Here is a 57,671-nt window from a genome sequence, read left to right on the forward strand (position 1 = left end):
AGTACCAGCAAAAGGGCGGAAGCAGCCAAAAGGGTGCCTTTCATGCTCAATTTCGTGTTCATTTGTTTAATCATTGATTTAGCCCCTATTTGATTACCGCAAATTTGCCCACTTTCTCACCAACACCCGGGGCATCCACATGGTAGATGTACACCCCGTAGGAAAGTTCGAGATTGTCTTTGGTGAGCATATCCCAGATATAGCGGCCGTTATCGATTGAATTATTGACTTGAAGCGTCTGCACGAGGCGGCCGGATACGCTGAAGATGCGGATCGTAGCCTGCTGCGGAAGGTTCGTGAAGTGCAGCTGACGCACGCGGGTCTGATCGGCACCTGCCGGACGCGGCTCGCCCAAATGCGTACCGATGTACGGGTTAGGCACCACTCTGATATTTTCCATCTGATTGCGCGCGAGCTGATTATCAATACCCGGTATGTGCGATTCATTAATAGTGAATTCGAACACATCGTCGCTGGTAAACTCGCTGCTTTGGTTTAGGATGATCACATCACCCGGCTGCGCAGCGTAAGGCGCGTTTGCATCAAATGGCTCAAGTACAAGTTCCCATGCAAGCTCCTTCTCACCGGTAAGCGGGTTGGTTTCCTTGATGTAGATCAGGTCGCTGTCGGTGCGGCGCAGCTCATCGCGGTAAACAGCTGCAAAACCCGTGTGCCCGCGCTGTGCATCCGAAATTGCAGGATGTGGCAGGTAGCCGAATTCCACCAGCTCGTTGGTTTTGGCATTAAGGATACGGAAGTTGACATCACGGGCAGGCGCCTGCATTGTGAGCGAGCCGCGCTGTACCTGAACCGGCACAGAGCTGCTCTGCGTTAGAGCAGCATTGCGCCGTGTATCGAAGAATTCGATGCGGTAGTTCGAGGTGCTTCCGTTATGGCGGATGGCCCTGATGGTTGCAGGTACATTGGTTCCGGCACGGTTGGTCCAGCTGTTCATGCGCAGGCGGGTATTCGGCCGCTCTCCTGCTACAGATGAAGGCGCGAAAGCATCATTCACCACAATCATCTTCACACCGTCGAATACGGGCAGGTCTTCTCCCCGGAATTCTTCGCGCTCTTCAAAGATGATGCGATCATTCGTGGTGTCTGTCACATTGAAGCCGGTTGTCTGCCGCCAGGTTTGGCCGTTGGCCGTAATCTCTTCATCCTGAAACTCAATGCGGTAGGTGGTATTAACCCGAAGCTGCTGCGGGTCAAAAATGCTGGTAATGATTGTGCCGGTTGCGTTGCCGGTACCGCCTATGCGGTTTACCGAAATTTCGGCGGGGCCGGTATATCCGGCAGCCGGTCCGCCGGGAATCACCAGCTGAACGTTCTGTCCGGCTGTAAGGGAACCGTCAGGATTAATGCTGATATTCACCGGCGACTCAGAGGGTGCGATGTCGGCAATGGCCGCACCGCTGTTGTAAGCAGTTACCACATAATAGTACTGACGCCCGTTGATAACGTCGGTATCAACGAAATGCCGTTGCAGCCCACTGTCATTACCGAGGTAGAACTCCAGGCCGTTTATATCGATCGGGTGGTTTCCGGTGATGCCGTTGGCGAGGTCGAACTGCGCAATCGGCTGCAGGAACTGCAGGTTTCCGCGGCCGTCGGTAATGCGGCGGCTGTCAGCCAGTGCCGGATCGGTGGAGCGGTACACGCGATAGCCTTCAAAGTTACGGGGATTCACGCCGAGGCGATCGAGAAAGCGGTCGAAAACGGCTTCGGCTTCATCATCCCAATAGAGCACCACATTTCCGTCGCCGGGTACAGCGCGAAGCAGCGGCGGGGGCGGCGCGATGGCGAACTGATAGTTGGCATCGAAAGCCCGGAATGCATTTTCGAGCTGCTGCGTAACCAGCTCCTGATCAGCGGTGTTGGTTGAGGTACCTGTTTGGGCTACCGAAATTGCAATTGCAAAACGCTGAATGGAACCGGCACGAAGCTGGAAGAAGCTCGAGGTAATCATCTGATCGGTATCCTGTGTGGCGGGCGGAGCCGGCGGGAATAAGCCGGGAACCATATAGCGGCGCCAGATCTGACCGTCGTTAAATTCAAGGGAGCCTGCAGGAATAGAGGTAGCCGAGGTGATCCCAATGGCATCGGTTTCGCGAACGTCGGTTTTATCAATGTTTGGCTCGCCAGGGAAAGGTGTGAAGGCACCTGAACTCGGGAATCCGTCGCCTTCTCCCCTTGATCCGGTGTCTTCAACGCCGTCGATACCGACGTCGTCGCGCATGCGCCAGTCCTGATTATTGTCGAAGAAGTCTTCCCTCGATTCATCAATCATCGGAGCCGCCGTAAACTGATTCAGGTAGTAGCGGTCAAAGAAGGATTCCGGAAAAATAGGATTGCTGATTCTGCTGTACAGGTTCCGCAGGGATTCCTGATAGTCGTTGATGAGCTGTGCGAAATCAGAATCGTTTTGTATGCGGCGCTCAACCCAGCGGTCGGGGATAATCATACCGCGCTGAATCACGAGGCTGTCGGTCGGTACCCATTCGCCGTTTACTTCAGCCCATCCTACGGGATCAATACCGGGGTTGCCGGCATGCCCTTCGTAATATCCGCTCCAGAGGTAGTTAATGAAGCGAACCGGACGTGTAACCGGCTGCGACTGACCGGGCAGGAAGCGGGTGAGGGTGAGATGGTTGGGCTGGTTTTCATCAATAAGGCCGTTGAGGTCGTCGTCGATGAGGTTGCGGTGCCGCGCCTGAACGGTGTCTTCCCGTACCGTCATTCCGCCGGCTGGCAGCAGTACTTCGCGGGCTACATCGCGGGCATCGTAGGTAATCACGGTTACGTCGCCGGCTGCAGCGGGCGGGTACCGGAACAGGCGTCGGTTGCCTTCCTGATTGATGAGCACAATGGGATCGCCGGGCACAAGCTGACGGTCCGCAAACTGCTCGGCTGTAAATTGAGGAACTACTTCATTTGCCAGCACATCCCTGGAAGAAATGAATCCGCCGCCGTCAACAGTGAGGAGGCTGTAGAGATCCACATTTCCGGGATCGAACAGCGGACCGCCACCGAGATAGAAGTCACTGTCGCCGTCGTTATCGATACCGTCGATGTCGTTTCCGGGTGTTTCAAGGAAGCGTATAGCCGCAACCCCGATAGAAGTGCCGTCAAATTCAGGGGGCGACTGTGTCGGCAGGATGTCGGTGTAAAACGCAATGGAGCGCTCCTGATCAAAGAAAGGGAGGTCATTTTCCGGGGTACCGACCCAGTCGGCAGTCCAGAGCATGAACGAAACTTTATCATAGTCGAAGCGGCTGTCGTTGCGGATTTCAAACACATTGAAATGCACGCTGCTGATCAGGTTCTGCGTCCAGGCAAGAATCCGGGTATCCATAACGAGGCCAAGGCCGCCGCGGCTCGGATCTTCCGGATCGGGAAGCCAGCTGCCACCGGCAGAAAGCCGTGTGTACTGATCGTCGCCGGAGCGGTAATAGAACTCCTGATCGGCATTGAAGATATCTTTGCCGAAGAAGCCATTCCACTGGTTGGGCCATCCGGGATCGGACGGATCATCGAGCTTGTCGGGCCAGAAAGCCGGCCAGGTATTGCCCCGGGTTGAGCCCGGGCCCCGGTCACTTCGGGCAATTTCATCGGAATCCGGGTTGAAATAGCCCACAACCGGGTTTTTGGCCCAGCTGTCGCCGGTTTGCGGATTGGTACGGTAGTTAGGCGCCACAACTGCCTGAATCGTTTCACCGGTTACCTGATCAATAACTTCGGCACCTGTAAAAATAGAGACAAAATAGAGGTAGCGGCGGTTGGTATTTTTCGGAAACTCGAAGTAGAGCTCATCCACATTAGCATCGGTGGTTCGCCCTGAAAACCCGAAATTGTGGTAGGTCGCACGCAGGTTGTTGGCATCCAGAATAGATTTGCGCCGTTCTTCGAAAGAAGAGCGTTCATCGCTGGGGATGTTGCCGGTCTGAGCCTGTGCCCGCACGCCTTCAGCCGTGATGAGGCCTGCAAAAAGCAGGGCCGACATCAGAAGTAAGGATTGCTTAAGTGACATAATCCGTAGTGTTTTGGAAATCTTTTTCATTAGAATTGCATCGAAAAGCCGAACTGCACCCTGCGCGGTTCTGAGAATCGGGTCGGGTTTGCGTACCAGCCGGGATCGGCATCAGCAAGCGGGTTAAGCGGAAGGTCCGGGCTTCCGGTGTCATTAAATACCGAGTTAGGATTCCGTGCGTCAAAGATGTTATACACATTGAAGAACAGGCCCATGGTGTAGCCGCTCACCTGTACATTTTTGTACATGTTGAGATCAACGGTAAAGCTGACAGGCATCCGCAGGCTGTTGGTGATGATGTCTCCGGTGGAGGTGATACCTACGCTGCGCGGAACTGCTGAAGACGGCGTGTAGGGCAGTCCGCTGCTGAACCGCTGCACTATGTTGAAGCCCCAGGTATCGCGGGCATAGAAGAAGGATGAGTTCAGTACGTGTGTACGGTCCCAATTGGCATTGGTGAGGAAGCGTGCCAGGTTGCTGCCAGTCGTATCGCCGGAGGCAACGGCTGCGAAGAATTCGGCGGCAGGATCAGAGTTGGAATCTTCGGCTATCGAGAAGGTGTAATCGAGGCCAAAGCTCACCCGGCGGGTTACACGCTGATTGATGGCAGCAGTTATTCCGCGGATGTTCGCGTAATCGCGGTTAATCCAGGTACCGTAACGCACGCTCGGAATAGCCGTTGGTTTGATGGGGCCTGAGGAAACATAGTCGCGCTTATCCTCATAAAAAATGCTCAGGTCAAGCGCAGTACCGGTGAATATCTCCTGTTGAAGACCAAGCTCGTATTTCACACTCTGCTCAGGCCGAAGGTCCGGGTTACCGAACGGCCCCTGTGCACCGGAGATGTTCGCCAGGATGAGCTTATCGCCATTGTACAGGCGGGTGTAGTCGGGCACCTGGAAGAAGTAGCCGTACGAGAAGTGAATTACACCGCGGGTTGAAATGGGATATGCAATACCCAAACGCGGGCTAAACTGATATTTGGGGCTTGCTTCGGTCCAGAAATCGGGGCCGCGCTCGTCGTAGCGCTGTGTCAGGCGCGGCCGGTCAGAGGCGGGGATACGGCCGTTGGGCATAAAATAGTCGAAGCGAACACCGGCATTGATAATCAGGTTTTCATATTCGATACGATCCTGAATGTAAGCGCTGATGGTAAGCGGCTTGCGGGTCCATACTTCATGGCCGATCGTATTTTCGAGTGGAATACCCAGTTCAGGCAGGAATTCGCGGTCGAGCACATCCTGCGGGAAAGGTTCGAGGTCAGCACCTCCCGAAACGGGTACAAGGCCGAAGTTTCGGAAATTGAGCACATCAGCCTGAATATCGATACCAGCCTTCACAAAGTGCTGGTCGTTCACCTGATGGTTGTACTCAAACTTACCGATAATGGTGGTGGTGTTCCGGTTAAAAAAACCGTTATTGGTTCCGAAGCGTGAAAAACGGCCATCCTGCGGTTGTGCTGACTGCGGAAAATCGCCCGTACGCTCAAAGTTGAGGTAACGCGGGTCGTAGGGGTTGCCGAACAGATTGGTCTCAAACGCATTATAACGTACGGCGAGGTTGGTAGTCATGAACATGTTAGCCGTAGGCGTATAAGTGGTACGGAAATTCGCAAAATAGCTGTTCCGCTCAGTTTGCCGGTTGTTCGAAGCATTCAGGCGGCCGCTGTGGCTGTACCCCTGGCTGAACTCCTGGCTCCAGTTACCAATCAGGTTAAATCGGAGTTTATTTGTAGCATTCCACTGCAAATTGCCTTGAAAGCTGAGGGTCTCGAACGGATGCATGGAAACCATCGTACTGTCGCGGAAACCTTCATCGCGGTAGCGGATAAACTCGCCGTCGTTTTCGATAATATTGATCCAGGGATCATCAGGGTTGATGAAATGACCGTAGCGGTTAACCGGGTTGCTAACCGGCACTTCGTTGTAGCCGCGCTCCCAGGTAAAATTACCGGCTTCATCCTGAAGCGGCACAATAGGCCCCTGCGGGGAAAAAGCGTTGTAGCCGTACAGCCAGCCTTCGTTACGGAAACGGCGGCCGGTCACAAAGAAGGTGAGTTTATCGCGGATGATGGGTCCGGAAAGACTTCCCTCAATATTATACTGATGCAGCGGGTCGATTTCCGAAAATGTGCCCGGTGCGCCGGGGTACAGGCCCGTACGGCTTGTAGCATATTCACCGCCCCAAATCCGTACACCTCCCTGCCAGTTATTGGTACCGGTACGGGTTGCAATATTGATGATACCGGAGGTAGCCTGCCCGTACTCAGCGTTGAACGCTCCGGATATAACCTGAAGCTCCTCAATCGCCTGATTATCAACACGCAGGCCCTGCCCGCGGTCGAAATCATCAGAAACGCGCACACCATCTACAATGTAGGCAACCTCTGAAGAACGGCCGCCGCGAATGTGAATGCTGCCACCCGGCCCGACCGTAACACCGGCCTGAAGCGATACGATATCACCTACTTCCTGAACGGGAAGGCGCTCGATATCCTGCCGGCTCACGCGCGACTCCGTACTTGTGAGATCACGGATAACCACATCACGGGTTGCTCTTACAACAACTTCTTCACCCTCAAGTACTGATTCAGAAAGCTGCATGTCGATCACGGTGTTCAGATCGGTTCTGACCAAAACATCCTCAACAATCTGCGTGGTATAGCCGATGTAGCGAAACTCAAGGGTGTAGGTACCCGGTCGCACATTTAAAATCCGGTAATTTCCGTCGAAGTCGGTGGTCGTACCCTGGGTTGTACCCTGAATAATGACCTGAGCCCCGATAATCGGTTCGCCATCCCTCGCATCCGTAACCGTACCGGTAATCCGGCCGGCCTGTGCGTGCAGACTCTCGGCTGCAAACAGGAATACGAAAACGGCGAACAGTAATTTCGTAACGTTATTCATATTGTTGTCTTATAATTGTATGGGTATCGAAAGCAATCTGTCGGTGTAAACAGTGGCGTTGAACTGCTCACGTGCTTCACCGATTATCTGTATTTTTAACTGATCTTTGGCTTCAGCACGCAGCGCCCGCTCAACAAGCGGAATGGCCTCTTCAAAAGACAGCTGCCTGGGTTCGATTCTTCCCAGGCATTTAAAGATGTGAAAGCGGGCACCGGTTATCTGAAAAGGGCCTGCATATTCGCCCGGCTGAATGCTCACCAGCGAAGGTGCCATCATACCGAACTGATTAATGGGAATGAAGCCGAGCCGGCCCATGTTTTCACGGGCAGCAGGGTCGGCCGTGTATTGCCGCAAAACATCCTCAAAATTGCGGCCACTCTGAAGCGCTTCCCAGACCTGATCGGCAGCAGCTTCGCTTGTTACCACAATTTCGGCCATATCAAGCTGAAGCGGCTCAACATAGAGGCCGGTATTCCGGCGGTATTCTTCACGAATATCGGCCTCAGTCACCTGTACCAGGGTTTCGAGGTACTCGTCAAACATCTGGTTCAGGTAATTGTAGAAGGTTTCGTCGGCCGTGCGCTGTACATAGCGGGCGTTGTAATCAGGGTGCGTTCGGGCCTGCTCCATAGCCATGGCGCGGTAGGCCATCGCCTTCACCTGAGCGGTAAAATCATGCACATTGCGGGCCTCGCGGCGCTGGCTGAAGGTGGTAAAAAAACCTTCCCGCAGGAAATCATCGGCCGTAAACACAAAATCCCCGTGCGTAACCAGGGTTTGGCCTGCCACATCGGGGGAGAGCCGTACTTCAAGCCGGCTAAGCTCCGGGTTAAATTCGAGATACGCATCAGGATCATTGCGAACATCTTCCCAGAGGCGCTGCATTAAGTCAGGATCATATTCGAATGTATCAATTGTATTTCTGAGATGATTTCGGACGGCAAGTTCCGATTTTTGATCCCGTGCTATTGCCGCAATCTCATTGCGGCGGTTAGCGAACTGCGTTTCGGTGATCACGGGCGTAGTTACGATATCCGTTACCTTAATGATTGAAAAGCCGCGGCTGGTTTGTACCGGCCCAGATACTTCACCGATTTCCATGCGAAACGCCTGATCTTCGAAGGAAATATCCATGTCATCAAGGGTGAAGAAACCGAGATCACCTCCAGTTCGCGCAAGCTCCGGGTTTTGAAATACGGATGCTGCAAGTTCACTAAAATCATGACCTTGTTGCAGTAGTGCAAAGAGAGAATCAGCTTCCCTACGGTTTCTTGCAAATAAATGAGAAGCCCGAACACTGGTGTTTGCCCGGTAGAAAAGCTCGCGCAGGTCATTATCATCAATTGTAAGCCTGTCAAGAATGAAGCGGCGCTCAAATTCTTCCATAACAGCTTTGCGCTCAATCATTTCACGCATGTGGTTTACATCGGGCTCGTTGTGCCACTCCTGCGCCATCGCATATTCCACAATTACATAGCGGTTCAGGCGCTGATTAAGCACGGCTTCCATCACATCGGGGCTGAGGTTCATGCCGTAGCCGGCACGGGCATTAAACCGCTGTAGCTCATTTAGGAAATGGGTTTGAGTAATTTCGTAACTGCCAACCGAGGCCAGAATCTGTTCTGCATCAGGCTGTGTGTCTTTGGGGGAACACCCGGAAACACCGATGAAAAGCAGAAGCAGGCAGGAAATGAAAAGCAGTTTAATTACAAAAAATTTATATCTGAGTTGGCTGATGGCCATAAATACGACAAGCGATTAAGAAATCAAATATGATTAAAACTGAACCTAAAAACCCGTTGCTGATACCTGTACCACTTTTGGGAGTTAGTAAATAATCGGGCAGCCGAAGCATCTGTAATGCTGTAGGGGGATTAAGTTCATCTGGTATTGCATCAGGCAGTTCAGTCGGGCGGGATGGCCAGGCTGAAAGGGTACATGCACGATTCAAAAATAGTGAAAGCGCTTACATTTTCAAACTAAAAACTTCTCTTTTTTGGCTTCGCACAAGCCTAAGAAAAATAATCTAATATCGAACCTTTATTTTAACACAGCTGCCGTAAACTTCTGATTTTACAATGTTGAGACAGCAGCATGCCGTTTTGAGGCCTCTTTCCCTGAAAGCAGAAAAGCCCGGTATCAGTGCGATACCGGGCTTTCAGTTTTATAAAAAAAGGCGCGTTTCAGACGTGCTGCGTTTCTTTACGGCCAAACCGCTTAATGATGTAATCGTCGAGCATGCCGCGGAACTCACGACCGATATGATCGCCGGTGAGGGTAACCCGGTGCTCGCCGTCCACATAAACCGGGGCCTTGGGTTCTTCGAAGGTACCGGGCAGAGAAATGCCGATATCGGCATATTTAGACTCACCCGGGCCGTTTACAACGCAACCCATTACAGCTACGTGCATATCCTCAACACCGGGGTACACATCCCGCCAAATAGGCATCATTTCGCGGATGTACCCCTGAATTTCGTCGGCGAGCTGCTGAAAGTAGGTGCTTTTGGTGCGGCCGCAGCCAGGGCAGGCCGTAACCTGCGGGATGAAATTCCGGATGCCAAGCGATTGCAGAATCTGCTGACCGACCCGCACCTCTTCGGCGCGATCGCCACCGGGCATGGGTGTAAGTGAAATGCGGATGGTGTCGCCAATGCCTTCATTCAGCAAAATACCAAGGGCCGCTGAGCTTGCCACTATGCCTTTCATCCCCATTCCCGCTTCTGTAAGCCCAAGATGCAGCGGGTGATCTGATACGGCCGCCATGCGCCGGTAAATGGTGATCAGATCCTGCACGCCGGACATTTTGCAGCTGATGATGATTTTGTCCTTCGCCAGGCCCACATCCTGCGCCAGCTGTGATGAACGCACCGCACTTTCGATGATGGTATCCATCATTACTTCCTTTGATTCTTTGGGTACTGGCAGCAGGCTGTTCTCGTCCATTTTCTGAGCAAGCAGCTGCTGATCCAGAGAGCCCCAGTTCACCCCAATACGCACCGGCTTGTTGTAACGGACGGCCTGTTCCACAATGGTGCAGAAATTTTTGTCGCGCCCGCGGGTGCCGGTATTGCCGGGGTTAATCCTGAACTTGGATAAAGCCTGCGCGCAATCAGGAAACTCTGTAAGCAGCACATGCCCGTTGTAATGGAAATCGCCAACGAGGGGCGTGTCTACATTTTTTTTGATCAGCTTCTCCTTTATATAGGGTACCGCTTTGGCTGCTTCCTTGTTGTTTACGGTGATGCGCACGATTTCTGAACCGGCATCCGAAAGTTCGGCTACCTGTTTAACGGTGTCGTCGATATCAGCGGTGTCGGTATTGGTCATGCTTTGTACTACAACGGGGGCACTTCCGCCAATGGCGACCTCCCCGACCATTACCTGTAAAGATTTTCTTCTGTTGATGGAAATCATGCGCGGATTAATTTGAATATTCGGAAATAAAAAGCGGGTAAACAACGGATGCCGGTTTCGCCGGGTAAACAGATGGCGAAACCATGAGCGTGTAACTCTCAGGGCACCATAACAAAAAGGCGTGCTGATTGGTTCTGAAAACAGCTGAATTAGTTTCGGCGGCTGAGTTCAAACAAGGTGCGTTTTTCTTCAGCAGAAAGACCGTCGTAGCCGTTTTTGGAAATTTTTTCGAGTATGCGGTCGAGCTCATCCTGTTCTACTTCATCGAGAATTTCGGCGTCATCCACGGCATACAGCTTTGATTTTTTGCCGGCACCGGCCGGACCCCGCATTTCAGGGGCTTTCTTTTTGGGCCTGAGTTTTTCACCGATAGCTGTAAGCCAGGCGTCGTAGTTGTAGCCGCGGTACCACATTTTGAGCAGTACAAACCCCCAGAACGCGCCGCCAAGGTGAACGATACGGGCGATGTTATCTGAGGCCGAAAGGAAGAGGATGTCAATGCCAATTAAACCGGCTACAATAAAACGGGCTTCGATAGGCGGAAAGAAGATAAGCATCAGCTTATACCTCGGGAACAGCATCGCAAAGGCAACCATTATGCCGAAAACCGCGCCCGATGCACCGATGGTGGGAATGAGTGCCCCGCCGAAAACGGACGTAACCACGGTATTCACCAGCGCGCCCCCGATTCCGGAGCCGAAATAAATCGTGAGAAAGTTCTTGGTGCCGATGTGGTCTTCCACAATTCTCCCCAAAAACCACAGCCAGAGCATGTTAAACAGCAGATGGAAAATGCCCCCGTGCAGAAACATGTAGGTTACCAGGCGCCAGGGCTGCGTAAAGGTGAGATACGGTTCAGAAAAAAATCCAAAATTCTGATTCAGGAAAATACTGAAGCCGCGCCCGCCCAGCATTCCGATCACAAATACCGCAACGTTGATGGTAATGATCCATCTGATGCCCGGCGGCATCATCAGCCAGCCCCGTTTAAATGCCTGCCCGAAAGAATCCTGCTGATACATAGGGGTTACTCCAGATCGGTTGGTAATTTCCAGATGCGGATTAGTACAAAGCCGACAATCATTCCGCCGAGGTGGGCAAAGTGCGCGATTCCGGTCTGCAGGTTGGATATGCCCATCATCAGCTCAAACACGCCATAAATAATCACAAAATATTTGGCCGGTATGCCTACGGGTATCAGCAGCATATAGATACGCCGGTTGGGAAACATCAGCCCGAAAGCGAGCAGAATGGCGAATACACCGCCGGAAGCTCCGATTACGGGGCTGCCGGTTGTTATCATGTGGATGATGGCCGCCCCAACTCCCGCTGCAAAATAATACAGGGCGAAGGTTTTGGTACCCCAAACCGATTCGATGGCGGTTCCGAAAATCCACAGGGCGAACATGTTGAAAAAAATATGAAACATGCCGCCGTGCAGAAACATGTATGTAATCAGCTGCCAGGGCCGGAACATGCCGCTTTCAATCGGGAAAAGGGCAAAATTGAAGAAAAGCAAATTTTGCAGGGCCGGCGTGTTCAGCGCCAGAAAAGTTAGCCCGTTTATAATAAGCAGGTGTTTTACAGCCGGCGTAAAAGCGGAAGTCTGATAATAATTCAATCTCTCGGGGATTGTGGTTTAACTGTCGTTTTTCTTAATCCGGTAATATACGTTTATTCCGCCTAAAGTGACGCCCGGAATTCCCTGACCGGGGTAGGAGGTGTCGCCGCACTGATAAATTCCGGGGAAGGGCGCCTCGGTTTGGGGCCAGTCAACCAGGGAGCGGCTCATGCTCTGCGGGATGCCTCCCACGCGCCCGTCTTTGCGGTAAACCCAGTTTTGCCAGGTAACCGGCGTAGCAGGGAAAGCCATCTTAACGCCTGACTCTTTAAAGCCGGGGAAGTTTCTGCTGAGGAAATCGAGTATGAAGTCCTGCACGCGGGTTTTGGTGGCTTCGTAGCTCTCTCCCATTTCGAACCATTTACGGGTTGGCGTGTGGCAGGAAATGTTCAGGGCCCGCTCGCCCTCCGGCGCACGGGAGGTATCTCCCCTTGCCGACATCGAGACAAATACAGAACCGGCTTCGGTTTCGGGCATTTGCTCGCCGGCTGGCAGATGCAGTTGGTGGTGAAGAGTGAGATGCTGATCGTAGGCATCGCCTGTAACAACCCCCATAGTGAATGCCCCCCATGCTTCATCGTAGCGTTCCGACTCTTTTTCGTAGTATAGACCCAGTTCGCCAGTTGAAATCTCTTTCATATTCCAGATAGGAATATTGGAAACAATTTTTCCGGCGAAATAGCGCTCTCCATTGTCGGTTTCTGCTACGTAGCCCCCGCGCTCATGCTCAGAAAGGCGGATTACTTTCCTGCGGGTTTTGAGCTCACCGCCCGATTGTACCAGGTGCTTTTCCAGCTGCCGCACCATATTCAGCAGGCCGCCGGGCACATAGTAATTGGCATATGAGGTGTAGGTTATGCCTGCTGCCCCAAAAATGAAGGGCGTTTCGTGCGCTTTGGCCTGTGCAGTAATCATGAGCTGCTCATCAATAAACCGGCGGAAAACCGGGGTATCTACCTCAAACTTTTGCATCACAGATGCCATGCTCTGAAAGGCATAGCGAAGCACAGGAGCATCAGTCGGGTTGTTGTTGATGGCGAGCTGAAGCCAGTCAGCAGCCCTCTTGGGCGGGAAAAACACGTTGCGCTTCGATACTTTCCAGACGGTATCGGCTACATGAAAGGCTTCATCCCAAAAAGCTTTTTGATTGCTTCGCGGTATTTCGGGGAATGCACGTACAGATTCCTCAAGCCAGGCCTGCCGGTTTTTATAACGGATAATATGCTGCCCGCCAAGGTGTACCGTCATGGAGGGGTTTATTTCCTGCTTTTTTAGCCTGATGCCAAGCTCTTCTTCAAGGGTGCGCAGCGGCTGGTTTTCGTCGAACCCGATAAGTGTGGTGGCCCCGCTTTCAAAAACGTAGCCTTTTCTTTTGTAGGATGAGCTGCACCCGCCCGGCACATGCGCAGCTTCAAGCACGGTTACTTTGTAGCCATCTTTGGCAAGCATACAGGCAGCACTCATGCCGCCCATGCCGGAACCGATTACAATAATGTCTGTTCTAAAAGTCTTGGATGATTTCATGCCGGAGATAACAGCAAACACTGTTAAGGCGTTTCTGAAAATTAACTGCCCGATGATTTACCCAAAGTACTTCGCACCAAACTCAAAATGAATCATTTTGGTGGTATGCAGCAGTTTAATGTTTTATGTAAGCTTATATTTATCAGCGCTCTGCGTACCATATGGCTGGCTTTTTATCAAGGAAGGACTTAATACCGTACTGACAGTCATCACTGCCGCGGGCTTTTGCATTGAGTACAACTGCCTCCTCCAGAGCTTCATTAAAAGAAATCTCGTTTACCCTGCCGATCAGTTTTTTGGTGAGCGCCATGGCCTCACCGCTGCATTTATGAATCAACCCGTAAATCAGGTGATGCACGGTCTGCTGATAGTTTTCAAGCGTAACGGCTTCGCTGATAAGGCCGATGCGGGCTGCCTGCCGGGCATCGATAAGGCTTCCGGTGAGTAATAAATTCCTGGCGTGTGTTTCCCCGACCTTGCGCACCAAAAACTGCGCTACGATGGCCGGCACAAAACCAATGCGGGTTTCAGTGTAACCGAATTTAGCGTTTTCAGCAGCAATGGTGATGTCGCAAACAGAAGCAAGGCCGCATCCGCCGGCAATGGCATGCCCGTGCACAGCGGCTACAACAGGCTTTGGCCCTTCATGAATGATGCGAAAGAGTTCGGCAAGGTGCCGGGAATCCTTGAGATTTTCTTCGTAGGTGGCATCCTGCAGATTTTTCAGCATCTCAAGATCGGCACCGGCACAAAATACATCACCCTCTCCCCTCAGTTTTATGACTTTAACACTGTCGTTTGCAAAAAAATCGGTAAAGGCCGCTTTAAGGGCCCCAACCATTTCAAAATTTAGTGCATTGCGTTTTTCAGGCCGGTTGAGGCTGATGGTTCCAAGCCCCTGATTAATATCCGTGAGAATCATATATAATCGAAATAAGTCGAATCTGTTAGTAATGGCTTTCGGGTTGAGACAGCTGCTAAAATAAGTTGTTTTCCGGAAGTGAAATGTTCAAAAATGTGAAGGATAATACCCGGCGCTAACCACTGGCAGTTTAAAAAAAAGCGGATCGCTTTTCAGGGCGACCCGCTTGTGTTCAAACTTTTCATCTACTAACTAACTACTATAATAGCAATTCTGCTGTGCCTCAGTGAGGGCGTTCCGGTGCAAGGCTGAAGTGCTCAGGAGAGCGCCACAGACCGGAAACGAGCAGCTCGCGCATGAAGAAAATTTCTTTCGGCAGCTTATCATAAAGCTTGCTGAAGAGTTCTTCATGGCCAAGAAGTTCTTCTTTCCATACTTCGGTATCGATATCCATCACCTCGTTGAACTGCTCTTCGCTAAAATCAAGGCCTCTCCAGTCGAGGTCTTCGTAGCGGGGCATCCAGCCGAGCGGGCTTTCAACGGCTGAGGTTTCACCTTTAACGCGTTCCACAATCCAGCGGAGTACGCGCATGTTTTCCCCAAAACCAGGCCATGCAAATTTGCCGTCGGCATTTTTGCGGAACCAGTTAACCCCGAAGATACGCGGAGGGTTGTTGATTTCGCGGCCAAGCTGCAGCCAGTGGTTGATGTAATCGCCCATATGGTAGCCGGCGAAGGGCAGCTGCGCGAAAGGATCGCGGCGAACTTTACCCATGGTACCGAAGGCAGCGGCTGTCATTTCAGAGCCCATGGTAGCTGCGAGGTAAACCCCGAAGTTCCAGTTGAAGGCCTGATAAACGAGAGGCACTGTAGAAGCACGGCGGCCGCCGAAAATGAAGGCGCTGATAGGCACACCGGCAGGATCTTCCCAGGCGGGGTCGATAGAAGGGCACTGCGCAGCAGGTGCCGTAAAGCGTGCGTTAGGATGCGCAGCAGGCTTGCCGCTTGCAGGATCGTAACGGTTGCCCTGCCAGTCGGTCATGTTGGCCGGCGCTTCTTTGGTTTTCTCTTCCCACCATACTTCGCCATCGTCGGTAAGGCCGCAGTTGGTGTAAATAGTGTTGGACTTGATGCTTTCCATCGCGTTCGGGTTGGTTGCGTAGTTGGTACCAGGGGCAACACCGAAGAAACCGGCTTCAGGATTGATGGCATAGAGCTTGCCATCTTTACCGGGCTTAATCCAGGCAATATCATCGCCGATGGTAGTCACTTTCCAGCCGTCCATTTCTTTAGGCGGGATAAGCATCGCGAAATTTGTTTTACCGCATGCGCTTGGGAAAGCGGCGGCTACATAAGTTTTTTCACCTTCAGGTGATTCTACACCGAGAATGAGCATGTGCTCAGCCAGCCAGCCGTTGTCGCGGGCCATGGTAGAGGCAATACGAAGAGCAAAGCACTTCTTGCCAAGCAGGGCGTTTCCGCCGTAACCGGAACCGTATGACTGAATCAGTTTCTCTTCGGGGTAATGTACAATGTACTTGGTAGTGGGGTTACATGGCCATGGCACATCTTCCTGCCCTTCCTCGAGAGGTGCGCCAACAGAGTGTACACACTTCACATACTCGCCGTCTTCGCCGAGAACATTAATTACATCACGGCCCATGCGGGTCATGATGCGCATGTTTACAACTACATATTCTGAGTCGGTAATTTCGATACCGATTTCAGCAATATCAGAACCAATCGGGCCCATGCTGAAAGGAATCACATACATGGTGCGGCCTTTCATACAGCCGTCGTAAAGCCCCTGAAGGGTCTCTTTCATTTTGGCAGGATCTTCCCAGTTGTTGGTAGGTCCGGCATCTTCCTTGCGGCGGCTGCAAATGTATGTTCTGTCTTCTACCCGTGCAACATCACTCGGATCAGAGAATGCAGCATAAGAATTAGGGTGTTTTTCTTCATTCAGTTTCTTAAAAGTGCCGCCCTTAACCAAGCGGTCGATCATCACATCATTTTCTTCTTCAGAACCATCACACCAGTGAACACTGTCTGGCTTAAGTAGTGCGGCCATTTCTTCGACCCATGCTACCAGTTCTTTATGTTTTACTTCATTCCTATAGCTCATAAATTTTACTCCGCTTTTTTGCGTCTGAAATAACAGAATTATGATTTTGGTTGATTGCCAGCTTCATGGTAAACAGCCCTGAGTGACAACGCCTCTAATATATGAAGGGGAAGTATCTAATTCAAACCTTGATATTAGAATATTGTTACCAATATTAGCTTGTTACCTTTTTGCGTGCGTTACATTTCAAAAAAGCGCTTTTATTTCTGATATACAAATTTGAATTGTTTATTTAGTGTTAAGAAGAGGTATGAACAATCGCTATACACTTTGCTGATAAACACAATTTTGTTATATACTTATCAGGCTGTTTTTGAAGGTTTTGATTGTGCCTCAGGCTAATCCTTTTTTGTGCTTTATCGGTACTTCCGCCGGGTGCCGGGGCTGCACAGTGCGGGGTTTCGGTTGCCCGAACTCACCTTCCGGCCCGCAAAAAAAAACCGGCTCCTTAAGAAGAAACCGGTCTCATTTTTCCAGGCTGCTTTAGTTCACGCGAAAAAGCGGTGAAGCTTAATCGTCTTCCTCTTTTTCAGCGTTTTCTTTCATTACACGATCCTGAATGTCTCGTGGTACCTGTGCATAATCCACAAAGCGACGGGTATGGGTAGCACGGCCCTGTGTCATGCTTTTGAGCTGTGTGGTGTAGCGGCCAAGCTCGGCAAGCGGTACACGTGCGGTAACCTTCTGCAGGCTTCCTTCAGAATCCATGCCCACTATCTGGCCGCGGCGGCCGGAAAGGTCGGTCATGATTTCACCCATAAACTCTGCCGGCACGAGCACATCTACCTCATAAACCGGCTCAAGCAGTTTAGGACCTGCTTCCAGAAAGCCTTTTTTAAAGGCCATCATCCCTGCCGTTTTGAAAGCAGCTTCGTTTGAATCAACCGAGTGCATGGCCCCGTCGAAAACCGACACGCGGATATCTCTTGCCCGGCATCCTGAAAGCGGCCCGTTTTCCATTTTATCCATCACGCCTTTAAGAATAGCGGGCATGAAGCGGTTATCGATTACACCACCCACAATGCAATTATAAAACACCAGTTTGCCACCCCATTCGAGCTGATGCTCATCGCGCCCGCGAACGTTCAGTTCCGGAGGGTCGGCCATGCCTTCGGTCCAGGGCTCAATGTACAGGTGTACATCAGCAAACTGCCCGGCACCGCCCGACTGCTTTTTGTGGCGGTAATGCGTTTTTACTCCTTTCGAAATGGTTTCCCGGTAAGGGATTCTGGTATCCCCGAATTCAATATGGAGCTTGTACTGATTTTCAAGCACATGCTTCACTTTGTTAAGGTGCTCTTCTCCCTGACCGCTCAGAATGAGCTGACGCAGTTCGGCGTTGTGATCTACCCTGAGTGCCGGGTCTTCGCGCTGCAGTTGGTTCAGTGCCATACCTACCTTCTCTTCACTGCCGCTATCAGCAAGTACAGCAAGGCTGATGGTCGGCTCGGGGTAGGTAACCTTCCTGAAACTTACCGGATGTGCCTTATCGCAAATCGTATCGTTGGTGGTACAGTCTTTTAATTTTACGGCAACGCCGATATCTCCCGCGTACAGTTCGGGTACTTCAATCCGCTTTCCGCACTGCGGCACAAAAAGCGAACCTATTCTCAGGGTGTTGTTGGTACGTTCATTATACAAATCGATACCCGGCTTCAGAATACCGCTCGTAACTTTAAAATAAACAAGATCCCCGACATGCTCTTCATTGGTATGTTTGAAGATAAAGGCAGATGCCGGTTTATCCGGCGAAATTACGAACTCGCTGCCATCTTCGAGGGTTGAGGGCACGCCGTCCTGAGGCGATTCAATGGCGGCATCAATAAAGCCCATCACGCGGCCCGTGCCCATGTTACGCTCTGCTGAGACACAGAATACCGGATGGATGGTGCCGGCCCGCATACTTTTGCGGAAACCGTCGATGAGTTCTTCTTCATCAAGAGTACCCTTCTCGAAATAAAGGTCCATGAGCATTTCATCGTTTTCTGCGATAGCTTCAACAAGCTCATTATGCAGCAGGTCGGCGCGCGCTTTCATGGATTCGGGGATGGGGAGCTTCTCCGGTTTTCCGCCATCTTCCGGGAATTCATACATGGTCATTTTCATCACATCGATGATGGCGTTAAAACCCTGCCCCTCTTCATAGGGAAACTGAATGGTAACAACGGAACGGCCAAAACGCTCTTTGCAGCTATCAACAGCTTTTTCAAAAGCGGCATTAGGATGATCAAGCTTGTTAATTACGATCATGGAAGTTGTTCCGAAATCGCGGGCATACTTCCAGAGCAGGTCGGTACCTACTTCAACACCATGTTCGGCATTAATTACAAAAATATTATTTCGTGCAATACGCAGCGGTGCAACAACTTCTCCGATAAAATCCGCAGTGCCCGGTGTATCAATGAGGTTTATTTTGTGGCCGCGCCAGTCCAGGTTAAGCACAGTCGTGAATACCGATTTTTCTTTTTCCTTCTCCATCGGGTGGTAATCAGACATCGTAGAGCCCGCACTTACCGAGCCTCTTCGTGTTATAGATCCTGCTTCAAAGGCCATAGTTTCAGCCAGGGTGGTTTTCCCTGAACCTGAATGACCCAGCAGGACGACATTCCGTAATTTGTCGGTTTTGTACACATTCATACGTTTATTCTCCTCTTTTCGGCAGCTTTTGCCGTTGTGATATGGTTGGTTGCCGCTACAAAGATGCTCAGGCCTGAAGCCTGTATTCTGGCGTGATTAGTCCGGTTACGTAACTCAGCGGCATGATGTCAAATCCCTTTATTAAGTGTTGCCAGTACCTGTATGCTGCCGAATCTTATGAAGCCGATAAACGGATGGTCTGCGCCGGCCCTGTGTTGAACTTTTGGTTCTCCTCCTTTATAGCGAATGAATTTGCTGATTTATTTGCACCTTCAATTAATCAGAATTTAGCCAATGATACAAGTAAAAATATCCAATTTCCAATATTCCTATCCTATTATGAGATTTGCATCCCTTCAGCTTTTTGGCTTTTTTTAACTTACCTTCTGCACAGCTATTCCGATTAACCTTACCGACTGTTTACTACTGCCCATGAAGCGCATTCTGTTACTGCAAACCGGCGGCACCATTGCCATGCAAATTCGCCGTAATGAAGACGGAGCGATGGATAACCTTCCGTCCGACAGCCTTAAAAAACACATTCCGGAGCTTTCGGAAATTGCACAGATTCAGTGCCTTGATCTGTTTTTCAAAGACAGCTCTGATCTCAGCCCGTCTGACTGGGTTGTACTTGCGCGGGCTATTGAATCGAATTATCAGCAATTCGACGGCTTCGTTGTACTTCACGGTACCGACACCATGGCGTACACCGCTTCGGCGCTTTCATTTTGTTTTAAACACCTGGCCAAACCGGTCATTTTCACCGGAAGCCAGGTACCGCTCAGTGTTATCCGCTCTGATGCCGGCCGCAACCTCATCAACGCCGTGCAGATGGCAACCCTGCCGTTTTGTGAAGTCGCGATTTGCTTCAACGACAAAATTCTGCGGGGCAACCGCTCCACCAAAATGAGCATAGGCGATTTCACGGCCTTCACCTCCCCTAACCACCCGCCTCTTGCTGAAATCGGCATTGATATACATGTGAAGCACGCCCTTCGCCCCGGTGGCAGCGCCATGGAATGCTATCCTGTTTTCAGTGAAGAGCTGATGGTGCTTCGGCTCTTCCCCGGTATCAAACCTTCGCGCTATATAAGCCTGCTGAACGATAATACCCGGGCGGTGATCATCTCCGGGTATGGCAGCGGAAACTTTCCCGTAAGCGGCGAGCACAGCCTGCTTCCTTTTCTGGAGGCCTGCCTCGAACGCAACATTTTTATGGTGATGGCTTCACAGGCCGTTTTTGACGCCGTTGATCTTGAAAAATACAGCAGCGGACGCATGGCACGCGAACGGGGTGTTATCAGCGCCGGCGATATGACCATGGAAGCCGCCATCACTAAAATGATGTTTCTGCTTGGCAGGTACAGCAGCCCGTATCAGATTCGCGATGCTTACATGCGTTCGTTACGCGGCGAGCTCACCATCCGATAAGCGAATCACCGCTTTTCGCTTCAGTAAAATTGAATATGACGGAATCAGTACCGCAGTGCGTATCTTTGGCCTAAACTTTACCCTGCAATCCGGACCCAACGCACGCTCAACCCATGTCGGAAACTTCTTCTAAAAACATCATCACCATTATTTATTCCCTGCTGCTTGTACTGGCATTGTTCATGCACATGAGCATTTCAGGCGTTGAAGTAGGCGGGCTTATCATCGGTATCTTTACTGAACCCACAGGCATCATAACTTTTATATCAACCATTTTCAGCTGGCTCATTAAATTCATTTTCAGGGCGCATACCATCTACATGGCCGGCACTACGCTCATCCTCTGGTTTGTGGTTTTGCCCATGCTGGTGCGCTACCGCGTTATACAGGTGAGGGTTACTTTTCTGCTTTCTTTAAGCGTAACCCTGTTTTTATTTCTGTTTCTGAAAATGTACGGTTTTGTAGCCCTCTAAGGCCTGTAAACAATAACTACCCGCAACTCAGCCTGCAGTATTTCTGAAATGCAGCAGCGCCTTCAAAACGATACCCTGCAAGTGCGGGTTTATACCCCAAATTCAGAACAAAGTAAAAAAACCCTTTCTGATGCCATTTAGCTGGAAACTAAAATCTGTTCCGCCACACGATTTTTTTATTTCACTGGATATTGATTCCTACTTCGACCACGAACACGATCCTGCTGAGATTCCCGATAACGGTATGCTGCGCCCGCTTCCCCTTGCAGACCGCGATATACTGGTGCGCATTTTTTTTAACGGGGATGCAGAAAACCCGGCTTTTCATATCGAATGCGAAGATCATCTTACCTCCGGTGAAGTAGCACAGGCCAATAGGCTACTCTCACGCATTCTGGGTACTGAGCTGGATTTAAAACCCTTCTACGAACAAGCCAGTGATGATCCGCTTCTGGCATCACTCATTCAGGAAGCCTACGGCTTTAAACGCATGAGCCGCGCTACTTTTTTTGAAGACGCCCTGAACCGCATCATCATAGCACAAATAAGCCATAAACCCACGGCTAAAAAAATGGTGTACGGCGTACGCGAACAGCACGGCACGCGCCTCGAAAGCAACCTGGGCCGCGTAAGTGCGTGGCCCCGCCCGCATCAGCTGGTTGGTACCGACCCCGCATCCCTGAAAAAGCACGGCCTGTCTTTGCGTAAAGGCGAGTATGTTACCGGCCTGGCAGATTTGCTGGTTTCCGGAGAGCTGCCATCCATGGAAAAGCTCGAGCAGCTGCCGCCTGATGTTTTTTATGAAACCATGCTCGGCATACGCGGCATAGGCCCAACTACCGCGCAGGACCTGATGCTCTTTCGGAACCGCACGGATGCTTCTTTTCCGTCAAACTTCCAAAAAGGGGAAGAAAAAGGCCTTCGCCGGTGGATTTCCTTATCTTACGGCCTTAATCCGGATACAGCAACCGAAGCGCAGTTTTCTGAAGCTACTAAAAACTGGAAAGGTTGCGAAAGTATCGCGCTCGAATACCTTTACCTGCAGTATGTGCTGGGTGAAAAAGCCCGCCGCATGAAAAAACAAACCGTTTAACACAACCTGGATATTCTTCAGAATCAGCTCCCGATTATTATGGAAAAAACCTTCGAAATAGACGTCACTATTGAAGCCTTTAAAAATCTTACGGTTGCCCGTGCCGTAGTAGGCATTATGATTGCCAGCGGGCTGGTACTCATTTTCCTGTTCTGGCTGATTTATTTCCGGGGCGGTTCTGAGTTCATCCCGAACTGGGTTTATATGCTGCCGGCCGTAAATGCTACGGTAAACAGTATCGCCACAATCTTTCTGGTGCTGGCCTTTATCGAAATCAAAAAGCGCAACTTTGTGCAGCACATGCGCTATAACCTTGCCGCCTTTGTAGCCTCAGCCGTTTTTCTGATCAGCTACGTGCTTTATCATAATTTTGTGGGCCACACCCCATTCCCGGGCGAAGGCGCTATACGGCCGGTTTACTTCACTATTCTTATTTCCCACATTATTTTGTCGGTTGTGGTTGTGCCGCTCATTCTTTCAAGCTTTTTCTTTGCCTTTGCAGGAAAATTCAAGCTTCACCGCACTATCTCAAAGTTTACCTTCCCCATCTGGATTTATGTTTCTGTTACGGGCGTGGTTATTTTCTTTATGCTTAATGCATACACCTGAGTTTCACTCACGGGTGCCTGAAAAAGAGCCTCATTCTTTACGGGTGAGGCTCTTTTTTTAGGGGGATGTGTTTCCTGGCCTAAACCGGCCAGCCGTCTTCAGCGGCAAGCTCATCGGTAAGCATGGCGCGGTATTCGTCGGTTGTTGCCAGGCAACTGTCAAGCTTTGCGCGCATTTCGGATTCATCCATGCCAATACCGATAAAAACCAGCTCGGTAATGCGGTCGCCAAAAACACTATCCCAGCGCGATTCAATCCTTTCCCGGTTTTCGAGATACAGTGCGCTGCTCAGCCGCTGCCCGCTGCTGTACGAAGCCCACCAGCTGCCGGCGCGGTCAGCCCGCACCGAACCTCCGGCCTGACTGAAATTCAGTGCCTGATCCGGACGGCTTGCAAGCCAGAACAGGCCTTTTGAGCGCAACACCTCCCGGGGGTAATCGACCTGCACAAAATCCAGAAACCGTTTGGGATGGAACGGCTTACGTGCCCGGTACACAAAAGAAGAAATTCCGTATTCGTCAGTTTCAGGTGTATGCTCTTTTTCAAGCTCATCAATCCAGGCCTGTGAACCCGCCGCTGCCTCAAAGTCGAAAAGCCCTGTATTCAGAATTTCATGAAGGTCAACCATCCCGAAACTTGACGTTAAAATGCGGGCCGAAGGGTTCAGTTTGCCCATAATAGCCCTGAGTTCATCAAGCTGCTTCCGGCTCACAAGATCTGCCTTGTTTAAAATGATGACGCTGGCAAACTCGATCTGATCGGTAAGCAGATTTACGAGCGGCCGGGTATCTGTATGATCGTTTCCCAGCCCCCGGCCGGCAAGGGTGTCGGCCGAGCCGAAATCAGAAGCAAATTCAGCGGCGTTTACCACTGTTACCAGCGTATCAAGCCTGGTAACAGATTCGAGCGGAAGTTTAAGATCTTCGCTTTCGAAGAAAAAAGTCTGGGCCACAGGCAGCGGCTCAGAAATACCGGTGCTTTCTATCAGCAGGTAATCGAAGCTTCCTTTTTGGGCAAGCCTTGCCACTTCTTCGATCAGATCTTCCCGCAGTGTACAGCAAATACAGCCGTTGCTCATTTCAACGAGTTTTTCTTCCGTGCGGGATAAGTGAGCACCTTCTTCTACAAGCCTTGCATCCACATTCACCTCACTCATATCATTCACAATTACAGCAACCTTCAGGCCCTGCCGGTTGGAAAGAATATGGTTAAGCAGGGTAGTTTTACCCGCGCCGAGAAAACCGCTGAGCACGGTTACCGGTAATTTATTTTCCATAAGAAATTCAATTAGGTGAAAAAAAACCTAATATATGAAACTTAGTTGCATTAACAACACCCTATAAGAAGCCCTGCTTATCCAATTAATATAGCCGTCATAATTAAGTATTTAACCGTATATTTACCCAATTTTGAGCTTCCCTGTGCAATACCTAAAGCACCGGCTATTTTACCATCTATTGAAAGAACAGTACCCCGATTTATGCCCCTCAGAACACGTTTCCTGCTGCTGCTGCTGTTCATTTTCCTGAGCATTTCAGCGATTGTTTGGTTTGTTGTGCGTCCTTCCTACGAACAGGCCCTGCTGAATGAGCGCACAACCATCATAACCGAAAATCAGCGAGAACGGCTCGACCGCCTGACATCAGAAACAAACAGCTGGATAGAGATGATGTTTCAGTACGAGCAGGTTCTCACCCGAACCGGCAGTATTAACCAAACAGAGCTGCTTTTCAGGGGTTACAGCGCACTTTTCCCGGCGCTTGAGCTTTTACGGCTCACAGAAGCCGATACAGGCGAATACATTGAATTTCGCTCACAGGCCTCTTCAACCGGGCTGAGCTTCAATCAGGTTGCCCCCTTCATTGAACCTATGGGGGCAGGTGGTGAAGAGCCGCAGTACGCAGTTCAGTGGCTCTCCGAACTTGGCATCATTGTACTAAGCCGGTATCTTGATCTTGGGGGAGAGCTTTTTTTAATGACAGGTTTTTTTGATGCGTCATTGTTCGATAACACCTTGTTTAAATTTAACCTGGGGTTTCCTGCCACAGCTGTAATCTGGCTGAAGGACAACTCCCTTGTGGCCCTTAACGGCCTGGAGGCCCTTCAGCCGCAGCGATCGCGCCTAACCATTGTTGAGCAGCAAAACTATCAGGGCGATATCCGCATGATGATCGCAACCCCGGTTCCGCTTTATGAGGCTCAACACGCCCTGTACTTCGCCTACGACGACCTCAAAAGCGACGTTGAAAAACTCTTTCTGCAAAATTTAGGGCTGCTTCTCGCTGCATTTTTCGGCATTTGGATTGCCTCCTTTGTTCTGCTTGAACAGCTTACCAAACCGCTGCGTACTTTTATTACCGACCTTCAGCCCTTCAGCAGCTTCAACTTCCAAAAACCGCTTACCCCCATTTCCCTGCCGGAATTACGGGAAGTTTCCGAAACCATGGAAAGTATCCGGCAAAGGCTGCATCGCTATCAGGAAATTAATGTTGAGAAAATTATCTCGAGTCAGCAGCGCATTATGACCATGACCGAGCACTCATCGGATCTGATTGCTTTTTTTGACGGTAACAACAAATTTGTGAGCTTCAACGCACGCTTCAAGCAGCTTTTTGAAGAACTTGAAACAGAACTCCCGGATGAAATCCCCTCACTTTTTAAGCTCGCAAACGTGCGGGTTCTCAAAGAAGGGCTTGCAAGGCAGGAAGCTGACCCGCCGATTGAAATTCAGAAGCGGCAGCTGGAAATTGCTTTCATCATGGGGGAAGAAAAGGAATACTATTTCACGGCACAGGTACTCAGGCTATATAATGAAAAAGGGGATGCGCTTGGCGGGCAGTTTATGCTGTATGATCTCACGAGCGAGCGCGAACTCGACCGCAAGCGTAATGAGATGATTAACATTATTGTTCATGAGCTCAAAAACCCGATTACTGGCATTCAGGGGCTGATAACCATACTCCGTAATGAAGAGCTTGGTGAAGACGACCGGAAAGAATTCTACAAAATTATTGACGACAGCGCGACCGATCTGTTCGGCATTGTGCAGCGCTTCCTGCAGGTTGCCAAGCTGGAGAGCGGCGGCATTCAGGGTGAAGCTGAGCCCGTTGATATGGTCGCCCTTGTGGTAAAAATTACCCGTGATCTCGAACCTACCCTTCGCGACAAACAGGTAAAATTCAAAACGATCATTCCCGAACACATAGATCCTATCCACGCTGTACCTGATCTGATGACCGATGTTGTTCGTAACCTGCTATCCAATGCAGTGAAGTACGGCCCCGAAAACCGTACCATCGATGTAGGGCTTTCTGCCGAAACCAGCCTTGAGGAAACACGGCATCTTGTATTTTCGGTAACCGATTACGGTTTCGGAATTAAAGATGAATATAAAGATCAGATCTTCAAGAAATTTTTCCGGATTAAAGAATATAAATCCGTTCAGGGCACGGGTCTTGGTTTACCCTATGTAAAAGAAATTATTGAAAAACACAACGGCTCCATCGAAGTAGATTCCAATGAAGCCATCGGCAGCCGGTTCACGGTACGCCTGCCCTACAAGATTCAAAATCTTTCAGAATAATGTTAACATCTGCCTCTCCCGCCCGCATGTTGCTGGCGGTTTTTGTGCTGCTGCTGCCCGGTGCCCTCTGTGCCGAAGCAAGACAGGCAGCAGGAAGCATAGATTTTCCGGCTTCCGAAATTACTGCCATTTCTACACGCTATGCAGGCTCCCCTCAAAACTGGCCCGTAGTGAACAGCCTGGCTGATTACAACCCTCAAACAAACCGCTTTTACCTCACCTCAGAAGATATTCGTCTGCTCGCTGAGTTCCGTAACGGTTTCGAAAATGTAACGGAATCCCGAACCCTTTATACCAGCCTGATCGACCGCGGAGCCCGCGTTTTGGCCCGGGAAGAACTCGAACAGCTGGAAAGCAAATTCGACCGGTACAGGGCCTTGGTTAACGCAGCCGAAATAGCCCAATCAAATACTATGGCAGCACGGATAAAAACTTTTTCCGCAGAAGTTGATGCCATTGTGGATGAGCGGCGGCTGATGTCGGTTGAGGCACGGCTTGAAGAGCGCGAAAACATCGTTCAGAGCAGGAGCGGCCTGCTTGGCCGCTGGGCAGACGCCGATACCGGCGACCTGTTCCGTCAGGACGACGGCATACGCACGGGTGAAGAATCTCAGGCGAGGCTCGAATTCGTGGACGGCAGCGATATCACCCTTTCTGCAAGCACAACTGCCGTAATCCGCAAGTCGTCTGTTGATCGCATCACCAACCGCTCTGAGGTCGATATCGAGCTCTCAAGCGGAGGGGTACTTACCCGGCTTTCGGCAGCGGCCCGAAATCAGGCAACCTTCAACCTGGAAACACCTACGAGCAGCAGTCAGGTCAACTCTTCCAGCTTTTGGGCAGAGAGCCGCTCCGGAGAAATTTCCACCTTTTCCAATTACGACGGCATTGTGCTCGTGAGTGCCTCCAACGAAGAGGTAATGCTCTCCGAAAACGAAGGCACCATTGTTCGGCGCGGTCAGGGGCCTTCCGCACCAATCCGGCTGCTGCCGGCTCCAAACACCAACTGGTCGCGCCCCGATACCGTCATTTACTTAAATCAGATTGAGCTGCAATGGGCAGCCGTTTCCGGGGCCCGCAGGTATGAAATCGACCTTGCCCGGCGCGATACTTTTCTGGGCAATGTACGCACCCAGGCCACAACGGTGCCAGCAGTTACCATTTCAGACATTCCGAGAGGCCTGAATTACGTGCGCATCCGGGCATTCGATGACAACGATTTGCGCGGCATCGACAGCCGCACCCTGCAGGTGCTCTATGTGGAAAGTACAAGCCCTCCACCGCTCATTCTCGACAGCCCTTTCCGCCCGGATGTGATTTACACCTTTGAGCGCTCCCTGGAAATTAGCGGTACAACTGAAGCCGGTACAACGCTGCGCCTCAACGGCGAACAGCAGCGGGTGAACCGGGACGGCCGCTTCAGTGCCGGTGTACACCTACCCGGTGATGAGTTAAGCGTAACCATAAACGTTACTAACCCGGCCGGCCTAAGCCGGGAACTCAGCCGCACCATCCGCTATGTGGATGTTCCCCGCCTGTTCGACCTGAACTGGTCAGCACCTTTTCAGAACGGTGAACTGCGCCGCATGCCCCGCATGCTGGTACGCGGCAGCGCCTACCACTTCATGAACGTAGAAGTACAGCTTAACGGGCAGCTCTTGCGCCAACGTACCGGCAACAACGGCGACTGGGCAATTCAGTTTGAGCCTGACGAAGCAGAATCCGTCACGATTCGCTTTGTTGACCGCGATAGCGGAAATACGATCTCAGAACGAACTTATCCGTTTACCCCAATCCGATAAATTACCCACATGCTTTGCGGCTTTAACCTTCAAAAACCAGTCTTACTTACGCTCTTGCTGCTTACAGGGCTCACGCTCAGCGTTCAGGCACAGGAAGTTTACTTTTCGATTTCCGGAAAAAGCACAACCGTAACCTCCGGCGACCGGCTCGGTCAGTACGATTACTGGTTTCGGCCGGCACCCGGCGTTGACCTCCCAAGGCCGGCCACCGTTGAAATTTTTGATGCCGGTCTCGGCGGCTTTGCCGATGTAATTGCGGGTCAGCCGAATACCCGCACAACTTTCAGCCTGCATCCCTTCCGCAATCTGTACGAAAAAGGTGAACGGGAAATCCGCCAAAGCGCCGCAAGCGGCCGTTTCCTGCCCCTCAATGAGGAAACGACCTTTACCGAAAGCCGTTACCTGAACCGCTGGGTGCCTTTTTTTACCCTTGATGAGCAGCGGGCATCAGCTGAGGGCTTCATCATGCGTGTTGAAACCGACAACGGTAACGACGTAAACGACTTCCGCATCCGCATAACCGGTGAAGGGGCCTCCGACTGGGAGCTCATCACCCTAAACCTTTCGGTTGGCCTTATCAGCTCAGCGCCGGAAAACAGGTTTCAGTTCAGGCCGCTTTGGAATGACGGGCCGCCTCCGTTGTTCACCCTCAGCGGGCAAGAAGACAGCCGTGTTTTTCTGATGGATGCTTTTGGAAGCACAAACCCCATCGACCGCGAATGGAACAGCTGGCAGCAAACGCGCTATGAACTGCCTAACAGCTGGGCCGTGGTAATGACCGGTTCGGCAATTCGAATCAATAACCGTGTTTTGGCGGGTCGGGATGCCATCATCCCCTTTCATACCGATTTTGTAACCCTCAGTGAAGATGCCATTGAGCAACCTCAGGTCGAAATCCTGACCTTCCCCGGGGAATGCCGGCAGTACGGCCTGGAAGCCGGCTATCGTGGTTTTGTGCTCAACATGAACCGCGCCGAATGGAGAACCGACCGGCAGCGCTTTTCAGGGCCGCGCTTTACCCACACCTTTTCTGAATTTGGCCAAACACCCTGGACCCTCATCGTGCCCGTTGAAGGCCGGCACGTACCCCGTCAGCTTGTGCGGGAAGGCAGCCTGCTCGTAAACGCTCCGCCCGTAATTCAGGTAGAAGGCTACCGGCAGATGCTTTCACCGGGCGAGGCGCTGTTGCTCGATGCTTCATCTTCCTTCGACCCCGACGGCGGCAGCTTCAGTTTCCGCTGGTTCGTAAACGACGAGCCCCGTGGTACGGGCAGCAGCTTCCGATTCCAGAGCAGCGTTTCAGGCCCGTACAACATCCGCCTGCGCCTCACCGACAGCGCCCGTAATGCAAGTTGCACTGAAACCATACAAGACTTCCCGGTTATCGTAAACACACAGCCTTACGCTGAAATAGACTTCAACCGGGTTATCGCAAAAAATGTACCCAACCGAATTGCTGCCTGGCAGGATTTCGATCCCGACGGGAATGAACTGGCCTTCAGATGGGCCGGGCCCGGAATTGCCGGTTCTGCCGAAGGACGCGAAATTCAGGTTCAGCACCGTGAGGCCGGCACCTACACCATTCAGCTTACCGCCGACGATCAGACCGGCACCCAAAACGCGACCTATACCACCTCCGTGCAGTATAAAGTGAATGCTGCACCCGTGCCCTTGTTTGCTATCCCAACCATCGAAGCACCCGGTGAAACCGTAACCCTCGATGCCTCCGCTTCAACAGACCCTGACGGAGACCCGCTGCGCTACACCTGGAACATCTCGGACGGGCGCGAACTCAGCGGGGTCCGGCAGGATATCACCTTCAGCAGGCCCGGCCTCTATACCATAACCCTCACCGCCGACGACGGGGAAGGCGTGGAAAACTCAGTACAGCAAATCACCCGTGAAATTCGCATCAACCGTGCACCCATACCCGCCATTACCGCAACAGACTACACCAATCAGGCTATCGTAGATTTCGATGCCTCCGAAAGCGTTGATGCTGATCAGGGAATCGTAAGCTGGACCTGGGATTTCGGAGACGGGCAGACCGGCAGCGGTGAGCGCATCACCCATGCGTATCAGGCTTTCGGTACCTACACCGTACGCCTCACCGTTGATGACGGTCAGAATGTTTCCAACAGCGTACAGCACACAGAACACTCCGTAACCATCAACAGCAACCCCGTAGCGGTAATGGAGTTCCCGCAAGTTGTGGCTCCCGGTGATGAAATACTCCTGGACGGATCTCAGAGTTTTGATGCCGACGGCACGGTAAGCGAATGGTTTTGGTCCGTAAACGGCGAACCCATAGGCGAAGGATCACGCATTAGCAGCAGCATTGATGAGCCCGGGATTTTCGAAATCAACCTGCTCGTTCGCGACGACTCCCCATTTGAGGATGCAACAAGCACAACTTCCGGCCTCATCCGCGTAAATCACGCCCCTGTGCCGGCATGGCGCAACACCCCCGAAATTACTGAACCCGGCCGGGTTACCCTCTTCGATGCCACTGACAGCTATGACCCCGACAATGAAAGCCTGCGTTTCCGCTGGGAATTTTCTGACGGTGAAGTGATGGAGGGTGAGCAGGTTACGCGCAGCTTCCCGCAATCAGGCACCTATTTCTTTACGCTTTTTGCGGATGATGGTGAAGGCCTGGCCAACTCGGTATCATCCGTAGAAGGCAGTATTCGGGTCAATATGGAACCCATCATCGTAACGCAGAATGAAATTACTACCAACAGCCTGCAAACTGTACTTGACGCATCAGACAGCTACGACCCTGACGGCGACACACTCGATTTCCTATGGATTCTCCCCGACGGCACCGAGGAACGTCAGGCCCGATTCACCTGGACTGCTCCTGAGCCGGGCATTCACACAATCAGCCTGCAGGTTGATGATAACGAAGGCCTGGATAACTCTGTCAGCACGGAGCGTATTACCATCATTGTAAACCGGCCGCCGGTTGCCGTAATTGATGAACGGATTGAAAGCTGTACGGATCAGCAGATAGTTTTTTCAGCAGCAAGAAGTTTCGACCCTGATGGCGACAGTTTCACTACCCGCTGGGAATTTGGTGACGGCAACAGCAGCAACGAACTGAACCCTGTGCACCGATACCGCCGGCCCGGGGTTTACACAGCAAGGGTCTTTTTGGATGATGGCATCGCAGAAGAATCTGTTATCGCTGAACTTCCTGTTGTTATTGAAGGCTCGCCTCAGGCGCAGATTAATTTTCAGGAAATTACGGTATGTGCAAACAGTCCGATTACGTTTGACGGCACCGAGAGTACCGATCCTAACGGAATGGTAGGCTCCTACAGCTGGGACTTCGGCGATCTGAGCACCGCTGTGGGTTCACGCACTACGCACCTGTACACCCGCCCCGGCACCTACCGCGTAACCCTCACCATTACAGGCTCCGGAACCGGAAACTGCCCGAATATGAGTCAGCAGACCGCCATTGTAAATGTAGTAGCTGCTCCGGAAGCTGTGTTTGAGATCCCTGCGGTGGTAAGTCCCGGCACGGAAGTGGTGCTCGATGCCGGCGGCTCCATAACCGAAGACCGCATAATAAACGCGCGCTGGCGCATCACCTCTGAGAGTGATGATGCCTTCGAACCCATCGAGCTCAGCGGTATGGAACAGAAACTGAGCCTCGACCTTCCCGGCAGCTACATCGCTGAGCTTACGATTGATACCGACAACGATGCCGGTTGTGCAAGCAACAGCATAACGCGCAGGATGGTGGTTAATCAGGCACCGCAGATCGTCTGGAACACCCCGGATGTATGGATGCAAAACCGCCCGTTCCTGCTTTCAGCACAGGGCAGCACCGATTCAGATGGTTTCATCACAAGCTACAGCTGGACCATCGATGGCGAAGTTTTTGCCGAAGGCCTCACAGCACAGCTCCCGGTCAATGAATTCGGCACTTTTGAAATCGGGCTTCAGCTTACTGATAATGCGGGTGTTGGAAACAGCAGCGTAAACAAACGGAAGCAGCTCACCATCAACCCCGCACCCTCCCCCCGATTCAGCCTGCCTGAATACCTCTGGCTGGGCGAAACGCTCGAACTCCGCCCGGGCGTAACGACTGACCCGGCAGGAAACCGTGTTTTCAGCAGCTGGAGGGTGAACGGGCAGGAGTTTGATCAGGAGGAGTACTACCTGAAAACTGACCGCCCTGACTATCAGATTACCCTTATCCAAAACGACAGCCTTGGTCTTGATAACTCCGCAGCCTCCGTTACCAAAACATTCCGCGTACGCATGCCCGAACCACTCAGAGTGTCCGTTCCGGCCGGCATCATTTCGGGAAGCAGGCTCACGCGCGAAATCACTGGTCTTCAGCAGCCATACGTTTTTGTGGATGGGGGTCAACCCGCGGAAACCTGGCTGGCACCGGCGCTCTCAGACCGCACAGCCTCAAGCACGGCGATGGAAATCACACTCGGCTGGATGCCCCGAAGCAGTACGGTACTTCATACCGAAAACCGTGAAATTCAGGTATTTGCACCACTTGAAGCCCGGCAGCCTGAAGTACGCGAAGCGGTGGCTTATAACCCGGTAAACAACACAACGCTTGTGACCGCACCTGCCGTAAACCGGCCCGCCTCACACCGCCTCATTTACGAATGGCGCTACCGCGGCACTACAGAAGTGCTAACCCGCGGCAGAAGCGTACACCTGCCGCTTCAGCAGGGTGCCAACCTGTTTGAGGTCGTCATTTACGAATCGACAGGGATCATTGGCAGTCAGCCCCTGGTTGTTCCGGTAGAAGTTGAAGCCCTGTAAACAGAGAAAAGCTTGTTGAGTAGCCGTCTTATAAAAAAAGGGTTTCTGAATAATTTCAGGAACCCTTTTTTTGATTACAAAATATTATTTCCGGAGAACTTTATTCATAAGGAACAACAGTTTCGGTTGAAACCTCATCCAAATTTTCATCATCAGAGACTTCACCAAGATAGGATGGATGGATGGATGGACGGATGGATGGATGTGTTCACTTTCAACGCCCTTTCGCTATGCCTTTCCGGTGAGGCGATTAAACACAGGATTAACGAGGCGCAGCAAGCAGGGTGCTCTGATATCGCTTTAGGCCAGAAAAACTGCTGTAAGAAGTATAAACCGCGGCAGCCCTGTCTCATACTGTGAGGCCGTCGTTCTCAAGTCCGTAGAGCACATAAAGTGCTTTCTCGAAACCCTGACTTCCGGGCTCGATGCGAACCTGAAAAAACAGCCGTTTCGTATCTGTCGTTAAAAAGTAGTGCACATCACCAGGTTCAGCGCGTATGCTTTCACCCGGCCCAAGCCGGTAACCGCTACCGTTTACATGAACGAAGGTGAGCCCTTCTACTCTGGTAAACTTTTCCGGAAAACTCTGCTGAAAGTGTGCTCCGTTACTGCCGTCAGGTACGCGGGTAATTTCCGGCAGCGTGTAATCGCCCTCTGTTTCATGGGCTTTGCGGAGGAATGTTGTGTAATGTCTGGCCTGACCATTATTTATGGTGCGATTCAGATTTTCGGGGGGAACCAGCCGGTAATATGCTGATTCTACAGGGTTAAACGGAACACCAAGAAACGCAACAAAAATGAAAGGTACTACAAAAACGATCAGTACAAGTCCGATCAATCTATTTTTTCATTGGTTATGATAGCTAAGTTATCGTTAAAACCAACTCAGATTAATCAATACGAAACTTAATTTCAAACCTCTGCAAAGGGTAGCCTATAACCAGCCCCATTCAAAACAAAAAAAGGCTGCAAACCCAAAAGTCGCAGCCTTTAATTATTACCATTCACCGGAGTTTAGCGGCGAATATTCATGCGCTCCATTACACGATTGGTGATATCGTAGTTTTCGCGCATTTCAGCGGAAGCATACAGTACAACCATATCACCATTGTTCACCATCTGATTGATGACGTAAGCGAGACCAAGCTCATTGGCTACATCATTAATAGTGTTCATGATACGGCTGCGCAGCGGTGCAATCAGGTTTTCCTGACGCTCCATGAGTTCCTGCTGGTATTCCATCTGAAACTGCTGGAGACGCATAGCGAGACCGGAGAGACGCTCCTGCTCTGCCTGACGCGCGGTTTCGGAAATGACAGCTACTTTCTGCTCAAACTCCTCACGGGCCTGGAGGAATTCGGCCTCAAGCTGGGCAAATTCACGGCGCTTGCGGTTAGTGAAGCCGTCGAGCTGATCGGAAACGTTTTCAAGCTCGGGCATCATCATCAGGATACGGCCGGCATCAACAACGCCGATTTTGAGATCCTGAGCCTGAGCAGATAAGTTAAAGGCCGAAAAACCAAAAACAAGAACAAGTGCAAAAAAGAAAGTTGAAGCTTTTTTCATGATATAAGAGAAGATTTAGGAGTTAGCGGTTCATACTGGCAATTACTTCATCAGTAATATTAACCGAGTGCGGGTTACCCCTGATAATGAAGAAAATGGGTTCGGAATTGCTGGTTTCAGACTGAAAAACGTAGTCGAGGCCTCTTTGCTGTGCAACTGTTTCGATAGCCCGGTTGATGCGCTCCACGATAGGAACAAGTAACTCAGCCCGGCGTTGTTCAAACATTACGCCAAACTCCTGCTGCATTAAGGTGAGTTCTTCAACCATTTCAGACAAACGTGCTTCTTCCTGATTAACCTGAGCTTGTGAAAGCTGATTACGGCTCTCCTCAAAAAGAAAAAGGTCTTCGCTGTAACGCTCATAGAGCCGGTTGTAATCCTGCTCCCACTCATTGTAGAACTCTTCCAACTGTGCTTCAATCTGATCGCGCTCCGGGATGTTATCCAGAATACGCTGCGGTTCAGCATAGCCGATGCGCTGCTGCGCAACGAGCTGACTGACCCCCAGAACGAGCATCAATACGGACACAAGTATGATTCTTTTCATGCGGTTTTTCGTTTAGGATTAGTATGCTGCTTCTTATTGAAGGTCTTGAGGTGCTGCTTGTTTACGGCCTAACGTCTTCGTCAACCTGAATGCCAAGCTCGAGCAGTACATCAATGCTGACATCCCACTGCGGTCTGGTATAGAAAAAAACGTAATCGCCGCTGCGGTCAAAAACAAAGTCGAATCCGTCGCGCTCGGCTACACGGCTTGCTGCTTCTGCAATCTGTCGCTGAATCGGGCGGAGAAGTTCGCGCTGCTGGCGCAGGTAATCGCCTTCAGGGCCAAAGCGCTGATTCACAAAACGCTCCCGCTCCCGCTTTTTACTGTCTATTTCCTGCTGTCTTTCACGCCTTACTTCGGGGGTGAAAAGAATTTCACGGGCTTCAAAATCCTGTTGCAGCTGCTCGATTTCGCGGTCGAGCTCGGTAATTTCATTACGCCATGTTTCTGTGAGCTGCCTTAGCCGCTGTTCAATACCTTCATACTCAGGGATTTTGCTGAGGATGAAGTCTGAATCCAAAAAGCCTATTTTTTGATTCTGCGCCTGAACAGGGTGAAATGCAGGCACAGCGATTATGAGTATCATCAAAAACAGCGCTATCGGCAAATATGATTTCACAATTCGCATTTCAGACTTTTGTTAAGTTTACGATTTTAAGCTGGCTACAGCTGGTTTCATCAAAATGGCGAACCAATGTTAAACAGGAATTCCCATTGCCCGGAATTCACAGTTGTGCCCGGAATTCCGTCGAGGCGGTAGCCGTAGCTTAGATCGATGAGGCCAAGAATTGGAAGAAACACGCGTGTACCTACACCAACCGCGCGCTTAACGCGGAAGGGATCAAAATCATTGAAATCGATATAAGAGTTACCTGCTTCAAAGAACAGATAAGGAACCAGGGTGATCTGATCAGAAGATACAGCCGGGTAACGCAGCTCAGCAATGTATTTAGAGTAGATGCTGCCCCCAATTGGCTCACCGTTCTGATAAGGTGAAATAGAACCGTTTCGGCCACCGGGGAAGCCGCGCAGCTCTATATTGTTCTGGTAGAACGTCTGCTGCTGCTGAAGTAGTGTACCACCCAGATAAAAGCGCTGATACTGACTTCTGTCCGAGTTGTTAAACCATCCCAAATAGCCATACTCAAAACCTGTTGATGCTACCAGCCTGCCTACGATGGGCACATGCTGTGTAAAGCTAAGATCCGCCAGATAATACTGATCCATCCCGGCGAGCGGCGCTGCCATTTCGATACCAATATCGAAAGTTGAGCCGCTGTTTGGCGAAATCGGGTTATCGAGGGAGTTTCGGTTCAGACCGACCCGAAGCGAGAGACTCTTGGAACGCCCCGGCTCAATGAGGCCCCGCGGGAAGGCGGAATCGAACATCTGAAAACGAAGTGTTGTAACCTGCGTGAAAAAGTCATCCGGGAATGTGAGTCTGCGTCCCAGCGTAACAAAACTGCTGAATTGCTCATAACGCTCATTTTGACCACTCACGTTAGAGAAGCGGAAGTAGCTGTAATTTGTCCCGAAACCGAGTGAATTCGGCTGACCAAAAAGCCAGGGTTCCTGAAAACTGAAGTTATAGCTGCGGTAGCCCCGGCCGGTTAGCTGTACCCCGAGTGAGAGGCGCTGTCCGTCGCCGCTTGGCAACGGCCGCCATGATTCGCCATTGAGGATATTACGGGCAGAAAAGTTGTTGAAATTAACCCTTGCTGATAAGATTACCCCAAACTGACGGCCGCCAAAACCACCTGAAAGCTCGAAATTGTCTGAGCCAGCTGATTCATCGAGGCTGTAAATCACATTTACCTTACGGTTATCGAAATCCACATCGAGATCAGGCATAATATTTTCCGGCACAAAATAGCCAAGCTGAGCAAGTTCACGCACCGTGCGCTGAATGGCAGACCGGCTGTAGTTACCGCCGGGCACATTTCGCAGGTTACGCCGCACCACATGATCGTTGGTCTTGGTGTTGCCAAAAAATTCAACCCGGTTTATGGTTGCGATATCATTTTCTACAAGGCCGATGAAAATATCCAGCGAATCACCGGGCACATCCCTCAAATCAATATCAATATCCAGGAAGAGGTGTCCGATATCGTGGTATAAGGCAGTAATATCGTTATTGCGGCGGTTGCCGTACATGTTCTGCTCGAAGCGTTCCTGATCAAATACATCCCCTTTTTCAAAAGCAAGGGAGGCAATCAGTTCTTCTTCGGTATAAATGGTATTGCCTTCGAAGATCACATTTCTGACCCTGTATTGCGGGCCTTCTTCAATTCGCATAAATACGCCGATTGCTTCCCTGCCGGGCCTGCGTTCAAAAACAAATACGGAATCTTCGGATATGCGAACGTCACGAAAGCCATTCTTCTGATAAAAATTTATCAGGTTACTCTGCGCTTCAGAAAAACTGCTTCGGTCGAAGGTCTGCCGGGTGAGCGTACGCCAGATATTGGTACGTTTTATTTCTTTAAGTTCTCCGCGGAGTTTACGGTCTGAGAAAGATTCATTCCCTTCAAAAGTGATTTCGTGAATCTGAATGCGGCGCCCGGGATCGACCTGAAACTCAAGGGTTACCCTGTTGCGGACTTCGTCGCGATCACGCTCCACAATTACTACTTCAGTATTTCGGTATCCGCGCTCGCGGTAATAGCGCATGATAGCGTTTACGGCCTGCGCTTTAGATGATTCGGTGACTGCAAAACCCGGAACCATAGGGATCAGGTCGCGTAAATCGCGCCGGTGTGAGCGTCTTGGCCCCGTTACTTCAAAACGGTCGAGCCTGGGCTGTTCCCGCACTTCGATTTCCAGGTGTACCTGACTGCCGGTTCGGGAAATCTGGTATATCTGAACATCGGAGAACAAACCTGTTCGGAAGAGCCGTTGTATTGCCTCACCAAGGGCCGGGCCCGGAATGGCTACCTGCTCGCCTGCACGAAGGCCCGCTGTTGCCAGAATCATAGATTCGGTACGGGTTTCAGCGCCGGTTACGTCTATCTGTGAAATAGTGAAAACCCGCGGTGATACATCCAGTGGATTTGTGATTACCGGCGGCGTATCCTGTGAGAGCACGCTGCCTGCAAAGGCTGATAGAAACAGTCCGGTAAAAAGTACAGTTGCAAACGTTATTCGAAAAAAATTCTGCACGTTGGTTGGCTTGATCGAAGGAAATTTTTGTGGGTAAGAAAATGGTAAATCAGGCTTTAAAAGCCGTCAGAACACATGAACTGGCTTACTGATGAAAGTTTAAACGGATGATGCGGCCTTTTCTTTTTGGCCTTGCGGTAATTGTTCAGAAATCATTCCAAAACGACGTTCGCGGTTTTGGTAGGTTTCAATAGCAGTGTACACATCATTACGGCGGAAATCAGGCCAGTATTTTTGCGAAATATACAGTTCCGTGTATGCGCTTTGCCAGAGCAGAAAGTTACTGATCCGAAACTCACCACCAGTGCGGATAAGCAAGTCAGGGTCAGGCATATCCCGTGTTGACAGGTGCCTGGAAATTAACTCATCATTAATGTTATCCACATTAAGCACCCCTTGCTTCACCTGCTCACTAATAGATTTAACGGCATTGCCGATATCCCAGCGCCCGGAGTAGCTGAGAGCCAGGGTGATAACCATACGGGTGTTGTCTTTGGTCATCTCCATGCCTTCCTTAAGCTCTTTGAGGCAAATTGCGGGCAGCCGGTTCAGCTCGCCGATGGCATTCAGACGAATGTCATTTTTATTGAGGCTGAGTGTCTCATTCCGGATTGTTTGGATGAGCAGCTTCATAAGTGCACTAACCTCTGCCTTGGGCCGGCGCCAGTTTTCTGTAGAAAAGGCATATAGGGTAAGGTGCCCTACACCGAGTTGGGCGCAGCATTCTACGACGTCCCGTACCGATTCTACCCCGGCTTTATGACCCTGAATACGCAAACGGTTACGCTCTTTGGCCCAGCGCCCGTTGCCATCCATGATTACAGCAATATGTTCGGGGATTTCCCCCCTTTCTTTAAGCAGCCGTTGCTGAAGAACATCTTCTTTTGACTGCTTTTTGTTGGTTAGTGCAATTTTTTCCAAAATGGTCAGATCTGATTTAAGCCTAAGTGGGTTAAAATACGAATAAACAAATTGCTGTACCAATCTGCCTTTGCATATACCGTTTCGGGTTCTTTACAGCTATGAACGGCAGCAAACCGGTAATTTAACCGGTTTGCCTAATATACTGGCCGGCATATTCTTAAAGCTCATTAATCTGTCTGAGTAATGACATCATTTCAATTGCGGCCATTGCAGCTTCTTCCCCTTTGTTGCCGGCTTTTGTTCCGGCTCGTTCTATGGCCTGTTCGATCGTGTCAGTTGTAAGCACGCCAAATATCACCGGGATGCCACTGCTGTGATTTACACTTAATACGCCACTGTTAGCCGCACCGGCTACGAAATCAAAGTGTGCAGTTGCACCGCGAATTACTACACCAATGGCCACAATGGCATCAAACTTTCCGGTCTCTGCCATTTTTTGCGCAGCAAGCGGAATTTCATATGAGCCGGGGCAGTAAACAATGGTGATTTGCTCGTCACTGTACCCATGTTTTTTCAGGCTGTGAACGGCACCGTCACGGAGCCGGTCAGTGATAAAATGATTCCAGCGGGAAACCAATATTCCCACATTTCCTTCATTAAAATTGAGTTTGCCTTCAATTTCTTTGATTGCCATAGTTTTCTGATTGCTGTTGTTTGAAATAATGAAGCAGATTTGGTTTATGCCGCGTCTGCTCCTCTAAGTTAGTGAAATCAGGCATTAGCCGCAGCGCCGGGCTTTTCAATTCAGGGTGCCGTTTTTGCAATGCTTCAGGAGCTCATCTACCCAGCTTTTGTCGATATTAACCGTTCCGAACCAGGTGTGCCGCGAGCCTTCATACCCGTGAAAATCACTCCCCCCTGTTTTCAGCAGTTTCGCGGAATCGCACAATTGAAGGTATTTTTTTTGAAGATCCCAGCTGTGACTCGGATGCACACATTCAAAACCGTTTACTCCGGCATCGATGAGTTCTTTGAGTTCATTATCGCTGTAAGTAGTTCCGGGGTGGGCAACAATTGTTACCCCGCCCGCATCAGCGATCAGCCGGATAACACGATCAACCGTATCATATTCTGTTTTATGGTAGGCAGGCGCGTGGTTTCCCAGATATTTGGCAAAAACAAGCCTTTTTTGAGCGAGATAGCCTTTGCTCACCATTAGCTGTGCAAGGTGATTCCGGCTGATATTTAGCGTACCAGATTCAGCCAGTACCTCTTCCATGGTAAGGTCAAAACCAAGGCTGTTCAGGTTTTCGACCATTTTCCTGGCACGCTTGTGGCGGCGCAGTTTCTGCCGGCTTACAAACTTTATGAGATCCTCGTTGCGGGTATCAAATCCGTAAGCTAAAACATGAATTTCCCGATCTCTGAAATCACAGGTAATTTCCATGCCCGGAAGTACCCCAATCCCTATTTCAGCGCCCCGTTGCCGGGCTGCTTCAAAGCCGTCAAATGTATCGTGATCTGTTATGGCAACGGCATAAAGGCCTTCCGTTTCCGCTTTATTGATCACAGAAACCGGCGTGCATTTCCCGTCAGATGCCGTAGTATGTAAATGAAGGTCGGCTTTGGGCTGTTTTGGCATCAGGGGGCGGACAGAATTTGAGCATATTGTTCAGGTTCTCCGAGCAGTGCAATTGCTTCCGAAACCAACGCATCAAGGCTCACACTTGTTTGCTTTCGCATATTTGAACCTTCAATGCGGGCACTCAGCTCCAGATAAATTTCCCGAAGGATGGTATCGCGTACTTCATCAATTTCCTTTAACCGTAATTGCTCAAGATCTGATTCAAGATCTTCAAGTGTTCCTGCAAATGGCCCGGCCGCATCCCCGTAATCCTGGATGAGCTGATCGCGGAGATCAGTTAGCCTTCGCTGTGCCCGTGTTGTATAACTGAACGCTGCATTACTTAAGTAATCTCTGAAAGCCTGAATAAGCGCTTCATCATTAACACCCGGCACAGGCATTTGCGGATCATCGGCCATAAACTGATTTGCAAAATAAAAATAATGACTTCCGCGGTGCAGCTCTACTTCGAGCATGGTTTCGGCAGGCTTTTCGAGCACGATATCCGGTTCAATACCGGTACGCTGCACAACTCTGCGGCCGCCGGCTGTTTCAAAATGCTGCGGTAACCCGGCATCGGCTTCACCGTTATAATCTACCGACTGAATGTAGCGGCCGCTTGGGATGAAGTATTTTGAGGTGGTAATTTTTAATGCAAGCCCGTACGAAATAGGTCTGATAATCTGCACCAGGCCTTTTCCGAAGCTGCGTTCACCCATAATTACTGCCCTGTCATGATCCTGAAGGGCACCGGAAACAATTTCTGATGAACTTGCACTGCCCCCGTTCTGAAGCACTACAACAGGCCTATCCCCAAAAAAAGACGGATTGCTTGTACTGTAGAGCTGCCTGGTCTGTGCAGCACGCCCGCGGGTGTGTACAACAGGCTCGCCTGCCGGCAGGAAAAGATCAGCTACACGAACGGCCTCAATTAACAGGCCTCCGGGGTTGTTTCGAAGGTCTAAGATAAGGCTGTTAATGGTATGCGACTGTTCCATTTCTTCTATGGCACGACGCATTTCACTGCCTGCATTCTGCCCGAAGCGGGAGAGCATAATGTAGGCTATACCCGCCTGTTCGTCAGCCATGCCGTACCAGTCTATGTTGCGCACTTCAATGCGCTCACGTTCGAGGGTAAAGCTGAGTTCGTCTGCAATGCCGAAACGGCGTACAACAAGATCAACCGTGCTTCCGATTTGCCCCCGCATCTGCAGGGTGAGATCGTCAGGGGTAAGCTCCGAAGCAGGAATGCCGTTCACCGAAACAATCACATCACCCGCACGAACCCCTTTGCGATGCGCTGAATACCCTTCAACAGGGGCAATTATCACGAGCTCACCTCCGCGGGCACCTACTTCAATGCCAATTCCGGCATAACTGCCTGTGCTGATTAAATCGATATCCTGCGTTTGGGATTCATCTATCAAAACCGTGTAGGGGTCGAGTGTTTCAAGCATGGCGTTAATGCCACGCCTGATGGTACGTTCCGGATCGACCTCCACTACATATAATTCATTTACCTCCTGAATTACCTCACTGAAGATGGCGAAATTTTTCCTGATCTGGAAGAAAGTATCGCTTGCGGTGGCAAATCCTGCAAAAAGAACGGCCGCGATTACAAGAATCGCGGCCTTTTTAGGTTTTGATAACATCATAAAAATTAACGTGCAACCGGAATCTGTAGGGTCTGTCCGGGACGTATGGTTGAATTTCGGAGATTATTTTGTTGCATAATGGCATTTACAGTTGTTCCGTGTGCCCTTGCAATATTGTGCAGGTTATCGTTGCGGCGCACCGTGTAACTTACGGTTTGCCCCGATGCTGCTGCAACCTGATTTTGCGGGATGCCGGCAGTTCGGCGTTCAGCCATCATCTGGCTTTTTTGCTGCCGGCTCATTTCGGTAACCCGCGAGAAATAGTCCTGCTGATTGGCAGGAACATAAATGTTCAGCCGCTGACCAACGCGGATGGTGTTGCCAATGTTGTTCCAGGAGCGGATGCGCCAGGCCTGTGTGTTGTACCACTCCGCGATATGGCCAACGGTATCGCCTGAGCGGACCGTGTAACTAACCCGTACAGTTCCGGCCGGGGCCGGGGCTGAAGCCGGCGAAGCAGCCGAGCCGGCACTTGCGGTAAGTGTTCTGGCTTCGCGGGCGTTCGACGGATTATTCGGGGATATGGCCACATTTGTGCCGCCGGGTACCGGAATCACGATTTCCTGACCGGGGTGTATAAGGGAAGTGAGGTTATCGTTGGCACCGTAAAGCGCCCTTACACTTATTCCGTAGCGGCTTGCGATAGCACCCAGTGTTTCACCGCTGCGAACCGAGTGAACAACAAGGGTCTGACGTTTGGTTTCCGGCATGTTCTGATATTCAGCCAGAAACATATCGCGGCTTCCTTTCGGAATTTTAAGAGGATAAGGCCGGGCACCAGGCGGTGTTGCAAACCGGAGCAGCTCAGGGTTCAGGTTACGCAGTTCCTGAGTGGTAATGCCTGCAAAATCAGCCAGAATACTAAGCTCAACAGAGCCTTCAATTTCTACAACATCATATTCGTACACCCGCGTAGTTACGGGAGTTTCGAAACCAAAATCCTGATGGTTCATGGCTACCAGCGCTGCGGCAATAAAACCGGGTACGTAACCGCGTGTTTCGCGGGGCAGGTGGGGGTAGATGGTCCAGTAGTCGCGCACGCCGCCGGAAAGATTTATAGCCCGGCGAAGCCCTCGCGGGCTAATATTGTAGCCGGCAATGGCCAGGTGCCAGTCGCCGTTCCAGGTGCGGTGCAGGTCGCGCAAATGGCGCGCAGCCGCACGGGTTGATTTTTCGGGGTCACGCCGCTCATCAATCCACCAGTTTACCTCAAGGCCGTAAGCTGCACCGGTAGCCTGCATGAACTGCCACAGCCCAACGGCACGTGCACGTGAGCGCGCAACCGGTACGAGGCCGCTTTCGATCATAGAGAGGTGAATAAGCTCCTCGGGTACGCCTTCTTCCTCGAAAATCCGCTTCATCATCGGGAAATAATAGGTTGACCGCTCCAGCCAGCGCTCCATAATCTCCGGGCGGCGCTCTGTGAGAAAATGGATCTGATTATTCACCTGCGTGTTAATAATAAGCGGCACTTCAAAATTGCGGTCATCGAAGCCGGGAGGCATGGCAAAATAGCTTCCGTCGAACCATTCATCCTGTGAGAACAAATCGTCGCGGACTTCAAAAATGTCGCCTTCCACGCTCAGCACGGGGCCGCTCATACCATAAAATTCGTGGTATTCAGCCATAACGGAACGGAATGTTTCGTTAAAACGGCGGTTACTCTGCACTTCAGGGTGCTCGTTCATCAGGCTTTGAAGCGCCTCTACGGCCTGCGTGATGTAATCTTCTGCGCTGAGCAGATCTTCATCTACCTGAGCCTCCATCGCCATAAAATTAAGGCGGTTAATGTCGGCTATTCTTTGCAGCATCTCTCTGTTTAGCGGATCAGACTGCAAAGAAACCGGGCTCCATACGCGGCTGCCCTGCAGTTCAATCGGATTCAGAAAAGGAAGCTCAATTTCCGGTAGCGGCATATTGAGCGTTGGTTGCTGCGCCTGTGCGGGAAGCACAAACATACCGGCAAGGGCACCGGTGAGCATTATTTTTTTGAGCATGTAAGCGTCTAAACCTAATTTTTGTGATGAAAGTGATTGGTGTTGCTCAAGATTAAGTCCGCAATATAATGAAAGGAAGCCTATTTGGCGAAGAAATTACGGCTCTGTTTGCATTAAAACTTAAAAAACATCCGTAAGTGGTTCAGCGCTGCGAGGTCCACTGCTGCACAATCGGCAGTCTGCGGCCGCTGCCAAAAGCCTTGGCGCTCACCCGCAGCCCGGGTGCTGCCTGCCGGCGCTTGTATTCGTTCAGGTCAACGAGGCGGAGTATGCGGCGTACGGTTTCGGCCTGAGCTTCGCCCAAAGCCTCGGTAATTTGTTCCCGGCTATGCTGTAGTTCGATGTACCGGAACAGAATATCGTCGAGCAAATCGTACTCCGGCAGTGAATCGGTGTCTTTCTGATCAGGACGCAGTTCTGCGCTTGGCGGCTTGGTGATAATCGCATTTGGGATTACTTCCCGGCCGTACCAGCTATCGTTAAGCCAGCGGCACATCTCAAAAACCTCGGTTTTGTACACATCAGAAAGCACTGAAAGCCCGCCGGCCATATCGCCGTAGAGTGTGCAATAGCCCACCGCCATCTCTGATTTATTGCCCGTATTGAGCAGCATGTGCCCGAATTTGTTGGAAACTGCCATAAGCAATACCCCCCGGCTTCTGCTTTGCAGATTTTCTTCCGCTACCCCAAAATCAGTTCCCTCAAACAGAGGTGCGAGAGCTTCAAGATAACCATCGTACAGCGGTTTGATGGCTATCTGCTCAAACCGGATTCCCAGATTTTTGGCCAGTATTCTTGAATCATCTACACTTCCTAAAGAAGAAAACGCTGATGGCATCGTAATGGCCATCACATTTTCGGGACCAAGCGCCTCTGCTGCAATCACGCTTACCAGGGCGGAATCGATGCCGCCGCTAAGGCCGAGTACCACCTGTTTCCCGAAAGCGGTTTTACCCAGATAATCGCGCAAACCAAGAACCAGTGCGCGGAACAGACGCTCGGGTTTGCCCGGCAGTGTGGTTTCTGCAGGGCTGCCTTTAAGCTGCCAGCCGGCTGAAGTTTGTTCGAGCTGCACATCAGCTGTTGTGTGCTCAAACAGCGGGGGCCGCGCCATTATGCTGCCGTCTGGGTTAAGCGCCATGCTGTCGCCGTCAAAAATGAGCTCGGTATTGGCTCCGACCTGATTCACATAAATGAGCGGCAAACCAAGGTCTCTTGCGTGGTTTTGGAGCATGCCGGCGCGCAACTCCGGTTTCTTCTGGGTGAAGGGGGAGGCCGAAATATTAATGAGCACCTCTGCCCCATCCAGCTTCAGCTCTTCGGCAGGGTTGATGTCATATACATGGTAGATTACTTCATTTTCATTGTTCCAGATGTCTTCGCAGATAGTGATTCCAAGCCTTATGCCATTAAAGAGCACCGTTTTACGGCTTGTTTCCGGCTCGAAGTAGCGGAATTCGTCAAACACATCGTAGGTTGGCAACAGGCTTTTTCGGGCTGTTTGCAGTACGCTGCCGCTTTGTGCCAGAATCGCTGCATTATACAGAGGCCGGCCGGCTTTGCCCGAATTACGCACCGGCGTGCCGAATATGGCCCCGGTATCTCCCGTTTCAGATACAAAAGCCCGTACCTGCTGCTCAATGGTGGTAATAAAATCACGGCGCTCCAGCAAATCCAGGGGCGGGTACCCGCAAACGCACAGCTCGGGATATACGATCAGGTCAATTCCGTCGGCCGCGGCCTGCTTATAGGCTACCCGCATTTGCGCCACATTGCCACGTATATCACCAATGGTTGGGTTGAGCTGAGCAAGTCTGATTTTCATATTCTCAGTAGCGATTTAGTTGAGTATCTTTGCGATTATGTGTTTGCACTTCTGTTTTCAAAACCGTTAACGAACCCGATCCGCACTCCTGAACAGGTATGTCTGCATCCAGATTCCCGTATAAAAACAACTTTCCGGAGCACGTTCGTATCGAGCGGCTGCCCCGGCATGAACTTGACCGCCTTTCTGCGCTTAACTTCGAAATATTCCGCGAGAAACGCATCATTAATCATAAAACGCATCCTTTTATGGTCGTTTTAGGTGCTTTTATTCAAGATATCCCGATTGGGTTCAAAATTGGCTACGGCCGGAAAGAGGGTGAATTCTACTCCGCAAAAGGCGGCGTGCTGCCCGAGTACCGCCGGCAGAAACTCGCCGACGCTATGATGTACGAAATGATTGAAATTGCCCGTGAAGCCCGTTTTCAGGTGTTTACCTACGATACTTTCCCGAACATGAACCCCGGCATGCTCATCTTAGGCTTAAACTATGGGTTTAAGGTCACCTACGCTGGCTACAATGCACGGTACAACGATTATCAGATAACCCTGAGCCTTGACTTGCAGCCCTAAGCTGCGGATTCAGAGTTTTTGCAAAAGGGTACCAAAATCGGCGTTCATATCCATGAAACGCTGCACCACTTTCCCGCAGAAGTCGTCATCTACAAGAGCTTTCACCGCTTCCGGGTCACTTGCCATGGTTGCGTCGATCTTGAAGGTCTGCTCGTACGGACCGGCCTCAAATTTGATCAGGTAGCGGTTGTTCCACATAAATATTGTAATGAGCATCTGCGGATGCGGGATGGTTCCAAGGGTTTTCATTGGTTCGATTTAATGGATTAAGGCGGCGCAGGGATTGTTTTATTTTCGGGGGGATGTGCCCACAGCCCTGAACATCAGCTGCTGCTTGTGTGCGGCTGCTGTTTGATGAAGCGCAGCGGCAGCACCCCGTTTGCGGTTAGGGATCGGGCCGCTTCTTTCACAAAAACCGGAAAGACGGGCATTTGTGAAATTTCATCCGGGCTAAACCAGCCGATATCTTGCAGCATTTGCTTTGAAGGCGACATTTCGGGGTCATGCCCCAGTTTAATCTTCCCGGAAAGCAGGGTGCACCGGAAATAAAACTCCAGGGCGTGCCAGCGCCCGCTGATGTATTCAGAGATAAAAACGGGTTCTGCGGCCCGCACAGTAAGTCCGGTTTCTTCAAGGAGTTCGCGTTCTACAGCTGCTTCTGCTTCCTCCCGAAAAGAAATTCCGCCTCCGGGAGGCATCCAAAACGGCTCAGCCCGCGTCGGGGAGTTTATTTTTACCAGCAGCAGTCGCCCCTGCTGTACCACAAGGCCACAGGCACGAGCCCTCAGGCGGCCCTCAAACGGATTGGCAGTCTCACTCATGCTTTACCGGCTGGGGTCATCAGTCCTTAGCTTCCTTGGGTTGCGGCTGTGCAGCGGCCTGACTTTCTTTGTACGTTAGGGCAGCCTTCACAAAATGTACGAACAGCGGCTGCGGCTCAACAACTTTGCTTTTCAGCTCCGGGTGGAACTGCACCCCAACAAACCACGGGTGATCGGCTACCTCAACAATTTCAACAAGGTTACGGTCGGGATTCACACCTGCCATGCGCATACCGGCCTGCTCGAGCTGCTCACGATAGTTGTTATTGAGTTCATAGCGGTGCCGGTGTCGCTCCTGAATCAGCTCCGTACCGTAAGCGGCAGCCGCAAAACTTCCTTCCTTGAGGGCGCAGCCGAACAGCCCCAGACGCATGGTACCGCCGGTTTCCCGCTGGTTGCGCTGGTCTTCCATGATGTCGATTACCGGCCAGGGCGTTTTTTCATCAAATTCGGTACTGTTGGCCATTTCCATACCACAAACGTTACGGGCAAACTCAGCTACGGCGCATTGCATGCCCAGGCAGATCCCAAAGAATGGCACTTTCTGCTCACGGGCAAACTGAACGGCCGTGAGTTTCCCGGCGACTCCGCGCGGACCAAAACCGGGAGCGACCAGTATAGCGTGCAGCCCGTCGAGTTTTTTATGGACGTTCTCGGGAGTCACCTCATCGCTCTGAATCCAGTGTAGCTTCACTTTCGCATCATTTACCGCACCGGCATGGATCAGAGATTCAACGATGGAAATGTAGGCATCATGGTGCTCCACATATTTGCCGACGAGGCCAACATTCACCGTTTTTCGCGGATACTTCACCGCATTCACAAAAGCTTTCCAGCGGTCGAGCTCCGGGGTTTCGGCACATTTAAGGTCAAGTTTATCAATTACCTGCCGGTCGAGGCCCTCTTCCAGCATCATCAGCGGCACTTCATAGATTGATTCGGCATCGATAGAGGCAATAACATCAGCCACATCTACATTACAAAACTGCGCAATTTTAGCACGAATACCGGCATCGAGCGGCACCTCAGCGCGACAGACCAAAATGTCTGGCTGAAGCCCGATTTCATAGATGGTCTTAACGGAGTGCTGTGTCGGCTTGGTTTTTAGCTCTCCGGCAGCCTTCAGGTAAGGCACAAGCGTGAGATGAATTGACAGGGTGTTCCGCTTGCCGATATCGAAACGGAGTTGCCGCATGGCTTCAATGTAAGGCAGGCCTTCGATATCGCCCACAGTGCCGCCTACTTCAACAATCACCACATCGTAATTGCCCTGTTCGCCGAGAGCAAGCACCCGCGACTTAATTTCATCGGTGATGTGTGGCACAACCTGTACGGTTTTGCCGAGATACGCCCCGCTGCGTTCTTTCATGATCACATCATAATAGATGCGGCCTGTAGTCACGTTGTTTTGCTGTGAGGTGCGGATGCCCAGAAAGCGCTCGTAATGGCCGAGATCCAGATCGGTTTCGGCTCCGTCGTCCGTCACAAAAACCTCACCATGCTCATACGGATTCATGGTTCCGGGGTCAACGTTAATATAGGGGTCCAGCTTTTGGACCGTAACCCGCAGCCCCCTTGCCTCGAGCAGCTTGCCCAGCGACGCACAGATAATTCCCTTACCCAGCGAAGAGGTTACCCCGCCTGTTACAATAATATATTTGGTTGCCATTGGAAATGAGGATCAGGATAGGATAGAATAGAATAGAATAGAAGGATGAAGTTCGGCAAAAAAGGCGGAAGATAAGGAATTTACCCCCTATTGCTCCGCAATTTTCTCCTTAAGCCAGGCATTTGCTTCCTTTATTTTGCGGTGCTGATAGGCAAAAAATATGACATTAATGATAAAGAAGACCAAAATCAGATTGAACCAGGTTGTGCTCAGCTGCGTGATTTCGTAGTAAAAACTCAGGCTGAAAAACAGAACAAACCCTAAATTCAGCAACATCATAATCATCGCTTTTTTAAACTTACCTTGAAGCAGTTGCTGCTGCCGGGCAAAACCAAGCCCCTCTGCAGATTTGCCCAGCTGAATTTCGATAAACATCCGGATTCGTTCATCCCGGTTTGCCTGGGGTGAAGCTTTTTTTGCGGCAGTTTCTGACATGTGTTTAATTAAGGTGATAGTAGCATTTTAAATAAAGACCGGTTTTGCGGCTGCGCAAAACTGTTCGTTAGTTCCGGTCCTGAATAGCGCGTTCGATGGCATCCCGGGCAAGGTCGCTCACACTCCTGCGGCTGTTGAGCACTTCGTAAACCTGATACACCCCCAGCATGGTAACCACACAACCAAGCAGACTCAGAAAGGCAGCCAGCCACATCGGGCTTACGAGGTTTAGAATGGAAACCATCGTAACGATGGCACCCAGCAAAACCTGCGCGACCCCGCTGAGCAAATAAAAGAAGTTTAAAGAACGCACATGCCTGGCAATCAGCTGCAGGCGTAAGGGGGCCTTGCGGCGCGCGCTGCTGTAAGAAGCCGACCTTTGTTTGTTCCCTAATGGCGGAAAATCAGGCATAAAACGAAACCTGCTTAATTATGGAGTTAGGATGATTCCTTTCTTATGTCAAAATAAAAGGGTTTTGGGCTCTTTTCAATTCAGTATTTTAGGGTTTAACAGTCCTCAATCATGCTGAAAGGATTCTATCTTAATTTATGGAAGAAAACAACGACTACATTTACGGCATTCATCCTGTACAGGAAGCGCTTAATAACCCTCAAACAGGTGTGGAAAAAATTTACCTGCGGCAAAATATGCGAGGCGCTCCGGTAAACCGCATCACCGAAGCGGCCTCAGCAAGGAAGGTTCCGGTGCTTAATGTGCCCGGCAGCAAGCTCAACGAACTGGTAGGGCGGGTGAACGATCAGGGTGTTGTAGCGCTGCTTTCGGGTATAACTTACACCGAGCTTGAACCCTGGCTTGAGCAGGCGGAGCTGTCTGCGCATCCATTTGTTGTGGTTTTATCAGAAATTGAAGACACGCACAATTTTGGCGCCATTCTGCGAAGCTCGGCAGCTGCGGGCGCAGCTGCGGTAATTGTGCCCAAGCACCGTCAGGCACCAGTAAATGCAACCGTTTTCAAAACTTCAGCCGGAACAGCCGGAAAGATTCCCATCATCCGGGTTACCAACCTAAATCAGGCCATAGGTACCCTTAAAGATGCCGGTTTCTGGTTCGCAGGGCTTAGCGCAGGTGCCGACCGGACGATCTGGGAGGAGAGCTACAACGCTCCTATGGGCATCGTAATCGGAAGTGAAGGCAGCGGCATCCGTCAGAAAACAGCCGAGCTCTGCGATTTCCTGCTTTCGGTACCCATGCACAACGGAGTTGAATCCCTGAATGCTTCGGTAAGTGCCGCCCTCGTTTTGTTTGAAATTAACCGCAGAAGACAGCCCGGCACCAAACCCTGAGCATAAACGGCATACCAAGAAAAAAGCCCCGGCGGCTAAGCGCGGGGCTTTTGGTAAACGTCAAAACTTAATAATCAGATGCTGTTTTATGGCATCTTCATCATGTAACCTACCCCGTGCAGGGTTACAAGATAGCGCGGATCATCGGGCTGCAACTCAATTTTGGAGCGCAGTTTTGAGATGTGCACATCAACTGTACGGGTGTTAGTGCTGTACTCGTAGCGCCAAACGTGCTCAAGCAGCGTATCGCGGGATACGGGCTCGTTAGAGTTGGCAACAAGGAAACGGATAAGCTCAACCTCGCGGGTTGTGAGGTCAATTTCCTCCCCGTCGGGCCGTTCAACCTTGCTTTGGTTCAGGTTGATGATTACTTCACCAAGCGTAACACTTTCGATCGGGCCGGGCTTGCTGTACGTGCTGATGCGGCGCAGGCGGGCCTGAATACGGGCCAGAAGTTCTTTCACCCCGAACGGCTTCGTCATGTAATCGTCAGCGCCGATGTTAAGACCGGTTACCTTATCAATTTCCTGATCGCGGGCGGTGAGCATAATAATGGGGAAGTTGAATTTCATTTCCCGCACCTTTTTGCACACCTCAAAACCGCTCATGCCGGGCAGCATAATATCGAGCAGCATTAAATCCGGCTGAAATTCAGGAATTCTCTGAATAGCGTCGTTGCCGTTTTCCACGATGAACACTTCATAGCCTTCGTTTTCAAGGGTATCGCGCAGGGTGAATACCAGGCTTGGCTCATCCTCACAGATAAGAATTTTTTTCTTAGACATATTCTGGTTTACTTTCTTCTTCATTGATTTTTTGACCGTTTAGATTTGAAAATGAGATATTGGCTGCTATCGGGAAAGACAGCGTAAATGTTGAGCCTTTACCATACGTGCTGTTCAGGGAGATTGCCCCCCCGTTTCTTTCAGTTAAGTTTTTTACAATAGAAAGGCCAAGACCGTGCCCTTTCGTTCTTGCGGTGAGGGTTTCTTCAACACGGTAAAACTTATCAAAAATAAGTTTTTGTGATTCAGGCGGGATGCCTGTTCCGTGGTCTTGAACCTCAACAAACACTTTTTTAGTGTCTGAGTAAACGCGGATTCCCAAATATTTCTCCTCAGGAGAGTATTTAACAGCGTTTTCGATCAGATTGCCTAAAATTGTTTCAAAGCTGTTCTGATCCACCATTATTTTGGGAACATCATCTTCTATGCTGAGATCGAGCTGAACATTGTTCTGATTCAGGAACCCCTGTTGTTCTGCCAGATGCTCCTTAACCAGTTTTTCGGGCTGAAGCAAAGCCGGTTTCAGGGTTAACTGACCTGCTTCATTCCTTGCTACATCCAGCAGCTTTTCTATCATTTTTCGCAGGCGCATGGTTTCCGTAAAAATATGCTGCCCGTAAGACTGCAGGCGCTCAGGTGTTGTAACCCTGCCGTCAGCAAGGTTTTCACCGGCAGCCTGCATTACCGCAAGTGGTGTTTTAAGCTCGTGTGTTACATTCGCCAAAAAGGAAGCCTGCCTCATACTCAGCTCCCTGTCCCGCTTGGCTGCAAGATACAGGAAAATCAGACTGAAAATCAGCGTGAAGACCGTAACGGCAAGCACACCGATATTTCGAACAAGCGACGCCTTGGATGCTGCAACTTCAGGAGTCTCGATGTAACGCATTTTCAGGTTCCAGTCTTCAAGTACACCTGAGAACCGGGAGATAAAGTCATGATCGCGCGAGATATCCTGATTGGATTCCGCATTCGAAATCAATACCTGACCGCGGGTCCAGTCGTCGAGATATACAAGCACACCTGACTCTTCCGAATTGCTGAAACGACGGAATATCTCCGGACCTATTACCCCGCTAATCAGATAATCGCGGTTTATTGGCATCGATAAATAGGCAATCGTCTCGGCCTGATCCGGATTGAAGAATACAAAATTGAAGGTAAAGTATGAGTCCGTCATCATGTAGGCGGTCCATTTATAGGTAGAGGCAAGCACATTCATTCTTGTACTCACCATGCCAATACCACGGCAAACCTGCTCGGGAACTGCCTCTGCGGGCACGAAACTGCCTACTGCAGAGTCGAACCGCATCACCCCGCTCTCCGGCGAACAAACGCGGTCGCCGTCCAGGGTATAATAAATGTCGTCGTACAGCTGATCATTACTTACATGATTCAGGTACTGAATAAGTGCAGCCGGAATCTGATCGGGGTATTCAGCAATTCGTTTCAGTTCAGATGCTTCGAGTGTCCAGAGGTTTCCACTGTTTTGCCTCATTCTAACCCGTACCCACTGCGATAAATCCTCAAGCTGCTCCCGGTTCTTCTCCACAGAAGTTGTAACCGCACTCATATGCAGGGCATAAATCGAGTAAAGGTTCATACCCGTGAGGGCTAAAATCCCTATAATGCCTAAAGCAAGAAGCAATCGCCTTATACTTAGAATATTCTTCATAGGGTTGTTGAGAGTAACAAATAAAAATCTTTTAATATTTTGCATCTGCTGCAGGCTACAACAGACAGCAATCGGGCCCAGGCAGGTTGATTTTAAACTATGAAATGCAAGTTCATCAGGGATGAATACAATTAGCCGGAAAGGCTACTTTTTCCTCGGTTCTTTTTGACTGCAACCGTATCGGCTTAATTTACAAAATTAAGTTTACATTATCCTAAGCATTTAAACCACTGTTTTTATTGATTAACTCACCATCATCAAGCTGAAGGCCCGAATTGTAAAACAGCTCACAAAACGGAATAGGCACCCAAAAATTTTATTCCTAAGGAATAATCTGAAATATATTTGTTTAAACAAGTCAGCCGGTCGTAACCTCGGTTTTTTTCACCTTTTTCCCGGCAACATTTAAAGGCTTGATCTCGCTGTTATCAAAGCAAAAGCCGGAAAACCCAACGAAACGATACCCGGCGGCAAATCCCAAACCATACTTGTCTTGAGATTTTTGTTGCTACAATATTAGTGTATTAGTATATTAGTACACCATATTAACAAAACAGACCTATCATGCTAACTATCCAAAACCTGAGTTTCAGCTACCCCGGGAAAAAGTTGTTTTCCGAAACACATCTCAAGCTGCAGCCTGGCAGCATTTACGGTATGCTCGGCCTGAACGGTGCCGGTAAAACAAGTCTGCTCCGCCTTATGTGCGGGCTGCTGTTTCCGCAGCAGGGAAGCTGCCTGTTCGGAAATTCCCTGATAACAGACCGCCACCCCTCTGTTTTAGGCAGCATTTACCTGATACCGGAAAAATTTACGCTGCCCGAGACCAAAATCCGTGACTTTGCTGCCCTTTACGCGCCCTTCTACCCTGCTTACCGGGAGGAAGAATTCCACGAAGCCCTTGATGCCTTCGCACTCTCCCAAACCACCTGCCTGCACCGGCTATCCTACGGGGAGCAAAAAAAAGTACTGCTCTCGTTCGGTTTCGCGCTAAACACACCTCTGCTGCTGCTTGATGAACCCACCAACGGGCTCGACATCCCCGGCAAGAGTCAGTTTCGAAAGATGCTCTCCAGGCTCGATCCGGTAAACCGCTGTGTGGTTATCTCCACGCATCAGGTGCGGGATCTGGGCCAGACCCTCGACCGGCTCATTCTGCTCCATGAGGGCAAAATTCTGCTTGAAGACAGCCTGGAAGCCATCAGCCGGCGCTGGCAGTGCACGGTGCTTGCTGCAACGGAACTCGACAAGGCCGTTTACAGTGAACCACAGCTGGGCGGCTACCGCGCGCTTGTGCCTGCCTCATCGGTGAAGTCAGAAACCGAATTTGATCTCGAGCTGTTCTTCAACGCGGCTGTTCACAAGCCCGGCGCATTGTTTCCCAACCTGAAGCCTTCACTCCAAACTGCCTTATGAACACAGCCGCAACCACTCAACCCGGACCCACGACTCCCATTCCGCCCTTTTCCCTCCTGAAAATCCGGCTGCTGATCCGCTGGTACTTCACAGATCAGAAGCGGCTGTGGCTGTTCACGGCCCTGCTTTTTGGCGGCATTGTGAGCCTGCTTACGCTTATCGCAGCCATTTTCGCCAGCGACACCACCGCATTTTCATCAAATGCTGCGGAGATGTACGTGCGCTCCGATTCTGTGAGATGGCAGCTGAGCCTCTCCTTTTACGCACTCGCGGGCTATTACTTCACCAGCCGGCTGTTTCAGACCATGCACAGGCCCGAAAGCGGCTGGCAGCTGCTCATGCTTCCGGCCTCAGCTGCCGAAAAGTTCGCGGCTGCATGGCTGCTCACCGCCCCGGTTTTCACCCTCGCGGCATTTCTGTTCCTGTGGCTGCTCAAATTCCTGCTCATGCTAATGCTCAATGTGATAGCAGGCACAGCCTTTGTGGTTCCGTCCCTCATCTCAGTGCCGGATCTCAACATGGTTCAGTCGTACTTTTTCTGGCACGCCATCTTCCTCTGGGGGGCTGTCTTTTTCAAAAGCCATCATTTTCTGAAGGCAGCCAACACAGCCGTAGCATCTTCCCTGCTTGTTTTTCTTTTGTTTATAGGTGGATGGATGCTCACCGGAAACAGCTTCATCAGCTTTTTCACCATGCTGCCGGAGTTCCGCGAAAGCGGGCGGGTGATGGCGCTTTGGTACACCATGCGGATCGCTGTCGTGCTTTTTGTGCTGTGGCTGGGCTACAACCGCTTCACCCAAACACAGCTGAACCCATGAAATTCGACCCTAACCAGCCCATTTACCTGCAGATTGCCGAATACTTCAGCAGCCGGATTCTCAGCCGGGAGCTGGGCGGTGGCGAGCGCATCCCCTCGGTGCGCGAAATCGCCTCCCTCGTTGAAGTGAACCCGAATACCGCCATGCGGGCCTACCATCAGCTGCAGGAGCAGGGCATTATCGAGCAGCAGCGCGGCATCGGGTATTTCACCACGGCCCGGGCCTATGAAATCGTGCTCGAACAGAAGCGGCGTGAATTTCTGCAGCAGGAGCTCCCGCAGTTCATCGAAAAGCTGACGCAGCTCGGCTACAGCCTCTCCGACCTCAGCTCGCTTGCAGCGCAGCACAAGCCCGACCTTTAATATTCAGCCAAATCCTTACTGCTATGAAAATCAAACTCTTTTTTGCCGGTCTGCTTGGCCTGCTTTTTATTCTGATGCTCACCGAGCTCAACCGAACAACCGAATCCAGCCCGCAGCGACCTGCTCCGGGCTCAGACGGGGCCCTCTTCAGCATGCGGGTTGAAGCCCGCGCGGATCATGAACAGCTGCGGCTCACGGAACTGCACGGCTTTGCCTTCATGGGCGAAATTGAAGCAGGCCCGGTGCGCTTCAGCTCGGTGGAAGTTTCCGTACCCCGGTTTCAGTGGCACCTGATCACGGACCGGCAAATCCACAACAATGCCTTGGAGCGACTTACGGAATCCGAAAGAGATTCGCTGGTAAGCGAGGCAGATTTTGCTTTCCTGATGCAGTACGATACCGAAAAGCTCAGTTTTGTAAGCCTGAAAGGCACTGCCTGGGAGAGCCTTGGGTTCAACTGCAGCCTGCCGTTTGGTATCAGCTGCGACGCCCGCGTTACCGATACGGGCATTGGCCGGCATCCGGATTAAGGCCGCGCTGTCTAAACCGAACAAAAGAGGCTATCCGTAAACCGGATGGCCTTTTTTTGTTTCGGGTCAAGGCTGAAGTATCAGAAAGCTGACACTGCATAATCGGGTCAAAATGAGCTTTTTTTTGGCTATTATGTACAAATATCCTGTTAAGATTGTATTTTGATCACGCTAAGGTATTTTCTGCAATGCATACCATCTACCCGAGCAGCGACTTCACCCTTATACCCGTTTCTTTCTGATTTATGAAACCCTTCTGGTCTGATTTAGGCAAACTCATTTCATCAAAAACTTCTCAGGAGGAAGACTTCATAAAAAACGTACAGCTCTTCACGGATCTCACACGAAGGGAAAGACTGAAAGTTGAGCGGCTGATGCACGTGCGGGAATATCAGGCCGGGGAGTACATATTTCACAAGGGGCAGCCCGGAGCGGCATTTTATGTAATCCGCAGCGGGCTTGTGCGCATCGTAACGCCAGGTGAGCCGCCCATACTGCTGGCAGAAGTAAACCCCGGCGAGGTGATTGGCGAACTGGCCATTTTAGATGAAACACCGCGCTCGGCAAGTGCCCTCACCGCAGAGCATGCCACAACAATGGCAATTTTCAAAGGGGATTTTGATGCTTTCATGCTGAGCGAGCCCGTTATTGCGGCAAAAATTTACCGCAGGCTTGCCATTGTGATAGGCAACCGGCTCAAGGCTACCAACGCCATGCTTCAGAAACAGGCTGCCAAACAGCCCGAAACAAGGCCGGCATAATGGAGAACCCGCAAAGCGAACAGGAGATCAAACGGCGTACCCGCGTTTATGTAGCCGTGAGCAGTTTACTGCTGATTGTGACTACCGGCTATGTGCTTTGGGCCATCAGGCCGCTGCTGCTGCCCGTTATTTTCGGAGCGCTGCTCGCCTACATCAGTCAGCCGGTTGTGGCCTGGCTCATCAGGCGCGGCTTTCCGAAACTGCTCAGCGTGCTGCTGTTTGTCACCTTTTTTATCACCCTGCTTTTTTACGCCTTCGTTTTTGTAAAAAATCAAATTCCGGACCGTAACGAACAATACGAACTCCGCACGGTTGCCATGTATCAGCTCAATGAGCGGTATCAGGGACTGATAGAAACTTCACAGCAGAACAC

At 50.9% G+C, this 57,671-nt stretch carries 44 protein-coding genes (1 of these 44 running past the window's edge); 15 read left to right on the forward strand and 29 right to left on the reverse strand.

Translation table 11 applies throughout. The features are described 5' to 3' along the window. Positions 1 to 85: 85 nt before the first annotated feature. The 10 genes from LAT75_RS01935 to LAT75_RS01980 all read right to left on the reverse strand — a co-directional run bounded on the left by LAT75_RS01935 (position 86) and on the right by LAT75_RS01980 (position 19,124). Entirely contained in the window at positions 86 to 4,033 is a 3,948-nt protein-coding gene (locus tag LAT75_RS01935) for a T9SS type A sorting domain-containing protein (RefSeq protein ID WP_291480931.1), read from the reverse strand. Positions 4,034 to 4,062: 29 nt separating this feature from the next. Then, positions 4,063 to 6,939, reverse strand: a complete 2,877-nt coding sequence (locus tag LAT75_RS01940) for a TonB-dependent receptor (RefSeq protein ID WP_291480932.1) — start codon at positions 6,937 to 6,939, stop codon at positions 4,063 to 4,065. Between the two features lie 9 nt (positions 6,940 to 6,948). Further along, complete coding sequence (locus tag LAT75_RS01945) at positions 6,949 to 8,682, reverse strand: peptidylprolyl isomerase (RefSeq protein ID WP_291480933.1); 1,734 nt, start codon at positions 8,680 to 8,682, stop codon at positions 6,949 to 6,951. A gap of 440 nt (positions 8,683 to 9,122) precedes the next feature. Further along, complete coding sequence (ispG, locus tag LAT75_RS01950) at positions 9,123 to 10,355, reverse strand: flavodoxin-dependent (E)-4-hydroxy-3-methylbut-2-enyl-diphosphate synthase (RefSeq protein WP_291480934.1); 1,233 nt, start codon at positions 10,353 to 10,355, stop codon at positions 9,123 to 9,125. Between the two features lie 149 nt (positions 10,356 to 10,504). Continuing rightward, positions 10,505 to 11,377 carry a rhomboid family intramembrane serine protease gene (locus LAT75_RS01955; protein WP_291480935.1) on the reverse strand — a complete coding sequence of 291 codons (873 nt, stop codon included), beginning with the start codon at positions 11,375 to 11,377 and terminating at the stop codon, positions 10,505 to 10,507. Between the two features lie 5 nt (positions 11,378 to 11,382). After that, positions 11,383 to 11,976, reverse strand: a complete 594-nt coding sequence (locus tag LAT75_RS01960; RefSeq protein WP_291480936.1) for a rhomboid family intramembrane serine protease — start codon at positions 11,974 to 11,976, stop codon at positions 11,383 to 11,385. Between the two features lie 18 nt (positions 11,977 to 11,994). Continuing rightward, the gene (locus tag LAT75_RS01965; protein ID WP_291480937.1) at positions 11,995 to 13,500 is read right to left on the reverse strand and encodes an NAD(P)/FAD-dependent oxidoreductase; all 1,506 of its coding nucleotides are present in this window, start codon (positions 13,498 to 13,500) and stop codon (positions 11,995 to 11,997) included. Between the two features lie 142 nt (positions 13,501 to 13,642). Then, on the reverse strand, positions 13,643 to 14,422 hold the full coding sequence (locus LAT75_RS01970) for an enoyl-CoA hydratase-related protein (RefSeq protein ID WP_291480938.1): 780 nt from the start codon (positions 14,420 to 14,422) through the stop codon (positions 13,643 to 13,645). Between the two features lie 223 nt (positions 14,423 to 14,645). Next, positions 14,646 to 16,487, reverse strand: a complete 1,842-nt coding sequence (locus LAT75_RS01975; protein WP_291480939.1) for a phosphoenolpyruvate carboxykinase (GTP) — start codon at positions 16,485 to 16,487, stop codon at positions 14,646 to 14,648. Positions 16,488 to 16,997: 510 nt separating this feature from the next. Further along, on the reverse strand, positions 16,998 to 19,124 hold the full coding sequence (locus LAT75_RS01980) for an elongation factor G (RefSeq protein ID WP_291480940.1): 2,127 nt from the start codon (positions 19,122 to 19,124) through the stop codon (positions 16,998 to 17,000). 432 nt (positions 19,125 to 19,556) lie between these two features. Here LAT75_RS01980 and LAT75_RS01985 point away from each other — a divergent pair, with 432 nt between their 5' ends. The 4 genes from LAT75_RS01985 (at position 19,557) to LAT75_RS02000 (ending at position 22,730) form a co-directional block, all read left to right on the forward strand. Further along, complete coding sequence (locus LAT75_RS01985) at positions 19,557 to 20,555, forward strand: asparaginase (RefSeq protein ID WP_291480941.1); 999 nt, start codon at positions 19,557 to 19,559, stop codon at positions 20,553 to 20,555. 113 nt (positions 20,556 to 20,668) lie between these two features. Then, positions 20,669 to 21,028, forward strand: coding sequence for a hypothetical protein (locus tag LAT75_RS01990; RefSeq protein ID WP_291480942.1), 360 nt, complete (start codon positions 20,669 to 20,671; stop codon positions 21,026 to 21,028). Between the two features lie 130 nt (positions 21,029 to 21,158). Continuing rightward, positions 21,159 to 22,121: a hypothetical protein gene (locus LAT75_RS01995; protein ID WP_291480943.1), complete on the forward strand. Its 963-nt coding sequence runs from the start codon at positions 21,159 to 21,161 to the stop codon at positions 22,119 to 22,121. A 39-nt stretch (positions 22,122 to 22,160) separates the two neighbouring features. Next, positions 22,161 to 22,730: a DUF420 domain-containing protein gene (locus tag LAT75_RS02000; protein WP_291480944.1), complete on the forward strand. Its 570-nt coding sequence runs from the start codon at positions 22,161 to 22,163 to the stop codon at positions 22,728 to 22,730. A 79-nt stretch (positions 22,731 to 22,809) separates the two neighbouring features. Here LAT75_RS02000 and LAT75_RS02005 read toward each other — a convergent pair whose 3' ends face one another. Further along, positions 22,810 to 24,006: a GTP-binding protein gene (locus tag LAT75_RS02005; RefSeq protein ID WP_291480945.1), complete on the reverse strand. Its 1,197-nt coding sequence runs from the start codon at positions 24,004 to 24,006 to the stop codon at positions 22,810 to 22,812. Positions 24,007 to 24,210: 204 nt separating this feature from the next. Here LAT75_RS02005 and LAT75_RS02010 point away from each other — a divergent pair, with 204 nt between their 5' ends. Genes LAT75_RS02010 through LAT75_RS02020 form a run of 3 tightly spaced genes read left to right on the forward strand, consistent with a single transcriptional unit; the run spans position 24,211 to position 32,915 of the window. After that, the gene (locus tag LAT75_RS02010) at positions 24,211 to 26,313 is read left to right on the forward strand and encodes a HAMP domain-containing sensor histidine kinase (protein WP_291480946.1); all 2,103 of its coding nucleotides are present in this window, start codon (positions 24,211 to 24,213) and stop codon (positions 26,311 to 26,313) included. Continuing rightward, on the forward strand, positions 26,313 to 28,115 hold the full coding sequence (locus LAT75_RS02015; RefSeq protein ID WP_291480947.1) for a FecR domain-containing protein: 1,803 nt from the start codon (positions 26,313 to 26,315) through the stop codon (positions 28,113 to 28,115). Before LAT75_RS02010 ends, LAT75_RS02015 begins: the two co-directional genes overlap by 1 nt. A gap of 54 nt (positions 28,116 to 28,169) precedes the next feature. Continuing rightward, entirely contained in the window at positions 28,170 to 32,915 is a 4,746-nt protein-coding gene (locus LAT75_RS02020; RefSeq protein ID WP_291480948.1) for a PKD domain-containing protein, read from the forward strand. A gap of 349 nt (positions 32,916 to 33,264) precedes the next feature. On the opposite strand, the gene LAT75_RS02025 is transcribed toward LAT75_RS02020, so the two are convergent. The 11 genes from LAT75_RS02025 to LAT75_RS02075 form a co-directional block, all read right to left on the reverse strand. Then, positions 33,265 to 33,753: a hypothetical protein gene (locus LAT75_RS02025; RefSeq protein WP_291480949.1), complete on the reverse strand. Its 489-nt coding sequence runs from the start codon at positions 33,751 to 33,753 to the stop codon at positions 33,265 to 33,267. Positions 33,754 to 33,929: 176 nt separating this feature from the next. Further along, entirely contained in the window at positions 33,930 to 34,481 is a 552-nt protein-coding gene (locus tag LAT75_RS02030; RefSeq protein ID WP_291480950.1) for an OmpH family outer membrane protein, read from the reverse strand. A 22-nt stretch (positions 34,482 to 34,503) separates the two neighbouring features. Further along, positions 34,504 to 35,028: an OmpH family outer membrane protein gene (locus tag LAT75_RS02035; RefSeq protein WP_291480951.1), complete on the reverse strand. Its 525-nt coding sequence runs from the start codon at positions 35,026 to 35,028 to the stop codon at positions 34,504 to 34,506. A gap of 61 nt (positions 35,029 to 35,089) precedes the next feature. Continuing rightward, a complete protein-coding gene (locus tag LAT75_RS02040) occupies positions 35,090 to 35,596 on the reverse strand; it encodes an OmpH family outer membrane protein (RefSeq protein WP_291480952.1) in 507 nt (168 codons plus the stop codon). Between the two features lie 110 nt (positions 35,597 to 35,706). Then, entirely contained in the window at positions 35,707 to 38,187 is a 2,481-nt protein-coding gene (bamA, locus tag LAT75_RS02045; protein ID WP_291480953.1) for an outer membrane protein assembly factor BamA, read from the reverse strand. Between the two features lie 99 nt (positions 38,188 to 38,286). Continuing rightward, a complete protein-coding gene (locus LAT75_RS02050) occupies positions 38,287 to 39,108 on the reverse strand; it encodes an isoprenyl transferase (protein WP_291480954.1) in 822 nt (273 codons plus the stop codon). A gap of 160 nt (positions 39,109 to 39,268) precedes the next feature. Next, the gene (gene ribE / locus LAT75_RS02055; RefSeq protein WP_291480955.1) at positions 39,269 to 39,745 is read right to left on the reverse strand and encodes a 6,7-dimethyl-8-ribityllumazine synthase; all 477 of its coding nucleotides are present in this window, start codon (positions 39,743 to 39,745) and stop codon (positions 39,269 to 39,271) included. Positions 39,746 to 39,850: 105 nt separating this feature from the next. Beyond that, positions 39,851 to 40,693, reverse strand: a complete 843-nt coding sequence (locus tag LAT75_RS02060; protein WP_291480956.1) for a PHP domain-containing protein — start codon at positions 40,691 to 40,693, stop codon at positions 39,851 to 39,853. Beyond that, positions 40,693 to 42,330 (reverse strand): S41 family peptidase, encoded by a 1,638-nt coding sequence (locus LAT75_RS02065; protein ID WP_291480957.1) that lies wholly within the window; start codon positions 42,328 to 42,330, stop codon positions 40,693 to 40,695. Before LAT75_RS02065 ends, LAT75_RS02060 begins: the two co-directional genes overlap by 1 nt. 5 nt (positions 42,331 to 42,335) lie before the next feature. Continuing rightward, entirely contained in the window at positions 42,336 to 44,327 is a 1,992-nt protein-coding gene (locus tag LAT75_RS02070) for a LysM peptidoglycan-binding domain-containing protein (RefSeq protein WP_291480958.1), read from the reverse strand. Positions 44,328 to 44,469: 142 nt separating this feature from the next. Next, on the reverse strand, positions 44,470 to 46,152 hold the full coding sequence (locus LAT75_RS02075; protein ID WP_291480959.1) for an NAD+ synthase: 1,683 nt from the start codon (positions 46,150 to 46,152) through the stop codon (positions 44,470 to 44,472). A gap of 98 nt (positions 46,153 to 46,250) precedes the next feature. On the opposite strand from LAT75_RS02075, the gene LAT75_RS02080 reads away from it, so the two are divergent. Beyond that, positions 46,251 to 46,724 (forward strand): GNAT family N-acetyltransferase, encoded by a 474-nt coding sequence (locus tag LAT75_RS02080; protein WP_291480960.1) that lies wholly within the window; start codon positions 46,251 to 46,253, stop codon positions 46,722 to 46,724. A gap of 9 nt (positions 46,725 to 46,733) precedes the next feature. On the opposite strand, the gene LAT75_RS02085 is transcribed toward LAT75_RS02080, so the two are convergent. From LAT75_RS02085 to LAT75_RS02105, 5 genes are all read right to left on the reverse strand, one after another. Beyond that, the gene (locus LAT75_RS02085; protein ID WP_291480961.1) at positions 46,734 to 46,973 is read right to left on the reverse strand and encodes a hypothetical protein; all 240 of its coding nucleotides are present in this window, start codon (positions 46,971 to 46,973) and stop codon (positions 46,734 to 46,736) included. 74 nt (positions 46,974 to 47,047) lie between these two features. Then, entirely contained in the window at positions 47,048 to 47,545 is a 498-nt protein-coding gene (locus LAT75_RS02090; RefSeq protein WP_291480962.1) for an NUDIX hydrolase, read from the reverse strand. 19 nt (positions 47,546 to 47,564) lie between these two features. Further along, positions 47,565 to 49,214, reverse strand: coding sequence for a CTP synthase (locus tag LAT75_RS02095; RefSeq protein WP_291480963.1), 1,650 nt, complete (start codon positions 49,212 to 49,214; stop codon positions 47,565 to 47,567). Positions 49,215 to 49,301: 87 nt separating this feature from the next. Then, positions 49,302 to 49,649, reverse strand: coding sequence for a hypothetical protein (locus LAT75_RS02100; RefSeq protein ID WP_291480964.1), 348 nt, complete (start codon positions 49,647 to 49,649; stop codon positions 49,302 to 49,304). 67 nt (positions 49,650 to 49,716) lie between these two features. Continuing rightward, the gene (locus LAT75_RS02105) at positions 49,717 to 50,061 is read right to left on the reverse strand and encodes a hypothetical protein (protein WP_291480965.1); all 345 of its coding nucleotides are present in this window, start codon (positions 50,059 to 50,061) and stop codon (positions 49,717 to 49,719) included. A gap of 137 nt (positions 50,062 to 50,198) precedes the next feature. On the opposite strand from LAT75_RS02105, the gene rlmB reads away from it, so the two are divergent. Further along, positions 50,199 to 50,954 carry a 23S rRNA (guanosine(2251)-2'-O)-methyltransferase RlmB gene (gene rlmB, locus LAT75_RS02110; protein ID WP_291480966.1) on the forward strand — a complete coding sequence of 252 codons (756 nt, stop codon included), beginning with the start codon at positions 50,199 to 50,201 and terminating at the stop codon, positions 50,952 to 50,954. Positions 50,955 to 51,040: 86 nt separating this feature from the next. Here the strand turns inward: rlmB and LAT75_RS02115 are convergent, their stop codons facing one another. Continuing rightward, a complete protein-coding gene (locus LAT75_RS02115) occupies positions 51,041 to 51,739 on the reverse strand; it encodes a response regulator transcription factor (RefSeq protein ID WP_291480967.1) in 699 nt (232 codons plus the stop codon). Next, positions 51,732 to 53,339, reverse strand: coding sequence for a HAMP domain-containing sensor histidine kinase (locus LAT75_RS02120; RefSeq protein ID WP_291480968.1), 1,608 nt, complete (start codon positions 53,337 to 53,339; stop codon positions 51,732 to 51,734). The genes LAT75_RS02115 and LAT75_RS02120 overlap by 8 nt, the downstream gene beginning before the upstream one ends. A 636-nt stretch (positions 53,340 to 53,975) precedes the next feature. Here LAT75_RS02120 and LAT75_RS02125 point away from each other — a divergent pair. From LAT75_RS02125 to LAT75_RS02150, 6 genes are all read left to right on the forward strand, one after another. Further along, positions 53,976 to 54,827 (forward strand): ABC transporter ATP-binding protein, encoded by an 852-nt coding sequence (locus LAT75_RS02125; protein WP_291480969.1) that lies wholly within the window; start codon positions 53,976 to 53,978, stop codon positions 54,825 to 54,827. Then, complete coding sequence (locus tag LAT75_RS02130) at positions 54,824 to 55,645, forward strand: hypothetical protein (protein WP_291480970.1); 822 nt, start codon at positions 54,824 to 54,826, stop codon at positions 55,643 to 55,645. The genes LAT75_RS02125 and LAT75_RS02130 overlap by 4 nt, the downstream gene beginning before the upstream one ends. After that, a complete protein-coding gene (locus LAT75_RS02135) occupies positions 55,642 to 56,007 on the forward strand; it encodes a GntR family transcriptional regulator (RefSeq protein WP_291480971.1) in 366 nt (121 codons plus the stop codon). The genes LAT75_RS02130 and LAT75_RS02135 overlap by 4 nt, the downstream gene beginning before the upstream one ends. A gap of 23 nt (positions 56,008 to 56,030) precedes the next feature. Then, positions 56,031 to 56,537: a hypothetical protein gene (locus LAT75_RS02140; protein ID WP_291480972.1), complete on the forward strand. Its 507-nt coding sequence runs from the start codon at positions 56,031 to 56,033 to the stop codon at positions 56,535 to 56,537. Positions 56,538 to 56,782: 245 nt separating this feature from the next. After that, positions 56,783 to 57,298, forward strand: coding sequence for a cyclic nucleotide-binding domain-containing protein (locus tag LAT75_RS02145; RefSeq protein ID WP_291480973.1), 516 nt, complete (start codon positions 56,783 to 56,785; stop codon positions 57,296 to 57,298). Beyond that, positions 57,298 to 57,671: the 5' portion of an AI-2E family transporter gene (locus LAT75_RS02150; RefSeq protein ID WP_291480974.1), read on the forward strand. Its footprint extends 934 nt past the window's final position; only the first 374 of its 1,308 coding nucleotides appear in the window; it begins with the start codon at positions 57,298 to 57,300; its stop codon lies off the right edge, out of view. Before LAT75_RS02145 ends, LAT75_RS02150 begins: the two co-directional genes overlap by 1 nt.

Source organism: Cyclonatronum sp., assembly GCF_022565315.1.
Classification (GTDB): Bacteria; Bacteroidota; Rhodothermia; order Balneolales; family Cyclonatronaceae; genus Cyclonatronum.

Coding starts and splice junctions, on each gene's coding strand:
- LAT75_RS02070 (WP_291480958.1), bottom strand. CDS start 44,327: ATGCTCAAAAAAATAATGCTCACCGGTGCCCTTGCCGGTATGTTTGTG.
- LAT75_RS01985 (WP_291480941.1), top strand. CDS start 19,557: ATGAAGCGCATTCTGTTACTGCAAACCGGCGGCACCATTGCCATGCAA.
- LAT75_RS02105 (WP_291480965.1), bottom strand. CDS start 50,061: ATGCCTGATTTTCCGCCATTAGGGAACAAACAAAGGTCGGCTTCTTAC.
- LAT75_RS02065 (WP_291480957.1), bottom strand. CDS start 42,330: ATGATGTTATCAAAACCTAAAAAGGCCGCGATTCTTGTAATCGCGGCC.
- ribE (WP_291480955.1), bottom strand. CDS start 39,745: ATGGCAATCAAAGAAATTGAAGGCAAACTCAATTTTAATGAAGGAAAT.
- LAT75_RS02005 (WP_291480945.1), bottom strand. CDS start 24,006: ATGGAAAATAAATTACCGGTAACCGTGCTCAGCGGTTTTCTCGGCGCG.
- LAT75_RS02030 (WP_291480950.1), bottom strand. CDS start 34,481: ATGAAAAAAGCTTCAACTTTCTTTTTTGCACTTGTTCTTGTTTTTGGT.
- LAT75_RS01940 (WP_291480932.1), bottom strand. CDS start 6,939: ATGAATAACGTTACGAAATTACTGTTCGCCGTTTTCGTATTCCTGTTT.
- LAT75_RS02125 (WP_291480969.1), top strand. CDS start 53,976: ATGCTAACTATCCAAAACCTGAGTTTCAGCTACCCCGGGAAAAAGTTG.
- LAT75_RS01955 (WP_291480935.1), bottom strand. CDS start 11,377: ATGTATCAGCAGGATTCTTTCGGGCAGGCATTTAAACGGGGCTGGCTG.
- LAT75_RS02035 (WP_291480951.1), bottom strand. CDS start 35,028: ATGAAAAGAATCATACTTGTGTCCGTATTGATGCTCGTTCTGGGGGTC.
- LAT75_RS02060 (WP_291480956.1), bottom strand. CDS start 40,693: ATGCCAAAACAGCCCAAAGCCGACCTTCATTTACATACTACGGCATCT.
- LAT75_RS01990 (WP_291480942.1), top strand. CDS start 20,669: ATGTCGGAAACTTCTTCTAAAAACATCATCACCATTATTTATTCCCTG.
- LAT75_RS02140 (WP_291480972.1), top strand. CDS start 56,031: ATGAAAATCAAACTCTTTTTTGCCGGTCTGCTTGGCCTGCTTTTTATT.
- LAT75_RS02000 (WP_291480944.1), top strand. CDS start 22,161: ATGGAAAAAACCTTCGAAATAGACGTCACTATTGAAGCCTTTAAAAAT.
- LAT75_RS02085 (WP_291480961.1), bottom strand. CDS start 46,973: ATGAAAACCCTTGGAACCATCCCGCATCCGCAGATGCTCATTACAATA.
- LAT75_RS01970 (WP_291480938.1), bottom strand. CDS start 14,422: ATGATTCTCACGGATATTAATCAGGGGCTTGGAACCATCAGCCTCAAC.
- LAT75_RS02115 (WP_291480967.1), bottom strand. CDS start 51,739: ATGTCTAAGAAAAAAATTCTTATCTGTGAGGATGAGCCAAGCCTGGTA.
- ispG (WP_291480934.1), bottom strand. CDS start 10,355: ATGATTTCCATCAACAGAAGAAAATCTTTACAGGTAATGGTCGGGGAG.
- LAT75_RS02100 (WP_291480964.1), bottom strand. CDS start 49,649: ATGTCAGAAACTGCCGCAAAAAAAGCTTCACCCCAGGCAAACCGGGAT.
- LAT75_RS02095 (WP_291480963.1), bottom strand. CDS start 49,214: ATGGCAACCAAATATATTATTGTAACAGGCGGGGTAACCTCTTCGCTG.
- LAT75_RS02015 (WP_291480947.1), top strand. CDS start 26,313: ATGTTAACATCTGCCTCTCCCGCCCGCATGTTGCTGGCGGTTTTTGTG.
- LAT75_RS02090 (WP_291480962.1), bottom strand. CDS start 47,545: ATGAGTGAGACTGCCAATCCGTTTGAGGGCCGCCTGAGGGCTCGTGCC.
- LAT75_RS02130 (WP_291480970.1), top strand. CDS start 54,824: ATGAACACAGCCGCAACCACTCAACCCGGACCCACGACTCCCATTCCG.
- LAT75_RS02135 (WP_291480971.1), top strand. CDS start 55,642: ATGAAATTCGACCCTAACCAGCCCATTTACCTGCAGATTGCCGAATAC.
- LAT75_RS01945 (WP_291480933.1), bottom strand. CDS start 8,682: ATGGCCATCAGCCAACTCAGATATAAATTTTTTGTAATTAAACTGCTT.
- LAT75_RS02080 (WP_291480960.1), top strand. CDS start 46,251: ATGTCTGCATCCAGATTCCCGTATAAAAACAACTTTCCGGAGCACGTT.
- rlmB (WP_291480966.1), top strand. CDS start 50,199: ATGGAAGAAAACAACGACTACATTTACGGCATTCATCCTGTACAGGAA.
- LAT75_RS02120 (WP_291480968.1), bottom strand. CDS start 53,339: ATGAACCTTTACTCGATTTATGCCCTGCATATGAGTGCGGTTACAACT.
- LAT75_RS01975 (WP_291480939.1), bottom strand. CDS start 16,487: ATGAGCTATAGGAATGAAGTAAAACATAAAGAACTGGTAGCATGGGTC.
- LAT75_RS01935 (WP_291480931.1), bottom strand. CDS start 4,033: ATGTCACTTAAGCAATCCTTACTTCTGATGTCGGCCCTGCTTTTTGCA.
- LAT75_RS01965 (WP_291480937.1), bottom strand. CDS start 13,500: ATGAAATCATCCAAGACTTTTAGAACAGACATTATTGTAATCGGTTCC.
- LAT75_RS02075 (WP_291480959.1), bottom strand. CDS start 46,152: ATGAAAATCAGACTTGCTCAGCTCAACCCAACCATTGGTGATATACGT.
- LAT75_RS01980 (WP_291480940.1), bottom strand. CDS start 19,124: ATGAATGTGTACAAAACCGACAAATTACGGAATGTCGTCCTGCTGGGT.
- LAT75_RS02010 (WP_291480946.1), top strand. CDS start 24,211: ATGCCCCTCAGAACACGTTTCCTGCTGCTGCTGCTGTTCATTTTCCTG.
- LAT75_RS02145 (WP_291480973.1), top strand. CDS start 56,783: ATGAAACCCTTCTGGTCTGATTTAGGCAAACTCATTTCATCAAAAACT.
- LAT75_RS01995 (WP_291480943.1), top strand. CDS start 21,159: ATGCCATTTAGCTGGAAACTAAAATCTGTTCCGCCACACGATTTTTTT.